Annotated in this window: 38 protein-coding genes (1 of these 38 cut by a window edge); 19 read left to right on the top strand and 19 right to left on the bottom strand. The window is 72.0% G+C overall.

The features are described 5' to 3' along the window. The 4 genes from QQA02_RS05015 to QQA02_RS05000 form a co-directional block, all read right to left on the bottom strand. The coding region (locus tag QQA02_RS05015) for a hypothetical protein (RefSeq protein ID WP_284863480.1) at positions 1-1,097 on the bottom strand (1,097 nt) is incomplete at its 3' end. A 1,062-nt stretch (positions 1,098-2,159) separates the two neighbouring features. Further along, the gene (locus tag QQA02_RS05010) at positions 2,160-2,732 is read right to left on the bottom strand and encodes a DUF981 family protein (protein ID WP_284863479.1); all 573 of its coding nucleotides are present in this window, start codon (positions 2,730-2,732) and stop codon (positions 2,160-2,162) included. 80 nt (positions 2,733-2,812) lie between these two features. Beyond that, on the bottom strand, positions 2,813-2,989 hold the full coding sequence (locus QQA02_RS05005) for a hypothetical protein (protein ID WP_284863478.1): 177 nt from the start codon (positions 2,987-2,989) through the stop codon (positions 2,813-2,815). Positions 2,990-3,226: 237 nt separating this feature from the next. Then, positions 3,227-4,213 carry a zinc-binding alcohol dehydrogenase family protein gene (locus tag QQA02_RS05000; protein WP_284863477.1) on the bottom strand — a complete coding sequence of 329 codons (987 nt, stop codon included), beginning with the start codon at positions 4,211-4,213 and terminating at the stop codon, positions 3,227-3,229. A gap of 32 nt (positions 4,214-4,245) precedes the next feature. Between QQA02_RS05000 and QQA02_RS04995 the strand changes: the two genes are divergently transcribed. The 9 genes from QQA02_RS04995 to QQA02_RS04955 all read left to right on the top strand — a co-directional run bounded on the left by QQA02_RS04995 (position 4,246) and on the right by QQA02_RS04955 (position 13,632). Next, on the top strand, positions 4,246-5,082 hold the full coding sequence (locus QQA02_RS04995; RefSeq protein WP_284863476.1) for a TatD family hydrolase: 837 nt from the start codon (positions 4,246-4,248) through the stop codon (positions 5,080-5,082). A gap of 214 nt (positions 5,083-5,296) precedes the next feature. After that, positions 5,297-6,433, top strand: a complete 1,137-nt coding sequence (locus QQA02_RS04990) for a resuscitation-promoting factor (RefSeq protein WP_284863475.1) — start codon at positions 5,297-5,299, stop codon at positions 6,431-6,433. Positions 6,434-6,436: 3 nt separating this feature from the next. Further along, positions 6,437-7,294 (top strand): 16S rRNA (adenine(1518)-N(6)/adenine(1519)-N(6))-dimethyltransferase RsmA, encoded by an 858-nt coding sequence (gene rsmA / locus QQA02_RS04985; RefSeq protein ID WP_284772799.1) that lies wholly within the window; start codon positions 6,437-6,439, stop codon positions 7,292-7,294. A gap of 8 nt (positions 7,295-7,302) precedes the next feature. Further along, positions 7,303-8,196 carry a 4-(cytidine 5'-diphospho)-2-C-methyl-D-erythritol kinase gene (locus QQA02_RS04980; protein WP_284772800.1) on the top strand — a complete coding sequence of 298 codons (894 nt, stop codon included), beginning with the start codon at positions 7,303-7,305 and terminating at the stop codon, positions 8,194-8,196. Positions 8,197-8,202: 6 nt separating this feature from the next. Next, a complete protein-coding gene (locus QQA02_RS04975; RefSeq protein ID WP_284863474.1) occupies positions 8,203-10,044 on the top strand; it encodes an ABC-F family ATP-binding cassette domain-containing protein in 1,842 nt (613 codons plus the stop codon). Beyond that, the gene (locus tag QQA02_RS04970) at positions 10,045-11,751 is read left to right on the top strand and encodes an alpha/beta hydrolase (protein ID WP_284863473.1); all 1,707 of its coding nucleotides are present in this window, start codon (positions 10,045-10,047) and stop codon (positions 11,749-11,751) included. It begins immediately after the preceding gene. Positions 11,752-11,770: 19 nt separating this feature from the next. Further along, positions 11,771-12,094: a putative quinol monooxygenase gene (locus QQA02_RS04965; RefSeq protein WP_284772805.1), complete on the top strand. Its 324-nt coding sequence runs from the start codon at positions 11,771-11,773 to the stop codon at positions 12,092-12,094. Positions 12,095-12,134: 40 nt separating this feature from the next. Continuing rightward, complete coding sequence (gene ppk2, locus QQA02_RS04960; protein WP_284772807.1) at positions 12,135-13,043, top strand: polyphosphate kinase 2; 909 nt, start codon at positions 12,135-12,137, stop codon at positions 13,041-13,043. 1 nt (position 13,044) lies between these two features. Beyond that, the gene (locus QQA02_RS04955) at positions 13,045-13,632 is read left to right on the top strand and encodes a DUF1648 domain-containing protein (RefSeq protein ID WP_284863472.1); all 588 of its coding nucleotides are present in this window, start codon (positions 13,045-13,047) and stop codon (positions 13,630-13,632) included. A gap of 16 nt (positions 13,633-13,648) precedes the next feature. On the opposite strand, the gene QQA02_RS04950 is transcribed toward QQA02_RS04955, so the two are convergent. Continuing rightward, entirely contained in the window at positions 13,649-14,455 is an 807-nt protein-coding gene (locus tag QQA02_RS04950; RefSeq protein WP_284772810.1) for an HAD family hydrolase, read from the bottom strand. Between the two features lie 79 nt (positions 14,456-14,534). Between QQA02_RS04950 and QQA02_RS04945 the strand changes: the two genes are divergently transcribed. Continuing rightward, complete coding sequence (locus QQA02_RS04945) at positions 14,535-15,572, top strand: 3-hydroxyisobutyryl-CoA hydrolase (RefSeq protein WP_284863471.1); 1,038 nt, start codon at positions 14,535-14,537, stop codon at positions 15,570-15,572. Here QQA02_RS04945 and QQA02_RS04940 read toward each other — a convergent pair. From QQA02_RS04940 to QQA02_RS04930, 3 genes are all read right to left on the bottom strand, one after another. Then, positions 15,565-15,840 (bottom strand): hypothetical protein, encoded by a 276-nt coding sequence (locus QQA02_RS04940; RefSeq protein WP_284863470.1) that lies wholly within the window; start codon positions 15,838-15,840, stop codon positions 15,565-15,567. The genes QQA02_RS04945 and QQA02_RS04940 overlap by 8 nt on opposite strands. A gap of 201 nt (positions 15,841-16,041) precedes the next feature. Continuing rightward, positions 16,042-17,184, bottom strand: coding sequence for a glycosyltransferase family 4 protein (locus QQA02_RS04935; RefSeq protein ID WP_284863468.1), 1,143 nt, complete (start codon positions 17,182-17,184; stop codon positions 16,042-16,044). Next, on the bottom strand, positions 17,184-18,422 hold the full coding sequence (locus tag QQA02_RS04930) for an NAD-dependent epimerase/dehydratase family protein (RefSeq protein ID WP_284863466.1): 1,239 nt from the start codon (positions 18,420-18,422) through the stop codon (positions 17,184-17,186). Before QQA02_RS04930 ends, QQA02_RS04935 begins: the two co-directional genes overlap by 1 nt. A 281-nt stretch (positions 18,423-18,703) precedes the next feature. Here QQA02_RS04930 and QQA02_RS04925 point away from each other — a divergent pair, with 281 nt between their 5' ends. Next, a complete protein-coding gene (locus tag QQA02_RS04925) occupies positions 18,704-19,366 on the top strand; it encodes a hypothetical protein (RefSeq protein ID WP_284772818.1) in 663 nt (220 codons plus the stop codon). Here QQA02_RS04925 and QQA02_RS04920 read toward each other — a convergent pair. From QQA02_RS04920 to pth (QQA02_RS04910), 3 genes are read right to left on the bottom strand one after another with little or no spacing between them, the layout of a single operon-like run. Next, entirely contained in the window at positions 19,363-19,749 is a 387-nt protein-coding gene (locus QQA02_RS04920) for a hypothetical protein (protein ID WP_284772819.1), read from the bottom strand. The two genes, QQA02_RS04925 and QQA02_RS04920, sit on opposite strands and share 4 nt — an antisense overlap. Next, a complete protein-coding gene (locus QQA02_RS04915; RefSeq protein ID WP_284863465.1) occupies positions 19,749-21,392 on the bottom strand; it encodes a peptide chain release factor 3 in 1,644 nt (547 codons plus the stop codon). The genes QQA02_RS04920 and QQA02_RS04915 overlap by 1 nt, the downstream gene beginning before the upstream one ends. Positions 21,393-21,398: 6 nt before the next feature. After that, positions 21,399-22,013, bottom strand: a complete 615-nt coding sequence (gene pth / locus QQA02_RS04910) for an aminoacyl-tRNA hydrolase (RefSeq protein ID WP_502870975.1) — start codon at positions 22,011-22,013, stop codon at positions 21,399-21,401. A gap of 31 nt (positions 22,014-22,044) precedes the next feature. Here pth (QQA02_RS04910) and QQA02_RS04905 point away from each other — a divergent pair, with 31 nt between their 5' ends. Together QQA02_RS04905 and QQA02_RS04900 are read left to right on the top strand one after the other, a co-directional pair. Beyond that, a complete protein-coding gene (locus QQA02_RS04905) occupies positions 22,045-23,094 on the top strand; it encodes an NAD(P)H-dependent flavin oxidoreductase (RefSeq protein ID WP_284863461.1) in 1,050 nt (349 codons plus the stop codon). Beyond that, the gene (locus tag QQA02_RS04900) at positions 23,084-23,350 is read left to right on the top strand and encodes a hypothetical protein (protein WP_284863460.1); all 267 of its coding nucleotides are present in this window, start codon (positions 23,084-23,086) and stop codon (positions 23,348-23,350) included. The genes QQA02_RS04905 and QQA02_RS04900 overlap by 11 nt, the downstream gene beginning before the upstream one ends. A gap of 25 nt (positions 23,351-23,375) precedes the next feature. Here QQA02_RS04900 and QQA02_RS04895 read toward each other — a convergent pair whose 3' ends face one another. Genes QQA02_RS04895 through pth (QQA02_RS04880) form a run of 4 tightly spaced genes read right to left on the bottom strand, consistent with a single transcriptional unit; the run spans position 23,376 to position 29,260 of the window. Next, the gene (locus QQA02_RS04895) at positions 23,376-24,206 is read right to left on the bottom strand and encodes a fumarylacetoacetate hydrolase family protein (protein ID WP_284863459.1); all 831 of its coding nucleotides are present in this window, start codon (positions 24,204-24,206) and stop codon (positions 23,376-23,378) included. Positions 24,207-24,242: 36 nt separating this feature from the next. Continuing rightward, complete coding sequence (locus tag QQA02_RS04890) at positions 24,243-25,943, bottom strand: dihydroxyacetone kinase family protein (RefSeq protein WP_284863458.1); 1,701 nt, start codon at positions 25,941-25,943, stop codon at positions 24,243-24,245. 36 nt (positions 25,944-25,979) lie between these two features. Continuing rightward, positions 25,980-28,619, bottom strand: coding sequence for a GNAT family N-acetyltransferase (locus QQA02_RS04885; RefSeq protein WP_284863457.1), 2,640 nt, complete (start codon positions 28,617-28,619; stop codon positions 25,980-25,982). Positions 28,620-28,678: 59 nt separating this feature from the next. Continuing rightward, positions 28,679-29,260 (bottom strand): aminoacyl-tRNA hydrolase, encoded by a 582-nt coding sequence (gene pth / locus QQA02_RS04880; protein ID WP_284772831.1) that lies wholly within the window; start codon positions 29,258-29,260, stop codon positions 28,679-28,681. Positions 29,261-29,304: 44 nt separating this feature from the next. Between pth (QQA02_RS04880) and purU the strand changes: the two genes are divergently transcribed. Next, positions 29,305-30,174: a formyltetrahydrofolate deformylase gene (purU, locus tag QQA02_RS04875; RefSeq protein WP_284772832.1), complete on the top strand. Its 870-nt coding sequence runs from the start codon at positions 29,305-29,307 to the stop codon at positions 30,172-30,174. Between the two features lie 102 nt (positions 30,175-30,276). On the opposite strand, the gene QQA02_RS04870 is transcribed toward purU, so the two are convergent. The 4 genes from QQA02_RS04870 to QQA02_RS04855 form a co-directional block, all read right to left on the bottom strand. Continuing rightward, positions 30,277-30,915 (bottom strand): 50S ribosomal protein L25/general stress protein Ctc, encoded by a 639-nt coding sequence (locus QQA02_RS04870; protein WP_284772833.1) that lies wholly within the window; start codon positions 30,913-30,915, stop codon positions 30,277-30,279. Between the two features lie 342 nt (positions 30,916-31,257). Then, a complete protein-coding gene (locus tag QQA02_RS04865; RefSeq protein WP_284772834.1) occupies positions 31,258-32,235 on the bottom strand; it encodes a ribose-phosphate diphosphokinase in 978 nt (325 codons plus the stop codon). A 7-nt stretch (positions 32,236-32,242) separates the two neighbouring features. Next, positions 32,243-33,739 carry a bifunctional UDP-N-acetylglucosamine diphosphorylase/glucosamine-1-phosphate N-acetyltransferase GlmU gene (gene glmU / locus QQA02_RS04860; RefSeq protein ID WP_284863455.1) on the bottom strand — a complete coding sequence of 499 codons (1,497 nt, stop codon included), beginning with the start codon at positions 33,737-33,739 and terminating at the stop codon, positions 32,243-32,245. Positions 33,740-33,909: 170 nt separating this feature from the next. Continuing rightward, positions 33,910-35,166 (bottom strand): MFS transporter, encoded by a 1,257-nt coding sequence (locus QQA02_RS04855; protein ID WP_284863454.1) that lies wholly within the window; start codon positions 35,164-35,166, stop codon positions 33,910-33,912. A gap of 113 nt (positions 35,167-35,279) precedes the next feature. Here QQA02_RS04855 and QQA02_RS04850 point away from each other — a divergent pair, with 113 nt between their 5' ends. The 5 genes from QQA02_RS04850 to mfd all read left to right on the top strand — a co-directional run. Next, the gene (locus tag QQA02_RS04850; protein ID WP_502870974.1) at positions 35,280-36,827 is read left to right on the top strand and encodes a multicopper oxidase family protein; all 1,548 of its coding nucleotides are present in this window, start codon (positions 35,280-35,282) and stop codon (positions 36,825-36,827) included. Positions 36,828-36,850: 23 nt separating this feature from the next. Then, complete coding sequence (locus tag QQA02_RS04845; RefSeq protein WP_284863453.1) at positions 36,851-37,420, top strand: hypothetical protein; 570 nt, start codon at positions 36,851-36,853, stop codon at positions 37,418-37,420. 50 nt (positions 37,421-37,470) lie between these two features. Beyond that, positions 37,471-38,055 carry a hypothetical protein gene (locus tag QQA02_RS04840; protein WP_284863452.1) on the top strand — a complete coding sequence of 195 codons (585 nt, stop codon included), beginning with the start codon at positions 37,471-37,473 and terminating at the stop codon, positions 38,053-38,055. Positions 38,056-38,201: 146 nt separating this feature from the next. Then, positions 38,202-38,855, top strand: coding sequence for a TetR family transcriptional regulator (locus QQA02_RS04835; RefSeq protein ID WP_284863451.1), 654 nt, complete (start codon positions 38,202-38,204; stop codon positions 38,853-38,855). Between the two features lie 54 nt (positions 38,856-38,909). After that, positions 38,910-41,149 carry the 5' portion of a transcription-repair coupling factor gene (gene mfd / locus QQA02_RS04830; protein ID WP_284773046.1) on the top strand. The gene runs 1,438 nt beyond the window's last position, so only the first 2,240 of its 3,678 coding nucleotides appear in the window; it begins with the start codon at positions 38,910-38,912; its stop codon lies beyond the right edge, outside the window.

Genomic DNA, 41,149 nt, shown 5'->3' with positions numbered 1-41,149 from the left:
CCCGAACAATCCGCGTGCACACCGGTCAGCCAGGCATTAAGACCCATCGTCGGATCATGCGCGGCGGTCTCCTCCCGCCGGCCTTCGGTGGCGTCCTTGACCGAGGTGATCATCGCCTCCCACCTGGCCTGCGCGGCAGGTGACAACCAGCCGACACCCGGCATCCACATGGGTGCCTTGATCAGATCGCCTGCCTGGTAGACCCATTTGGTCACCGCGATGGTGATGTTGTCCATTAAAAGCCTGTAGAACGCCTCAGTCAGACTGATCCCCTCCGAGAGCACCCTTGTCCGCAGGGCACTGTTGAGGATGCTCGCCTGATCATCAGGCAAGGTCAGGTAGTACTCGGTCAGCCCGGGAATCGAGTCGTTCGACTCGAAGATCCCGGGAACAGGTGCCGGTTTGCCTTCTTCGTCGAAGTCGCGGGGCAGGCGGACCTTAGGGTCGTAGAGGTTGACCAGTTCGTTGATCGTGTCGCTGATCTTCGCCGTCGTCGGAAACGCCTGCCTGGGTGCGGTAGGGGTGAGAAAGTCGGTGATGGCCTCATCGATCCTCGCCAGTATCTCGGGGTCCCCCACGGCCATGACGGCCGCGCCGATGGTGCGAAGAGATGCGACCTCGATGTGGAAGAGCATCTCCTGCAGGGCCTTCAAACGCGGCAGTTTGTCGATGAAGGCACCCAGTGAGGCCACATAGGAGTCTTTGATGGTGTACCGGCTGACAGCGGTACTGGCTGCCATGCGTGTCGAGTAGGAGGTGATGGTCTCATCTCGGCGGGGTTGGTTGTCCATCCAGATCTCGTAGTCCAGCCGGCGCTTGAGCCGGCTTTTCACGGCCACGGGGTCGGTCTGGTCGGTGTTCGAGAAGTAGTTGGGTGGGTTGGTGCCGTCGGCAGGTGGGATGTGGCCGCCGGGGACCTGGTTGTTGCGCCAACGGTTTGCCCGCGTCAGGCGTAGGTCGGCTTCGCGTTGGTCGCGGGCGGTTTGGCGTGCGCGCAGGGTGGTCGTGATCTTCTTGGCGGTGACACGTTGGCACCTGGTGGTCGCCTGGCGGATGATCCTGCGGCGGGCCTGGCGCCGGCCGAGCTTCCTTCTCATGCGGGTGTTCGATGGTGTGTGGTGGCCTTTGGGTCGTCCGCGGTGGTGTCGCATGGTCCTTTCTACCCCCTGGCTATGTGGCGTGTACTGGCACTTTGTGGTGCCTTGTGTGTTCGGGTTTCAGTGTAGCGCAGGGGTGGGACATGGGTAGCCTGTGTGTTCGAACGTGGGCTGTGAGTTTCAGACGAGCCACCGCCTCGTGTCCAAGCTGTGGTGGTCTCGGGTGGGGTTGCAGTAAGTCACTGCATCGCGATCCCCGGTCCGGGGCCCGGGGCGCGAAGGAACCTTGCAGTGAGTCACTGCATCGGGTGACTAACGGTCGCAGGGCGCTGGGGTGGGCGGCCTTGCAGTGGGTTACTGCATCGCCTCATCGGGTTGCTGAGAACCTGACCTCGAGGGCCTTGCAGTGGATTACTGCACCGCCTTCCCGAAGTCGGCTGCTGCGGGGCTGGGTGGGTCTTGCGGTAGGTCACTGCATCGGTGCTGGGCGGGCGACGGATCCTGGGGACTGCCGAGGCTTGCAGTAGGTCACTGCACCGCTACTCAGTGGTTCCTCATGCCGAGGCTTGAAGTAAGTCACTGCGACCCGGGATCGGGGCAGCCGGCCCCTCGGGGCTATCGGGGTTTGCAGCGAGTCACTGCATCGGGTGGCCAACGGTCGGTAGAGCTCTGGGGTAGGCGAGCTTGCAGTGGGTTACTGCATAGCCTCATCGGGGTCATCGAGAACCTGACGTCGAGGGCCTTGCAATGGATCACTGCGCCTACGCCCCGAAGCCGGCATTGGCGGGACCGGATGGGCTTGCAGTAGATCACTGCGGTCGGGGCTGGCACAGGGGAGTGAGAGATAGAGAGGGGCGCCGGGGGATGGGCGCAGCAGATTGCTGCAACGAAGGCGCTCCCGCGCCAACCCGCACCTACCCGCAGCAACTCCACCGACAGTGACCACGGGGACGTCGGCAATTGAATACGGGGAACGGCGCGCCTGGACCGGAAACCACAAGAACAAAAAGTCCCTGAAGATGCGAAAACGCCCTCCCGGGAGGGGGCGTCACGGCGCGACGGCTAGAGCGTCGGGGGCGGGACCGGCTCGTTGAACGGGAACGGGAAGAAGCCCACGTGCCCGTAGAAGAGGGTGAGTCCCAGGAACGTCCACGTCATGCCGATGAACCAGGTGATGCAGATGAAGATGGTGCGTACCTTCTTGTTGGTCAGCGCGAACGGCGAGAGCATCGGCGCGACACCGGTACCGAAGTTCATGGTGAACACGGTCAGCGGCTCAAGCAGGCTGCCCTCGAGCATGCGCGCGATCGGCTCGACTGCCGGCGGACGCCGCTGGCCGAAGTGCAGGCCGGCGATGAGGGGGATGATGCCGTAGAACGCGGCCGGCTCACCGAAGGTCACGTTGTCGACGGCACAGCAGAAGGCGCCGTCGATCTGCTCGAGCGGCCAGGTCAGCGTCATGTGCAGGCCGGTGGCCCCCAGGTAGAGGCCCAGGATGACGAAGGCGTAGCCGAAGCCGGACAGGGTGCGGCCCGTGCGGGCCAGGGCGGTGCGCAGGAAGATCGGCACCAGGATCATGATGACACCGACGACGAGACCCATCGTGGTGTTGTAGGTGATTCCTTGCAGCTCCATGGTGCGTCAGATCCTTTCCGCGAGCAGGGCCTGGCGAATGGAGATCAGGGCGATGGCGCCGGAGCCGCCGGCGACCCAGATCAGTGCGCCGAGGTCTTCGCCGAGTGCGCCGTCGACGGCCACCTAGATGATCGCGCCGACACGGCGCCGAGGGCGATGACGACCAGCGAGAGCTTCGCGCAGAGATCGGCCCACTTGGCCATCTTCGCGTCAATCTCCAACGGTGTCGCGTCGCCGCGAGTGTCACTGGCAGACATACGACTCTTTCTCTGAGAAGTGATGATCAACCCAGTGAGTTGCCAGGCAACTCCAAAGCTAGAGCACCCTTAACCGTGTATGCGTACTGTTTTCTGGGCAACGCCTTACCCCTGGTCAGAAAAGTGTCACCTCCGCAGGTCAGACGTCCTGTGCGACGGGGGTCACGCCCCCGCCGCGCAGGCGTCACACTCCCGTTGCGTCCCCCGCCGGGACCCCCGCCGCGACCCCGCAGAACCTCAGTAGACGAGCGCCACCTTGCCGACGGCGCGCGCGGCCTCCATCAGCTCGTGGCCGCGGCGCACGGTGGCGGCGTCGAGGCCGTGGAGCACCTCTCCGGTGACCGCGCGGATGCGGCCGGTGTCGACGAGGTCGGCCACGCGACGCAGCGCCTCGCCCTGGGCGGCGATGTCGGCCGTGGCGTGCACGGGCCGGGCGAACATGGACTCCCAGCCGACCTGGATCGCCTTCGACTTGAAGGGGGCGATGGTGAAGTCGCGGGGGTCGTCGATGAGCACCAGCTTCGACTGCGCCTTCATCACCTGGGCGAGCTCGGCCTCGCGTGCGTCGGTGCGCGAGGAGAAGACGAAGTTCACCGAATTCTCGCCGAGCTGCTCGACCAGGTCGCGCGAGTGGTCGACGACCCGGTGTGCGCCGAGGCCGCGGACCCAGTCGCGGGAGGCCTCGCGCGAGGCGGTGGCCACGACCTCGAGGCCGGTGAGCGCGCGGGCGAGCTGGATGACCTGGGTGGGCACCCCGCCCGCGCCGCCGAGCACGAGCAGGCGGCCGTGGCTGAGCGTGGAGACGGCGAGCCGGTCGAAGAGCGCCTCCCAGGCGGTCAGGGAGACCAGGGGGAGTGCGGCGGCGTCGGCGTCGGAGAGCGTGGCGGGCGCGTGGGCGATGATGCGCTCGTCGACGGCCTGGAGCTCGGCGTTGGAGCCGGGGCGGTTGTTGGTGCCGGCGTAGAAGACGCGGTCGCCGACGGCGAAGCGGGAGGCCTCGGCGCCGAGCGCGGTGACGGTGCCGACGGCGTCGTAGCCGAGCACGAGCGGTTCCTCGCGCCTGCCGGCGCGCATCCGCATCTTCGTGTCGATGGGGTTGAGCGAGGCGGCGGCCACGCGCACGACCACGTCGTGCGGTCCGGGCGTGGGCTCGGGGATCTCGACGTCGCGGAAGGCGTCCGGGGCGTCGACGGGCAGGGAATCGAATACGGCGACGGCTCTCATGGCGCCAAGGCTAGCCGCTTAGAATCGGGAGCATGTCGAAGAAGAAGCCCAAGCCCACGCCGCTGCCCGCCGAGGCCCTGCCCGGTATCGTCGACGCCCACACGCACCTGGCCAGCTGCGGGGCGCGCACCGGCGCCGAGGTCGACGCCTTCGTCGAACGAGCCGTGGCCGCCGGCGTCGGCAAGATCTGCACCGTCGGCGACGGGCTCGCCGAGGCCGAGGACGCGCTGGTCGCGGCGCAGCACAACCCGCGCGTGTGGGCGGCGTGCGCGATCCACCCCACCCGGGCGCGGGAGCTTGACGACGCCGCGCGTGCCAGGTTGGCGGAGATGGCGCGCGACCCGCGTTGCGTGGCGGTCGGGGAGACGGGCCTGGACACCTACTGGATCCGGCACAAGCCGGAGGAGACCGCGCCGCTGGAGGTGCAGGAGGACGCGCTGCGCTGGCACATCGACCTCGCGGTGGCCACGGGCAAGGCCCTGATGATCCACAACCGGGAGGGCGACGCGGACCTGATGCGCATCCTTGCCGACGCGCCGGAGCCGCGCGAGGTCGTGCTGCACTGCTTCTCCTCGCCGCTGGACGTCGCCCACGAGGCCATCGAGCGCGGCTACGTGCTCAGCTTCGCGGGCAATGTGACCTTTAAGCGCAACGACGAGCTGCGCGCGGCGGCGGCCGCGGCGCCGGCGGGCCAGCTGCTCATCGAGACCGACGCGCCCTTTATGACCCCGGAGCCCTACCGGGGCACGCGCAACGAGCCCGCCTTCGTCGGGCACACGGCCTACTGTGTGGCCGAGGCACGCGGGCAGGAGCCGGCGGAGCTGGCGGCGGAGGTCTCGGCGACCTTCGACCGCGTCTACGGGATCTGAGGCAGCCCAGGGGGGCGGAGGTGCAGGTGAGGTGGCTGTGATTGCTGGGGTGGGTGTCCCTGTGATCCTTGCCACGGGGGTGTGACGCGGCCGGGACGGTGACTGGACACTGCGGGACCGTTACCGTACTGTTACCTACGTTTTACGGGCTCGCGGACGGCGGGCCCGCAGCCGCCACAGACCACACAGACGCAGACAAGGGATGCCGCACCGAATGACCGCACAGCACCAGTCCCCGATCTCCCGGATCAACGCCAGCCGCAGCGTGCCGCTGCGGCTCGCCACCGGTGGCGTGCTCGCCACCCTCGTGGTTGGTGGCGTGGGCGTCGCTGCCGCGCAGAAGAGCGTCACCCTCGACGTCAACGGCGAGGCCATGGAGCTGACCAGCATGTCCGGCGACGTCGCCGGCGTACTCGAGCAGGCCGACATCGAGGTCGGCACGGAGGACCTGGTCTACCCGGCGCCCTCGGAGAAGCTGAGCAACGGTGAGACTGTCACCGTGCGCACCGCCAAGCCGGTCGCCGTGGTCGTCGACGGCCAGGAGCACGAGCTGACCTCCACCGCCGCGACCGTCGAGGACCTGCTGCGTGAGGTCCCGGGCATCCGCCCCGGCTCCTCGGTCTCCGGCGACACCGACGGCAAGGTCACCGAGGGCATGAAGCTCGAGGTCACCAGCCCGAAGATCATCGCCTTCAACGACGGCGGCACCGTCTCCTACCTCTCCACCGCTGGCAAGACCGTCGGCGACGTGCTCGAGGACCGCGGCGTCGAGCTCGGCGAGCACGACCGCGTCCTGCCTGGCGCCGGCGAGGCCGTCACCGCGGGCATGACCGTCAAGATCGACCGCGTCGAGGAGAACGAGGTCACCGGCGACGAGGAGTTCGACGTCCCGGCGAACTACGTCGACGACCCGGAGGCCCCCGAGGGCGAGGAGACCGTCGTCGAGGAGGGCACCCCCGGCAAGCGCACCGTGACCCGCAAGATCATCACCGTCGACGGCCACGAGACCGAGAACATCATCCTCCGCGAGAAGGAGATCGCCCCGGCCACCCCGGCCACGATCAAGCGCGGCACCAAGTCCGACGACGCCCCGGCCGTCGCCGACGGCTCCGTGTGGGACGCCATCGCGCAGTGCGAGTCCGGCGGCAACTGGTCGATCAACACCGGCAACGGCTACCAGGGCGGCCTGCAGTTCAACCAGGGCACCTGGGCGGCCTACGGCGGCACCCAGTACGCGCCGACCGCCGACCAGGCCACCCGCGAGCAGCAGATCGCCATCGCGGAGAAGACCCAGGCCGCGCAGGGCTGGGGCGCCTGGCCCGCCTGCACCGCCAAGCTCGGGCTGCGCTAGCGCGTGCCCGCGCAGTTGCTCGGGCCCGCCGAGATCCGCTCGCTCGCCGAGCGTCTCGACGTGACCCCCACCAAGAAACTCGGCCAGAACTTCGTCGTCGACCCGAACACGGTGCGCCGCATTGTCGCGGCCGCCGACGTGCGTGCGGACGACCACGTCGTCGAGGTCGGCCCCGGGCTGGGCTCGCTGACCCTCGGCCTGCTCGACGCCGCCGCGCGCGTCACCGCCGTCGAGATCGACCCGCGCCTGGCCGCCGAGTTGCCCGCCACCGTCGCCCGGCGCGCGCCCGAGGCAGCCGAGCACCTCGAGGTGCTGAACCGCGACGCGCTGCGCATCGGCGCCGGTGAGCTCGACGCCCCGGACGCGCTGGTGGCCAACCTGCCCTACAACGTCGCCGTGCCGGTGCTGCTGCACATGCTGGCGACCTTCCCGACGATCCGGCGCGTGCTCGTGATGGTCCAGGCGGAGGTCGCCGACCGGCTCGCCGCCGCGCCCGGCTCCCGGATCTACGGCGTGCCCAGCGTCAAGGCCGCCTTCTACGGCGAGGTGCGCCGCGCCGGGGCGATCGGCAAGAACGTCTTCTGGCCGGCGCCCAACGTCGCCTCCGGGCTCGTCGCCGTGACCTGTCATACCCCGGGCGCGGTGGACTGGGAGCCCGACGAGGCCACCCGGGCGCGCGTCTTCCCCCTCGTCGACGCCGCCTTCGCCCAGCGCCGCAAGACCCTGCGCGCGGCACTTTCCGGCCACTTCGGCTCGGCCGCCGCGGCCGAGGAGGCCCTGGTCGCCGCCGGCATCGACCCGCGCCAGCGCGGCGAGAAGCTCGGCGTGGCCGACTTCGTGCGCCTCGCGGGGGTCAAGTGACGTCCGCGGTGAGCGTGCGCGCGCACGCCAAGGTCAACCTCTTCCTCGGGGTGGGGGAGCGGCGCGCCGACGGCTTCCACGAGCTGTCCACCATCTTCCAGGCCGTCTCGCTTCACGACGACGTGACGGTCACCGCCGGGCGTGAGGAGGTCACCGTCGCGGGTCTCGACGCCGAGCGCGTGCCGGCCGACCCGACCAACCTCGCCGCGCGCGCGGCGCGCGCCGTCGTCGAGCGCACCGGGCGCGAGGTGGACCTGGGCGTGCACATCGACAAGGGCATCCCGACCGCCGGCGGCATGGCCGGCGGCTCGGCGGACGCCGCGGGCGCGCTCGTGGCCGCCGACCGGCTGCTGGGCGCGGGGCTCGGCGAGGCCGCGCTGCTCGAGATGGCCGCGCAGCTGGGCTCGGACGTGCCCTTCACCCTGCGCGGCGGCACGGCGCTGGGCACCGGGCGCGGCGAGAAGCTCGTGCCCGTGCTCGCCCGCGGCACCTTCCACTGGGTCTTCGCGGTCTCGGCGCAGGGGCTGTCGACCCCGGAGGTCTTCGCCAAGCTCGACGAGCTGCGCGACGCCGGCAAGCTCCCGGGCCCGCGCACGGACGCCACCGCGGTGCTCTCCGCCGTGGCCGCCGGCGACGCCCGCGCGCTGGCCGAGGCGATGCACAACGACCTCGAGGCCGCGGCCTTCTCGCTGCGCCCGGACCTGCGCCGGATGCGCGAGGCCGCCCGCGGGGCCGGGGCGCTACGCACGATGCTCTCGGGCTCGGGCCCGACGATGGCGTTCCTGTGCGCCTCGGGGACGGACGCGGAGGCCGTGGCCGACGAACTGACCGGCGCGAACCTGTGCCGCGCGGCGTTCGTGGCCGAGGGGCCGCAGCCCGGGGTGGTTGGCCTAGACTGGTGAGCCGTTATGGCGAACCTGATCAACCTGGAGAACGTCTCCCAGTCCTACGGGCTCAAGACCCTGCTCGACGGCGTCAGCCTCGGCGTGCAGACCGGCGACCGCATCGGCGTGGTCGGCCTCAACGGCGGCGGCAAGACCACCCTGCTGGAGATCCTGGCCGGCATCATCGAGCCGGACTCCGGGCGCGTGAGCCACAACCGCGGCCTGGACATGGCCGTGGTGACCCAGCGCGCCGAGCTCGACCCGGAGGCCACCGTCGCCGACGTCGTGCTCGCCCCGCTGGGCGTGGCCACCTTCGAGTGGGCCTCGAACGCGCGGGTGCGCGAGGTCCTCGGCGGGCTCGGCGTGGCCGAGCTCGGTCTGGAGACCCCCGTCGGCTCGCTCTCCGGCGGTGAGCGCCGGCGCGTGAGCCTCGCCGCGGCGCTGGTGCGCGACCTGGACCTGGTGCTGCTCGACGAGCCGACCAACCACCTCGACGTCGAGGGCGTGCAGTGGCTGGCCGACCACCTGCTTGCCCGCCGGATCGCCGTGGTCGTGGTCACCCACGACCGCTGGTTCCTCGACACAGTGGCCAACCACACCTGGGAGGTCCACGACGGTACCGTCGACGTCTACGAGGGCGGCTACAACGACTGGACCTTCGCGCGCGCCGAGCGCGCGCGGCAGGCCGACGCCGCCGAGCAGCGCCGCCGCAACCTGGCCCGCAAGGAGCTGGCCTGGCTGCGCCGCGGCGCGCCGGCGCGCACCTCGAAGCCGCGCTACCGTATCGAGGCCGCCGAGGCGCTCATCGCCGACGTGCCCGCCCCGCGCGACACCGTCGAGCTGACCGCGTTCTCGAGACGCCGGCTGGGCAAGCGCGTCATCGACCTCGAGGACGCCCGCGTGGAGACCCCGGACGGGCGCACGCTGGTCGACGACCTGACCTGGCGGCTGGGCCCGGGCGAGCGCATCGGCCTGGTCGGCGTCAACGGCTCCGGCAAGACGACGCTTTTGCGCGTGCTCGCCGGAGCGTACCCGCTGGCCGCGGGCAAGCGCGTCGAGGGCCAGACGGTGCGGCTGGGCTGGCTGCGCCAGGAGCTCGACGACCTCGACGGCGACCGCCGCCTCATCGACGCCGTCGAGGACGTGGCCACCTACGTGCAGCTGGGCAAGAAGGAGCTCTCGGCCTCGCAGTTGGCTGAGCGACTCGGCTTCTCCGCCAAGCGGCAGCGCACCTTCATCCGCGACCTCTCCGGCGGCGAGCGCCGCCGCCTGCAGCTGACCCGCGTGCTCATGGCCGAGCCGAACGTGCTGCTGCTCGATGAGCCGACCAACGACCTGGACATCGACACCCTCCAGGAGCTCGAGGACCTCCTCGACGGCTGGGCGGGCACGCTCGTCGTCGTCTCCCACGACCGCTACCTCATCGAGCGCATCGCGGACTCGACCTGGGCGCTCTTCGGTGACGGCAAGCTGACCAACCTGCCCGGCGGCATCGACCAGTACCTCGCCGCCCGCCGTGCGGCCGGGGCCGGAACAAACGGCCCGGTGGACCTCTCCGGCGCCGGTGGCGCCGGTGGCGCTGGTGGTGCGGCCCAGCAGGAGGAGCAGGAGAAGCCCGCGCCGAAGCTGAGCGGCAAGGAGTACCACGAGCTGTCCAAGAAGCTCGGCCGCCTCGAGCGCGAGATGACCAAGCACTCCACGCGCATCGAGGAGCTCGAGGCCGAGATGGCGCGGGTGGCCCAGGACCCCGAGGGCCCGGACACCGCGCGGCTGACCGAGCTCGACGGCGAGCTGCGCGCGGTGCGCGAGAAGCACTCGGAGGCCGAGACCGAGTGGCTGGCCACCGCCGAGGAGATGGAGAGCTAGGTGGGCCGGATCTCCCGGCTCTGGTTCAGCTTCCGGCTGGACCCGTGGGGACTCGTCGGCGCGGGCCTGATGTTCATGCTGGGGCTCACGCCCTCGCTGCTGCCGCGCGACTTCTTCTACCAGGGCGTGGTCTCCGGCATCGCCGCGGGCATCGGCTACGTCACCGCCCTCGGCGTGCACCAGGTGTGGCTGCGGTGGATCCACCCGCGCCTGGGCGGCGCCTTCGAGCGCCTTGACCGGCTCTCCGAGCACACCCGCATGCGCCTCGAGGTCGCCGAGACGGTCCTCGTGGTCGCCGTCGTCATCGGCTGGGTGCTCTTCGCCGTGCGCTGGCAGCACGCCATCGCCGAGCTGACCGGTGCGGAGGCCTACTCGGTGTGGACCTTCTTCCTGGTCGTGCCCGTCGGCTTCGCGGTCTTTTTGGCCATGGTCGCCCTCGGCCGGCTGCTGCGCCGCCTGGCGCACGCGATCACCGCGCGGCTGCCGGTCTCCGAACGCGACCGCCGCGGGCTCGGCCGGCGCCTGGTCGGCTGGACGGCCGTGGTGCTGCTGTGCGTCTTCGCCGTCGAACGCGTCATCCCGGGCACGGCGGTGCGCGTCGGCGAGGCCGTCTTCGCCGGCCGCGACGCGGAACCCGAGCCCGGAGTGCACGCCCCGGAGGAACCCGAGCGCTCCGGCTCCCCGGACTCCGAGATCGCCTTCGACACCCTGGGCACCCAGGGCATGAGCTTCGTCGACGGGGGCCTGCGCGCCGGAGAGCTCGAGGACGTCTCCGGGCGTCCCGCCCGCGAGCCGGTGCGCGTCTACGCGGGCCTGCGCAGTGCCGTCGACGTGCGCGAGCGCGCGGGGCTGCTCATCGACGAGCTCGAGCGCACCGGCGCGCGCGACCGCGAGGCGCTGCTGCTGGTGATGACCACGGGCACCGGGTGGGTCAACCCGCACGCCGCGCAGGCCTTCGAGGCGCTCTACGGCGGCGACACCGCCGTCGCCGCGGCGCAGTACTCCTACCTGCCCTCGGCCTTCCACTTCCTCGCCGGCGGCCAGCGCGTCCAGGAGGCCGGCCGCGAGATGATCACGCCCGTCGTCGACTGGTGGAACAGGCTGCCCGAGGACGACCGCCCGCGCCTCTACCTCTACGGCGAGTCGCTGGGCTCCTCGGCGGTCGAGTCCGCCTTCTCCGGCATGCGCGACATCGCCAACTCCGTCGACGGGATCCTCCTGACCGGCCCGCCGAACTTCAACCCGCTGTGGCGCACCTTCGTCGACCGCCGTGACCCGGGCACCCGCGAGGTCGACCCCGAGTACTCCGCCGGCCTCGTCGTCCGCTTCGCCCAGGACGCCGCAGAGGTGGGGGCTTTGAGCGACGACGACGTCGAGTGGGGCCCGACGCGCATGCTCTACATCCAGCATCCCTCCGACCCGGTGGTCTGGTGGTCGCCGCAGCTGCTGTTCACCGAGCCGGACTGGCTCAAGGAACCGGCCGGGGTGGACCGGCTGCCCGGCATGACCTGGTTGCCCGTGGTCACCTTCCTGCAGGTCTCGGCGGACCTGCCGGTCAGCCAGAACGTCCCGCAGGGCCACGGCCACAACTACGGCGACGCCCTCGTCGCCGGCTTCGCCGCCGTCGGCGGGATTGACGACGCCGCGCGCGTCGCCGACGCCGAGCGCACGCTCGGCGCGGTCGTGGACGCGACGTCGTCAAGCTGAAGGGATTAGCATCGGGCCCATGATCCTCATCAACGTCAAGTTCCGTCCGAAGCCCGAGTACGTGGAGAACTTCCGCGAGAAGGTCGCCGACTTCACCGACGCCTCGCGCGCCGAGGAGGGCAACATCTTCTTCGACTGGTTCCGCAACACCGACGACCCGGAGGAGTACATCCTCATCGAGGCCTTCCACGACGACGCCGCCGAGGCGCACGTGGGCAGCGACCACTTCAAGGCCGCCCAGGAGCTGTTCCCGCAGCTCCTGACCCGTACCCCGGAGATCATCAACACCCTGATCGAGGGCAAGACCGAGTGGGACGCGATGGCCGAGTTCAAGGTCGACTGACGTTTCACCCCCTCCGGGCGGGGCGGTAGGGTTATGTGACATGAGCGCACAAGCCACCACCGGCGAGCACGGCACCGTCGACGAGCCCACTGACCCGCCCAAGCTGAACAAGAAGGCCTACGAGAAGGAGCTCAAGCGGCTCCAGGCCGAGCTGGTCGACATGCAGCAGTGGGTCGTCGAGACGGGCGCGCGGCTCGTGATCATCATGGAGGGCCGCGACGCCGCCGGCAAGGGCTCGGCGATCAAGCGCATCACCCAGTACCTCAACCCGCGCACCTGCCGCATCGAGGCGCTGCCCGCCCCGAACTCGCGGGAGAAGGGGCAGTGGTACTTCCAGCGCTACGTCGAGCGCCTGCCCACCGCCGGCGAGATCGTCATCTTCGACCGCTCCTGGTACAACCGCGCCGGCGTCGAGCGCGTGATGGGCTTCTGCACCTCCGAGGAGTACCGCCGCTTCCTGCACCAGGCGCCGATCTTCGAGCGCCTGCTCGTCGAGGACGGCATCATGCTGCGCAAGTACTGGTTCTCCGTCTCCGACGAGGAGCAGATCGCCCGCTTCCGCTCCCGGCGCAACGACCCGCTGCGCCGCTGGAAGCTCTCCCCGATGGACCTGCAGTCCATCACCCGCTGGGAGGACTACTCGCGGGCCAAGGACGAGATGTTCATCCACACCGACATCCCGGCCGCGCCCTGGTACACCGTCGAGAGCGAGGACAAGAAGCGCTCACGCATCAACGTCATCTCGCACCTTTTGTCCACCGTGCCCTACGAGAAGATCGACCGGCCGCTGCCGGAGATCCCCTCGCGGCCCGTCTCCGACAACGACTACGAGCGCCCGCCCCGCAAGGAGTTCCGCTACGTGCCCGACGTGGCCACGAAGCTGGAGAAGGGCAGGGTCAAGTCGGAGAAGTCCGGCAAGAAGAAGGCCAAGAAGCACAAGAAGGACTGACATGGTGCGTGCGGCCGCCGGCTGGCTCGCGGCGACGGCCCTGGTCCTCGTGGCCACCGTCGCCTTCGCCGCCTCCTACTTCGACGCCGTGCCCGATCCCATGCCCGTGCACTGGGGCGCGGACGGCCCCGACGGCTTCCAGGCGAAGACCCTGGCGGGCTTCCTCGGGCTGCACGCCCTGGTCCCGGGGATCCTGTTGGTCGTCCAGGCCGGCTGTGCGGCGGTGATCCGCGTGCGGGGGCGCCAGCACGCGATCGGGTCCTTCATGGCGGGCATGAGCCTGGTGTGCGCGCTCTTCGTGCACGGGCTGACGCGCACCGCCGCCGGAGACGACGCGGCGGTGTGGCAGGTGTTCTCCTCCGTCTGGTTCTTCCTGGCCGGCACGGTGGCGCTGCTCGCCTGGCTGGTCCTCGGCTTCCGGGGCTCCGGGGTGGTCTACTTCGACGGCGACGACGGGCGCGTGCTCGTCGAGAGCTCCGACGGCACCGGGGTGACGCTCAACTTCGCCCGGCCCGCCGCCTGGGGGATCCTGGCCGCGCTGCTCGTGCCCGTGGGCCTGGTCACGCTGCTCGCCGTGCTGGCGGACTAGACGTGGCCCCGGGGCACTAGACGTACCCCTCGAGCACGGTGATCACGCCGTGCTCGGCGTTCGAGGGCGCGATGTGGTCCGCGATCTCCTTGAGTCTCGGGTGCGCGTTCGCCATCGCGTAGGCGGTGCCGGCGGCGCGCAGCAGCTCGTAGTCGTTGAGGTAGTCGCCGAAGGCGACCGTCTCCTCGCGCGGGCAGCCGAGGTAGCCGGCGAGCTCGCGCAGGGCGCGGCCCTTGTCGGCCTCGGGGCTCATCACGTCGATCCAGTGCGCGCCGGAGACCACGACGCTCATCCCGCCGGCGGCCTCGCGCAGCGCGGGCGCGGCGACGGTCTCGGCGTCCTCGGGGGTGAACACCGCGAGCTTGACGACGTCCCCGGCGTCGGCGACCGCGTGCAGGTCGGCGGTGACCTCGACGGAGTGGTAGTACTTGACCACCTCCGGGTCCCCGGCGGCTGCGGGGTCGGTGAGGTAGGCGACCTCGGGGCGGCACACCAGCAGCCACAGCGGGGCGTGGCCGCCTGCGGCGTTGAAGGCCGCGACGGCGTCGATGACGGCGTGCACGGGTTCGGCCGGCATCGCGGTGGTGGAGGTGACCTCGCCGTGGTGGACGACGACGGCGCCGTTCTCCGCGATGTAGCTCATCTGCGCGCCGAGCTCGCCGAACATGTCGGCCAGCGTGCGCAGCTGGCGGCCCGAGGCGGGCGTGAAGACGACGCCCGCGGCGGTGAGGCGGGGATACAGCTCGGCGAAGCCGGCGGGCACGCGCCCGTCCGGGTCGAGGAAGGTTCCGTCCATGTCGACTGCGACGAGGCGGGGTGCCACCGGGTGTCCTCCTGGGGGATCGGGGAAGAATTTCGCTGGGCCGCCCGTGGCAGAAGTGGTGATGTGCGACACTGGTCGCATGACGGACACGACGAACGCCTCCGATGCCCCGGTGCGGTGCAGCCGGGTCGAGTCTACCGGCCTGATCGAGCTGACCCGCCCGCGCGCGCTCAACAGCCTGAACCTCGGGATGGTCCGGGAGATCACCGCCGCGCTCGACGCCTGGCGCGACGACGACGCCGTGGACCAGGTGCTCGTGGTCTCCGCCAGCCCCAAGGCCTTCTGCGCCGGCGGGGACGTGCGCGCCGCCCGCGAGGGCGTGCTCGCCGGGCGCGACGGGGAGATCGAGGCCTTCTTCGCCGAGGAGTACGCGATGAACCTCGCGATCTCGGAGTACCCCAAGCCGTACGTCGCGCTGCTCGACGGGGTGACCATGGGCGGCGGACTCGGCGTCTCGGCGCACGGCTCGCATGTGCTGGCCACCGACCGGGCCAGCGCCTCAATGCCGGAGATGGCCATCGGCTTCTGCACCGACGTCGGGATGAGCCGGCGCTTCCAGCAGTTGCGCGGCGGGCGCGCGATGGGCGCCTTCCTCGCGCTGACCGGCTTCCGGCTCAACGCCGCGGAGATGGCCTGGACGGGGCTGTCGACCGCCTCGCTCGGGGAGGCCGACGCCGATGAGGTGCGTCGGGCCGTCATCGCCGAGGGCGTGGACGGCGCCGTGCGGCGGCTGGCCACCGAGCCCGCGGGGGAGAACCGCCTGGTGGGGCTGGCCGATCAGATCGGGGACGCCTTCGCGGCCGAGACCTGGCCGGAGGTGCTCGAGCGGCTGGAGCGTCCCGCGAACGCGGAGCTGGGGGAGCGGGTCGCGGAGCTGACCGCGCAGGCCAGCCCCTCGTCGCTGGTGGCCACAACGCTGGTGTTCACCGCGAACGCGGAGGCGGACCTCGCCGACGCCCTCGAGCGGGAGCGGCGCCTGGCCGCGGTGCTGCGCGCCCGGCCGGACTTCGCCGAGGGCGTGCGCGCGGTGCTCGTGGACAAGGACCGCGAGCCCGCCTTCAATCCGGCGGAGGTCGCGGAGGTGGACGCGGCGGACTTCGCCGCGGCGCTCAGTTGAGCGCGCGCGGGATGCGGAAGGCCTGGTGGAGCAGCTCCACCCCGTGCTCCGGGTCCCGCGGGGCCTCGGAGGCGTAGTAGGCCTCCAGCGCGTTGGCGGCCGTGGTCGCCAGCAGGTCCAGGCCCACGCCGGCCTCGAAGCGGCTCAGCTGGGGGTGGCGGGTGCGGAACTCGTCGATGATCGGCAGCAGCTCGGCGTCGACGGTGGCGCTCAGGTCGGCACCCGAGGTGGTCTCGAGGAAGTCGGCGATGCGGAAGATCGCGGCCATGCCCTCGGGGCCGCCGCCTCGGACATCGCCGCGCGCATGGCGGCCTTCTTCGTCTCCCGCAGACCCATCTTCGACTCCGTCCCGCTCATCGGTCCGACAACGATAGTAGTGCCGAACGAAAAGCTTCCCCGGCGTCGTCATTATGCCGCCCGCCCCGGGGGGGGAGGGGGGAACGCCAACCCCGGGGGTGGCGGGGGCACGCTAACTTGAGCCGCGGCGCCGGGCGGCGAGGCGGTAGAAGCCGACGAGGCGCCCGGTGGCCGCACGCCAGGAGTGGCGCCCGGCCTCGGCGCGGGCGGCGCGCGCCAGGCGCTCACGCGACGCGGCGTCGTCGAGCAGTCCGGCGATGACCTCGGCCCAGCGGGCGTCGCCGGCCTCCGGGTCCACCAGGCGTCCGGTGGCCGGGTCGTCGACGACGAAGGGGATGCCGCCGGCGCGCGCGCCGACCACGGGCACCCCGGAGGCCATGGCCTCGAGGGCCACGAGCCCGAGGGTCTCCGTGGTCGAGGGGAAGACGAAGACGTCGGCGGCGGCGTAGGCGGCGGCCAGGTCGGCGCCGGTGAGGTACCCGGTGAACACGGTGGAGTCCGGGTCGAAGCCGGCGCGCAGGCGCTCGAGGTGCGGGCCGTCGCCGACCATGGCCAGCCGTGCGCCGGGGACGCGCCGGCGCAGCTCGGCCATGACACCGGGCAGGCGGTCGAGGCTCTTCTCCCGGCTCATCCGGCCGACGTAGGCGACCAGCGGGGCCTCGGGGTGGCCGTCGGTGAGCCGGACGCGCACGGCCGGCTCGGCGGCGGCGGGGGTGAAGGTGACGGTGTCGACGGCCTTGGGCCACAGGTTGACGCGCTCGATGCCGGACTCGCGGGCCTGCTCGACCATCGGCGCGGAGGTGCACAGGTTGACCTGCGCGCGGTTGTGCAGGGCGCGGATGACCCACTCCGCGGGCCTGCGGGCGAAACCGATGCCGAGCGCGGCCGTGTAGTCGGGCACGTTCGTGTGGTAGCTGGCCAGCAGCGGGCGCCCCGTGGCCCGGGCGTAGAGGACGCCCGCGGCCGCGGTCCACACCGGGTTGACGGCGTGCACGACGTCGGGGTCGAAGCGGTGCACGGCGGCCAACGGGGCCGGGGTGGGTAGCCCGAAGCTCAGCTCGGGGTAGACCGGCCACAGCGGCAGCGAGGGCACGCGCACCACCCGGGCGCCGGCGAACTCGCGCGGCGGGGTGCCCGGTGCCACGACCTGCACCTCGTGGCCGAGTGCGGTCAGCTGCTCGACGGTGCGGGTCACCCGGGTGACCACGCCGTCGACCTTGGGGAGGAAGACCTCCGTGAACAGGGTGACGCGCATCAGGCCTGCCGGGTCGGGGCGCCCTCGGGCACGCCGGCCTGGTTGCCGCGCGTCCACAGCGAGCGCGCCGGGATCTTGTCCAGGTCCACGCGGTCGGCGTAGCGGCGGGCGGTCTCCTCGACCTCGTGGAGCAGGCCGTCGGACAGCGTCGTGGGCTTGAGCCCCAGCTTGAGGAAGGCGTCGTTGACCACGTGCAGCTCGTTCTCGGCGGACTCGTTGCGCGGGTTGGGCACGTGGGCGACGTGCGCGTCGGAGATGCGCGCGAGCAGCTCGGCGAGGTCGCGCACGCGGTGCGTCTCGGTCATCTGGTTGAAGATCTTGACCCGGTCGCCGCGCTCCGGCGGGTTGGCCAGGGCCAACTCGATGCAGCGGACCATGTCGCGGATGTGGATGAACGCGCGGGTCTGTCCGCCGGTGCCGTGGACGGTCAGCGGGTAGCCGAGCGCGGCCTGCACGAGGAAGCGGTTGAGCACGGTGCCGTAGTCGCCGTCGTAGTCGAAGCGGTTGATCAGCCGCTCGTCGCGCTCGGTCTGCGGGGTGTGCGTGCCCCAGATGATGCCCTGGTGCAGGTCGGTGATGCGCAGCCGGTCGTTCTTGGCGTAGTAGGCGAAGAGGTGCTGGTCGAGCACCTTCGTCATGTGGTAGACGCTGCCGGGGTTGGACGGGTAGAGGATCTCCTGGCTGACCTGGTGCGGCTCGGCGGGGTTGCCCTCGGCGTCCTCGTCGGCGGTGACCTGGACGGTCAGGTAGCCCTCCGGGATCTTCATGCCCGCGGTGCCGTAGCCGTACACACCCATGGTGCCCAGGTGGACGACGTGGACGTCGCGGCCGGACTCGACGACGGCGCACAGCAGGTTGTGGGTGGCGTTGGTGTTGTTGTCCACCGTGTAGCGCTTGGTGCGCGAGTTCTTCATCGAGTACGGCGCGGCGCGCTGCTCGGCGAAGTGCACCACCGCGTCCGGGCCGTTCTCCTCGTCCCCGATGAGCGCGAGCAGGGCGTCGTAGTCGCGGGCGACGTCGATCTGGGCGAAGCCGATGCGCTTGCCCGAGACTTCCTCCCAGGCGTCGAGGCGCTCGGCGAGCGGACGGATGGGGGTCAGCGAGCTCGCGCCGAGTTCCTCGTCGATGGCGCGCCGGGAGAAGTTGTCCACGATCGTCACGTCGTGTCCCGCGTCCGACAGGTGGAGGGCCGTCGGCCACCCGCAGAATCCGTCGCCGCCGAGTACGACAATCTTCACGATGCTTCTCCCTACAATTAAGCGGACAAAATGACGCGCGGGAGCCCTGTGGGGGCTTCTGCGCAACCTTTTGGGCTATTTGCACATTCTAAGCGTTCCGGTGGACTTCCCGCAGGTCGGGGGAGGGGTGAATGTCCACTCCGGGGCCTGGAAAAGAATTCGAAGTTGAATTCGGGTTAACTCGCGGGAAAATGTCGAGCATTTGCGTGGTGTCCGCAGGTGCGGATTGACGACGCCGGTGGCTAGGCTGGGCGGGTCACTCCCGCTCCGAGAGGATCGCCTTGTTCCACGCCGTCTCCTTCGCCCTGCTCGACTCCGTCAACGTGCTGTTGATCGGCGTCGTCGTCGCGCTCGGCGTCATGCTGCCGCGCGAGGGGCGCTACCGGGGCACCGCCGGACTGCTCATCGCCGGCGACTGGCTGGGTGTCTTCGGCCTCTCGCTGGTCGTGCTGCTCGTCTTCGACGGTCTCGGCGACGTGGTCGCCCGCTTCCTCGAGTCGCCGGCCTTCGGCATCGTGCTCATAGCCGTCGGCCTGGCCTCGCTCGTGGCGACCTGGCGGGCGAAGCCCGGCGGCAACTCCGCGATGGTCGACCGGGTGCTGAAGCCGCTGCTGAGCCCCTCGCGGGCCACGGTGCTCGTCGGCGTGGTGCTCGGCGCGATCCAGTCGGCGACCTCGGCGCCCTTCTACGCCGGCCTCGCCGCGATCAGCGCCGGCGGCTTCGGGGTCGTCGAGCGCTACCTGGGGCTTGTCGGCTACGCCTCGCTGGCGCTGAGCCTGCCGGCGCTCTCGGCCGTCTTCGTCGGCCTCGTGCGCGCCCGGCCGGACTCGTCCGCGGGCCGGGCCTTCGCCTGGATGCGCGCGCGGCCGACCCTGATGGCCCGCTGCGCCGGCTACCTGGTCGCCGTGCTGCTCACGGGCATGGGAGTTCTCGCCCTGGTCTAGGCCTCGACGACGACGCCGAGGTTGATCCCCGGGATCTCCCAGGCGCCCGGCTCCGGGCGCACCAGGGAGATCAGGTCCGCGCGAACCTGGTCGGTCAGCGGGATCAGCCAGCCCTCGTCGGGGTCGAGGGTGGGCGCCTGGCGCGGGTCGAGAGCGGGCAGAAAGCTGACCGGCCGCGCCCCGGGCGCCGTCAGGCGCACGGGCGCGGACGCGTCGGCAAGCGCCGGCAGCAGCCCGGCGGCGGCGTCGGCGTCGACGGTGACCACCACCATGGACTCGGCCGTGTGCACGGCGACGGTGCGCGCGGGCAGCTCGACGGGGGCCGACGGGGCGTCGACAAGCGGCGCCGGGCGTCTTTTGCGCCACCACTCGCGCAGGCCCATCAGTCGGCCACCAGGGGCTCGAGGGTGAACTCGGGGTGCTCGCGCTCGATGAAGGCGAGCTTCCACTTGTCGCCGAACAGGGCGATCAGCTCGCCGTCGGTGCGGGTGAAGCACTCCACGCCGCGCTGGCGGTTGAGCCCCTCGACGCTCTCGGCGTCGGTGCGGCGGGCCACCGAGTAGGGGATCGGGTCGGTGACCGTCTCGACGTTGTACTCGTTCTCCATGCGCGCCTGCATGACCTCGAACTGCATCGGGCCGACCGCGGCCATGACCGGGGCGGCCTCGCCGCGGGCGTCGTTGCGCAGGATCTGGACCACGCCCTCGGCGTCGAGCTGCTCGAGCGCCTTGCGGAACTGCTTGTACTTGCCCAGCGACTTCGCGCGCAGGGTGCGGAAGTGCTCCGGGGCGAACTGCGGCATCGGCGGGTACTGCACGGCACGGCCGGCGTAGATCGTGTCGCCCGGGGCGAGCGCGCCGGCGTTGACCAGGCCGACGATGTCGCCCGGGTAGGCCGTCTCGACGGTCTCGCGGGTGCGCCCGAAGACGGTCAGCGCGTACTTGGTGGAGAAGGAGCGGCCCGACTGGGCGTGGGTGACCTGCATGCCGCGGTCGAACTCGCCGGAGACGACGCGCATGAAGGCCAGGGTGTCGCGGTGGCGGCGGTCCATGCCCGCCTGCACCTTGAAGACCACGCCGGAGAAGTCGTCGTCGACGGAGCGCCCGGAGTCCATCGCGGTGGTCGACGCGGCCACGGCCTCCGGGTCGGACTCGCGGGCCGAGGGCGCCGGGGCCAGCGCGCACAGCGTGTCCAGGATCTGGTGGACGCCGAAGTTGAGCATCGCCGAGGCGAAGATGAGCGGGGAGGTCTCGCAGGCCTCGAAGAGGTCCTGGTCGTGCACGGCGCCGTCGGCGGCGAGCAGCTCGGCCTCCTCGACCGCGCGCTCCCAGGCGCCGTCCTCGCGCTCGAGGGCGGCGTCGGGGGAGTAGTGCTCCTCGGGGCTGATGTGGGCGCCGCCGGCGGTGCGCAGGAAGTGGACGTACTCGTCGACCTCGCCGTCGGCGCTGACCCGGGCCAGGCCGCGGAAGTCGCCGGCCTCGCCGACCGGCCAGTACAGCGGGGTGGGCTGCAGGCCGATCTCGGTGACGATCTCGTCGACGAGCTCGAGCGGCTCGCGGCCCGGGCGGTCCCACTTGTTGATCACGGTGACGATCGGCAGGCCGCGCGCCTTGCACACGCGGAACAGCTGCAGGGTCTGCGGCTCGAGGCCCTTGGCGGCGTCGATGAGCATCACCGCGGCGTCGACGGCCATGAGCACGCGGTAGGTGTCCTCGGAGAAGTCCGCGTGGCCGGGGGTGTCCACGAGATTGATCACGTAAGGGTCCTCGGCGGCGGCCGCGTCGCCCTCCGGGGCGTACTCGAACTGCAGGGCCGAGGAGGCGATCGAGATGCCGCGGTCCTTCTCCATGTCCATCCAGTCGGAGACGGTGGACTTGCGGCCGGCCTTGCCGTGGACGGCGCCCGCCTCGGCGATCATGTGCGCGTGCAGGGCCAGCGCCTCCGTCAGCGTGGACTTACCCGCGTCCGGGTGGGCGATCACGGCGAAGGTGCGGCGGCGGCTGGCTTGCGCGGCGGTGTCGGTCATGGGGATCTAGCCTAGTCGCCGGTGGATCCGGTTCTGCGCGGCGGTGAGCCCCTCGGAGACGATGAGCTCCACGGCGCGCGCGGCGAGGGCGACTCCGGCACCCAGGTCGGCCGACGCGGCGTCGTCAATCGGGGCGAGCACCCAGTCCGGCACGGACATGCCCTGCGGAGGGCGACCCACGCCCACGCGCACGCGCAGGTAGTCGCGGGTGTCCAGGTGCCCGGTCAGGGATTTGAGCCCCCGGTGGCCGTTCTCGGAGCCGCCGGCGCGCACGCGCACCACGCCCGGGGCGAGGTCGAGCTCGTCGTGGACGACGATGACCCGCTCGGCCGGCACGCCCAGGCGGCGGGCCAGGGGAGCGACGGCCTCGCCGGAGAGGTTCATGTAGGTGCGCGGGCGCAGGGTCACCACCGTCGCACCGGCGGCCTCGGAGAGGTCGGTGTCCGCGAGTTCGTCGAGGACCATGTGCCCGGCGTTGTGGCGGGTGGCCCCGTACTGTGCGCCGGGGTTGCCCAGGCCGACGACGAGCCAGTCGGCGCGCTCCGGGGCGGCCGGCTCCGGGGCGGGCTCGGCGGGCTCGGCGGGGCGGAGGCGGGCGAGGAGATTCTGCAGGACGTTCACGGTAGAGCATCGTTTCACATACGCTGGGGGCATGAGCATCCTCTCCCAGCTGGCCGTCCCCGTCATCGCCGCGCCCATGGCCGGCGGGCCCTCGACTCCGCGCCTGGTCGAGGCCGTGGCGCGGGCCGGTGGCCTGGGCTTTCTCGCCGGAGGCACACTGCCGGCGGAGAAGTTCACCCCGCAGCTCGGGGAGGTGGACCCGGCCGCGGGTGCGTGGGGCGTGAACCTCTTCGCCCGCCAGAACCCGTACCACTCGCTGGGCCAGGTCCGCGAGGTCGCCCGCCTGCTCGAGCCGTACTTCGCCGAGCGCGGCCTGGAGCGGCCCCGGGTGCCCGAGGTCGACTACGACTACGGCTGGGACGGCAAGTTCGCCGCCGTGCTCGACGCCGCGCGCGCCGGGCGCGGGCCCGCCGTGGTCAGCTGCACCTTCGGCCGCTTCACCCTCGAGGAGACCGCGGCGCTGCACGAGGCCGGGATCGAGGCCTGGGTGACCGTCACCCACGAGCGCGACGCGGTGGCCGCCGCGCGCGCCGGGGCGGACGCGCTGGTGGTCCAGGGCCCCGAGGCCGGCGGGCACCGCGGCACCTGGACGGTGGAGACGCTGCCGGACCTGCGGCCGCTGTCGGCGCTGGTCGCCGCCGTCGCCGAGGTCACCGACCTGCCGTTGGTCGCCGCCGGCGGATTGACGACGCCGCGCCGCGTCGCCCGTGCGCTGACCTGGCCCGGCGTCGCCGCCGTGGCCTGCGGCTCGGCGTTCCTGCTGTCTGAGGAGGCCGGCACCTCGGCGGCGAACCGTCAGCTGCTGGCCGCAGGCGAGGCGGACACGGAGACGACGCGGGCGTTCTCGGGGCGGCACGCGCGCGGCCTGGAGACGGCGTTCACGCGTGCCCACCGCGAGCTGCCGCCGAGCTACCCGCAGCTGAACATGATGCAGAAGCCGCTGCGCGGCGAGCCGGAGTTCGCCTACTGCCTGGCGGGAGAGAACTACCGGGACGCGAAGGCCGCCCCGGCCGGCCAGATCGTGGCGTATCTCTCGGGTGCCGACGGGGCGGACCGTGGGGCGGTCGACGATGGGGCGTAGGAAGCGCGTCGGCCTGCGGGCGCTCTACCGCCGCGGGCTGTCGGTGACGGACCTGGCCGCGGCCGCCCCCGACGACTGGCACCAGGCGCGCAACCCGTTCGCGCCGCCGAGCCCGGACAACCCGCTGGGCGTCCACGTGAAGTCGAAGTGCTGCCGCTCGCACCCGCGGTGCATCGCATGCCCGGTGGTGCACCGCCGCCTGCGCGCCGAGGGAGACTACTCGGCGGCGGCGGTGCAGCGCGCCCGGCGCTGGTAGGCGGGCGCTAGAGCCAGCGCGGGGCTCAGCGCTCGAAGACGGTCCGGTTCTCGATGCGGCCGAGCCCGGCGATCTCCACGGCCACGACGTCGCCGTCGGTGAGGTAACGGCGCGGGTCGCGGGCGTGGCCCACCCCGCCCGGGGTGCCGGTCACGATGACGTCGCCCGGGTCCAGCGGGTAGAGGTGCGTGATGTAGGCGATCAGGTCCTCCGGGGTGAAGACGAGGTCGTCGGTGGGGGTGGACTGGACCTTTTCACCGTTGAGCCAGGTCGCCAGCTCCCCGCCGCGCTGCCAGGAGTCGGCCGTGGTCAGCCAGGGACCGAAGCCTGCTGAACCCTCGAGGGACTTGCCCTGGTGCCACTGCAGCGTGCGGTTCTGGAAGTCGCGCAGCGAGTAGTCGTTCATCACCGCGTAGCCGGCGATGTGCGCGCCGGCCTCGGCCGCGGTGACGCGGCGGGCGCGTTTGCCGATGACCACGGCCAGCTCGCCCTCCCAGTCCAGCGCCTTGTTGGCCCACTCGGGCACGACGACGTCGTCGGCCGGGCCGGTCAGCGCGTCGGCGAACTTGATGAAGAGCGTGGGGTACTCGGCGGGCGTGCGCCCCATCTCCCTGATGTGGTTGGCGTAGTTCAGCCCGACGCAGATGATCTTCCGCGGCGCGGGGACCACCGGAGCCAGGTCCTTCGGCTCGAACTCGACCGGGGCGCCCGGGGCGTCCGCGGCGATCTGAGCCCAGTCCTCCTCCCGCAGCAGGGAGCCGACGTCCGCGTGGCCGGGGACCGGCACCGCGGTGGTGTCGGACTCGACGCGCACGGCGCGGGTGCCGGTGGGGGTTCGGAGGGTGGCGAGACGCATTGTCGTTCCTTTCGGGAGGGAGGGGGAGGGGCCTTGTCAGTCGGCGTCGAAGTCGCTGAGCTGTCCGGTGCCGCCGAACAGCCAGGCCACGACGACGGCTCCGGGGTCGAGCACGCCGTCGGTGCCCGCGCCGATGTAGCTGGCGCGTCCCTTGCGCGCGGCCAGGCCCGCGGTGCCGGTGGCCCCGTCGCGGGCGGCCGCGAAGATCTCCGGCAACGCCTCCGCGGTCTCCGCAGTCTCAGCGGCGTCGGCTGCGGGGGCGAGGGCGTCGACGAGGGTGCGGTCGCCGACCCGGGCGCCGCCCAGGGCCTGGACCTCGGTCAGGCCGCGGCGCAGGCCCTCGGCGAGTCCGTCGGCGCCGGCGAGCTGGCTGAACAGCGTGCCGAGCACGGCGCCGGAGGTGCCGCCGGCGCGCACGAACATCCGCCGGGAGAGGTTCTCGAGCACGGTGGCGTCGTCGCCGCGCAGGGGCAGCTCGAGATCGCCGAAGGCGGCCGACATGTTGGCGCCGAAGTCGCCGTCGCCGGCTATCCGGTCGAGCTCGCCGAGCGGTTCGACCGCGCCCTGGACGCGCTCGATGAAGGCGCTCAGCCACTCGTTGGCCGGGGCGTCCCCGTCGCCGGGCTGTCCGATCCCCGAGTCGAGGCGGGCCGGGCGGTACTCCCCGGCGCCGCGGGCGGCGCCGGCGTCCGGGGCTCCGGCGATGCGGTGCGGCCAGGCGGGCGCGCCGGTGGGGGCGTCGAGCAGCTCGGTGAACTCGGCGGAGGCCTTCATGAGCGTCACCGAGACCCCGGCCATCGACACCGAGGTCACCAGGGAGCCGACGATGCCGCGGGAGACGGTGACGCCGTGGTCGTCGAGCCAGGAGACGGCCTGGCCGTACATCAGGTCCAGCTCGAGGCGCGAGGTGCCGCCCAGGCCGTTGACCAGCAGGTAGACCTCGTCCCCGGAGTCGAGGGAGAGGGCCTTGGCCACTGGGGAGAGCAGCCTGGCCGTGATGCTCGAGGCGTCCTCCGCGCGTTCACGCGACCTGCCGGGCTCGCCGTGGATGCCGACGCCGAGCTCCATCTCGCCGGGGCCCAGGTCGAAGGTCGCCCGGCCCGTGGTGGGCAGATGGCCCGGGGCCAGGGCGGCGGCCATGGAGCGGGAGGAGTCGGCGGCGCGCTGGGCGAGCTCGGCGACGGTGTCGAGGTCGTCGCCGCGGGCGGCGGCCGCCCCGGCGATCTTCTCGACGAGCACCGTGGCGCCCGTGCCGCGCCGCCCGGGCCCGTCGTTCTGCTCGGGGGTGGCGTCGGAGTCGGGGGAGTCGGTGGCCACGTCGTCGGCGACGACGACCTCCCGGGTCGCGGTGTCGGCGCAGGCGCGGCGGGCGGCGGCGAAGTTCATGATGTCGCCGGTGTAGTTCTTGACCACGTGCAGCACCCCGGCGCCGCGGTCGGCCCAGCGGGTCGCCGCCGCGATCTGCACCGCGTTCGGGGAGGTGAACAGGCGCCCGGGCACGGCGGCGTCGAGCATGCCCGCCCCGACGAAGCCGGCGTGCAGCGGCTCGTGGCCGGAGCCGCCGCCGGAGAGCACCGCGATGCGGTTGGCGTCGCGCCCGGTGGCGCGGGCGATGAACCCCTCCTCGTGCCACTCGGCGTCGGGGTGGGCGGCGACGAGCCCGCCGAGCGCTTCGGCGAGGTAGTCGTCCGCGTTGTTTCGGAAGGACCGGTGGAACTCGGTGGCGGAGTCGCTCATGTGGCCAGGGTAACTAAAAGGGCCGGCGTGAGGTGCTCACAGCGTCCGCGCGAGCGGGTCGCGCTCCGGGGCGAGCGGCGCGACGCGGGCACGGGCCCCGGCGACCCAGTACCGCCGGGAGCCCGCGATGAGGGGCACCAGCTCCACGTCGACGAGCGCCGGGTGGCCGTCGCCCAGCCGGCTGACCGCGGCGATCGCCTCCGCGACCGGCTCCAGGGCGGCCGCCGGGGTTCCCGACCAGCCGCGCAGCAGGTCGGCCGCGGCCAGCTCCTCGAGCATGACCCGCGCATCGCGGGGCGAGACGGGAGCCACGCGCCAGGAGACGTCGCCGGCCAGCTCCGCGGTAGGCCCCGAGACCGCCACCGAGACCATCGGCCCCAGCGCCGGATCCTCGATGCCGCGCACCCGCAGCGAGGTCCCGGGCCCGACCGTCGCCTGCACCGTCAGCCCGGCCGGATCCGCCCCCGCGGCCTTCGCCAGGCGGGAGAGCGCCACCCACGCCGCGCGCATCTGCCCGACATCGCCGATGTTGCGGATCGCCGAACCCAGGTCCGCCCGCGAGCGCAGCGCCGGGTGCGTCGCCTTGAGCACCACGTCCCAGCCGAACTCCTCCGCCGCGGCGACGGCCTCGTCGAGGCCCGCGACGCGCCGGAAGTCGAGCACGTCCACCCCGTAGGCGGCGAGCACCTCTCGGCACTCGTCGTCGGTGAGCTCACGGCCGGCGGGCGCGTCCACGAGCACGGAATTGACGACGCCGCGCGCGACGTCCACGTCCGCCTCCCCGGCGGCGTCCGCCGTCCCCGACGCCGGCGCGCTGCGGCGCAGCGCGATGTGGGCGAGCGCCTCGAGTGCCCCGGCGTAGGTAAGCGTCACCGGCAGCTCGCCGCGGGCCTCCGGACCGGCGTCCCCGGTCACGGCGCCGGGCAGCTCGCCGAAGCCGGTGTAGGCGGCCACCAGTGGCACCCGCGCGTCCGCCGCGAGCCGCGTGAGCCCCTTGTGGGCGCTTTGCAGCACGGGCTCGCCGAGCTCGACGACGGCGACCACCACGGCGTCGGCACCCGAGTCCAGCGCATCGCGGGTGGCAGAAAGGAGGGCGGGCACCGGGTCGCCCTCGGCGGTGTGCGCGGTGGGGACGAGCCCGTAGCGGCGCGCGGCCTGGGCCATCTGCCCGGTCAGCCCGGCGGAGTTGGCGATCACGGCCACGTTCGGCCCCGCCGGGGCGGGGTGGCGGGCGAGGATCTGGGCGATGTCCACCAGCATCTCGCGGTGGGGGACCACCATGGCCCCGGCGTGCCGGATGACCGCGTCGACGGCCGCCGGCGGGGCGGCGGGCAGCCCGTCGACCTCGTGGTGGCGCGCCGAGGACAGCGCCCGGGAGGGCAGGAAGACCGCGGTGGGCTTGGCGGCGGCCAGGCGGCGCAGCACCCGGAAGAAGGTGCGCGGGTTGCCGGCGGTGTCCAGGGAGAGCAGGCAGACCTCGGTGGCCGGGTCGTCGAGCCAGTACTGCATGACGTCGTTGGCGGTGACGTCGGCGAAGGCGCCGGTGGCCATCGCGCTGGCCAGGCCCACGCCGCGCTCGAGCACCCGGGAGAGCACGAGCGCGGCCACCCCGGCCGACTGCGCGAAGAGGCCGACGCGCCCGGCCCGCGGCGTCGGCGCCGGCGAGGCGTTGAGCCGGACGTGCTCGTCGGCGGCGATCAGCCCCAGGGAGGCCGGCCCCAGCGCGCGCAGGCCGCGGCGCCGGGCGGCGGCCACGAAGCGCTGCGCCTCGTCGCCGGCCAGGCGCGGGCTGCGGCCGCGGGCGAGCATGAGCACCCCGGTCGCACCCAGCTCGGCGGCCGCGTCGAAGACCGCCTCGAGCTCATCGGGCAGGAACTCGGCGACCACCAGATCCACCGGTGAGTCCAACCCGCGCACCGCGTGCGCGGTGCGCCCGGCGGCGGGCACCGGGGCGTCGTCAATCGTCTCTGGGCTGGTCAGTGCGCACTGCAGGGAACCGGCGAAGCCGCCCTCGGCGATCGCGCGGGCGATGGGGCCGAGTGCGGCCTCGGTGCCGACGACGGCGATGGAGTCCGGGTGCAGCAGACGGCGCACGGCGGCGGCCTCGGCGCGGTGGGCGCGCCGGGCCATGACCTCGCGGGAGTCGCCGGTGGGGGTCAGCGGGAAGTCGACGACGACCTCGCCGGACTCGAGGCGCGGGTGGACGTCGTAGCCGGCGCGGACGAAGACCTGGATCATCGCGCGGTTCTCGGCGAGCATCTCGGCGAAGAAGCGGTCCACCCCGGCCTCGCGGCCGTGGTCGGCGAGGTGCTCGAGCAGGATCGCCGCCAGGCCGCGGCCCTGCTGGTCGTCGCGCACGAGGAAGGAGACGTCCGCCGTGCGCCCGGGAAGTGCGTCGACGACGGCGTAGCCGGCCACGGCGACGACCGCGCCGCGCACCGTGGCCACCAGCGTGACCCGGTCCGCGGTCGCGGGTGCGGTCCAGGCGTCGAGGTCCGCCTCGGTCAGCTCGGGGTGCGAGGCGAAGAAGCGCAGGTAGCGGGAGCGCTCGGAGACCCCGGCGTAGAAGTCGACCAGGAGGGCGCGGTCGGCGGGGCGGGTGGTGCGCAGGGTGGCCAGGCGGCCGTCCGCGAGCAGGACGTCGGCGGTCCAGCCGTCGGGCGTCTCGCAGGTCATCAGGGCTCCTCGGTCGGCGGCGGGGTGACGGGGGCCACGTTACCGCAGGAGAGGGTGCCTCAGAGGAGCTTCTCGACGAGGTCGGCGGCGTCGGCGGCGATGATCGGCACCTCGTCGCGCTCCTTCTTGGCGAAGGGGCGCAGCACAAAGTCGGCCGGGTCCATCCGGCCCGGCGGGCGGCCGATGCCGCAGGACAGCCGTGTGTAGTCCTTGGTGCCCAGCGCCTTGGTCACCGAGCGCAGCCCGTTGTGGCCGTGGTCGCCGCCGCCGCGGCGCATGCGCACCTCGCCCAGGTCGAGCTCGAGCTCGTCGTGGGCGATCACGACGTCGGCCGGGGCGACGTGGAAGAAGTCCGCGAGCTGGCGCACCGGCCTGCCCGAGAGGTTCATGTAGCTGCCCGGCTTGGCCAGCACCACCTTGCGGCCGGGGCGCCCGCCGGGGCCCAGCGCGCGGGCCTCGGCCACCAGCGCCCCGGAGCGCTTGTGCGCGGCGAAGTGCGCCTGCGGCAGGCGCGAGGCCAGCTCGTCGACGACGGCGAACCCCAGGTTGTGGCGGGTGCCCTCGTAGCGCGGGCCCGGGTTGCCCAGCCCGACGACGAGCAGGGGCGAGTCCGGGGTGCGGGCGGGATCGGAGGCGTTCATGGGCCCCAGTATTGCAGGCCGGGCGCCCCGCTAGGATCGGGGGAATGAACGAGCACCAGTACGTCCTGACCTTCGGCTGCCCCGACCGGGTCGGCATCGTCGCCCGCCTCGCGGAGTTCCTCGCCGAGCGGGGCTGCACCATCACCGAGGCCTCCTACTTCCTCGACCCGCACACCGACTGGTTCTTCACCCGCCAGGCCGTACGCGCCGACAGCGTGACCGAGACCGTCGAGCAGCTGCGCGCGGAGTTCGCGCCGGTGGCCGCCGAGTTCGGCGAGTCCGTGCAGTGGAAGCTGTGGGACACCGCCGAGGTCAAGCGTGCCGTCCTGCTGGTCTCCCGGCAGGGCCACTGCCTGCGCGACCTGCTCGGCCGGGTCGCCCAGGGCGACTACCCGATGGACGTGGTGGCCGTGGTGGGCAACCACGAGAACCTGCGCGAGGTCGCCGAGTCCCACGGCATCCCCTTCCACCACGTGCCCTTCCCGGCGGACCAGGTGGGCAAGCGCGCCGCCTTCAACGAGGTCGCCCGCATCGTCGACGGCTACGAGCCGGACGCGATCGTGCTCGCCCGCTTCATGCAGATCCTGCCGCCGGACCTGTGCGAGATGTGGGCCGGCCGCGCGATCAACATCCACCACAGCTTCCTGCCCTCCTTCATGGGGGCGCGGCCCTACCACCAGGCTTACCGGCGCGGCGTGAAGCTGATCGGGGCGACCTGCCACTACGTCACCAGCGACCTCGACGACGGCCCGATCATCGAGCAGGACGTCATCCGGGTCAGCCACAAGGATACCCCGGAGGACCTGGCGCGGCTGGGCCGCGACGCGGAGATGCAGGTCCTCGCCCGCGGCCTGCGCTTCCACCTCGAGGACCGCGTGCTCGTCTACGGCAACCGCACGGTCGTCTTCGACTAGCAGGCCCGGCCCGGGCGCGGGGCGTCCGGGCCCGAGACGGGAAAACCCGCCCGGCGACCGGGAAGGTCGCGGGGCGGGTCCTCGAGGGGAGGGGAAAGCCGACTAGTCGGCGTCCTCCTCGGTGGCCTCGACGTCGGAGGCGTCGGTCTCGTCGATCTCCTCGGCGGCCTCGTCCTCGGCGTCCTCGTCCTCCTCCGGCTCCGGCCAGGAGATGGAGGCGATGAGGGTCTCCGGATCGGCGACCAGGGTGGTGTTGCCCGGCATCTGCAGGTCGCCGGCGGTGATCTTGGTGTCGATCTCCAGGCCCTCGACGGAGACGATGATCTCCTCCGGGATGTTGAGCACGTCGGCCTCGACGAGCAGCTCGTAGGCGTCCTGGACGGCGATGGTGCCGGCCTGCGGCTCGCCCTCGACGACGATCGGGACCTCGACCTCGACCTTCTCGCCGCGCTTGATGGCGAGCAGGTCGACGTGGTCGATGTCGAAGGTCAGCACGTTCTGGTCGACGTGCTTGACCATGGTCAGGTGCTTCTCGCCCTCGAGCTCGATCTCGACGATGGCGTTGACGCCGTGGTTGCGCACCAGCGACTGGATCTCGAGCAGCGGCAGCGAGAAGTGGATGGTCTCCGTGTCGCCGGAGTAGATGACGCCCGGCACGCGCCACTCACGGCGCAGACGGCGGGCGGCGCCCTTGCCGAACTCGGTGCGCGGCTCGGCCTGGAGAGTCTTGTAGTCGGCCATTTCTGGGTCCTCCTAGTTGAAGCGTTGTTGTCGGCCCGGCGGTGTCCCTGAAAATGACGGAAGGCCCGCGGCCGACCCGGTGATCGTTCTCGCCGAGTCTCCGCAGGCCTCGGGCGCGACCTGCGGGCAGGTGCGCCGAAGTATGGGAAGTTCAATCGCGTCGATAACGGCCGTGGGAGTCGTCCTCCCCGTGCCCTCGCCGAGACTTGAAGCACCTTACCACCCGGTCCCGGCCGGACGAAACTGCCCCCGCGACGAAACCGCCCCGCACCACCGCACGTGGCGGCGGGGCAGGGTGGTCCCACGGTCCCGGGCTCAAGGCCCGCGAACCGGGGGAGAGAACTAGGCGGAGCCCTCGAAGAGGTGGGTCACGGAGCCGTTCTCGAAGATCTCGTGGATCGTCTGCGCCAGCAGCGGGGCGATGGAGAGCACGGTCAGGTTCGACCAGCCCTCGGTCGACTGCGGCAGCGTGTCGGTGGTGATGACCTCCTCGGCGCCGCACTTGGAGAGGCGCTCGCGGGCCGGGTCGGAGAACACGCCGTGGGTGCAGGCGATGACGACGGACTTGGCGCCGGCCTCCTTGAGGATGCGCACGCCGCCGGCGATGGTGCCGCCGGTGTCGATCATGTCGTCGATGAGGATGCAGTTCTTGCCCTCGACGTCACCGACCACGCGGTTGGAGACGACCTGGTTGGCCACGTCGACGCTGCGGGTCTTGTGCACGAAGGCCATCGGCGCGCCGTCGAGGGTGTTGGCCCACTTCTCGGCGGTCTTGACGCGGCCGGCGTCCGGGGAGACGACGCAGAGGTTGTCCATGTCGTACTTGGACTTGATGTAGTCGGTCAGGATCGGCTGCGCGTGCATGTGGTCGACCGGGCCGTCGAAGAAGCCCTGGATCTGGTCCGTGTGCAGGTCCACGGAGACGATGCGGTCCGCACCGGCGGTGCGCAGCAGGTCGGCGACCAGGCGGGCGGAGATGGGCTCGCGGCCGCGGTGCTTCTTGTCCTGGCGGGCGTAGGGATAGAAGGGCAGGACCGCGGTGATGGTGCGTGCAGAGCCGCGCTTGAGCGCGTCGATCATGATCAGCTGCTCCATCAGCCACTTGTTCAGCGGCTGGGTGTGCGACTGGATCACGTAGCAGTCGGAACCGCGGACCGACTCCTCGAACCGCACGAAGATCTCGCCGTTGGCGAAGTCGCGTGCCGTGGTCGGGGTCAGCTCGATGCCGAGCTCCTTGGCCACCTGGGTGCCGAGCTCCGGGTGCGCACGCCCGGAGAACAGCATCATGTTCTTGTGGGTCTGCTTCCAGTGGGCAGTCATGGGGGAGTTAACGCTCGCCTTCCTGCTGGTCGCCGCCGTCTGTGGGGTTGTTCGTGCCGGATGCGGCCTCGCGCGCCGCGCGGGCGGCGTCGGCGGCCGGCGTACCGGGCCGCTTGCGTTCCACCCAGCCCTCGATGATGCGCTGCCGTCCGGCGGAAACCGCGAGCGCACCTGCGGGGACATCCTCCTTGATCACTGTACCCGCCCCCGAGTACGCCCCGTCACCCACGGTCACCGGAGCGATGAACATGGTGTCCGAGCCGGTGCGCACGTGCGAGCCGACCTTGGTGCGGTGCTTGTTGACGCCGTCGTAGTTGACGAAGACGCTCGAGGCGCCAATGTTAGACTCCTCGCCGATCTCCGCGTCGCCGACGTAGGTCAGGTGCGGCACCTTCGAGCCGCGGCCGATGGTGGCCTTCTTCGCCTCGACGAAGCCGCCGAGCTTGCCCTCCTCGCCCAGCGTGGTGCCCGGGCGGATGTAGGTGAACGGGCCGACGTTGGCGCGCGCGCCGATCTCGGACTCGAAGCCGTGGGTGCGCACCACGTGGGCACCCTCGCCGACGACCATGTCGGTCAGCGTGGAGTCCGGGCCGACGACGGCGTCGTCGGCGATGCGGGTGGCCCCGCGCAGCTGGCAGCCCGGCTCGATGACGACGTCCGAGCCGATCTCGACGGTGACGTCGATCCAGGTGGTGGCCGGGTCGATCACAGTGGCGCCGCCGCGCATGGCGCGCTCGACGACACGGCGGTTGAGCTCGCGGCCGGCGGCGGCCAGCTGCACGCGGTCGTTGACGCCGGCGAGCTGGGCCGGGTCGTCGGTGCGGTGGGCGGCGACCTTCTCGCCGTCGCCGCGGGCGATGGCCAGCACGTCGGTCAGGTAGAGCTCGCCCTGGGCGTTGTCGGTGTCGAGGCGGCCGAGCGCGGAGCGCAGCACCGCGGCGTCGAAGGCGAAGATGCCGGAGTTGACCTCGTGGATGGCGCGCTCGGCGTCGGAGGCGTCCTTCTGCTCGACGATGGCGGTGACCTCGTCGGACTCGTTGCGCACGATGCGTCCGTAGCCGGTCGGGTCAGCCAGCTCCATGGTCAGCACGGTCACCGCGGCGCCGGAGTCGCGGTGGGCGGCGGCCAGGCCGGCCAGGGTGTCCGGCTGAAGCAGCGGGACGTCGGCGTTGGTGACCAGCACGGTGCCGGCGAAGTCGGGCAGCTCGTCGAGGCCGCAGCGCACGGCGTCGCCGGTGCCGTTCTGCTCGGCCTGGACGGCCTGGCGGATCCCGCGGCCCAGCTCGGCGGCGACCTCGTAGACGGCGGGGGAGACCTGCTCGCGGCCGTGGCCGACCACGGCGACGACCTCGGCGGCCCCCGCCCCGGCCGCGGCGTGCAGACTGTGCGAGAGCAGGCTGCGCCCGCCGATGGCGTGCAGCGTCTTCTGCTTCTTCGACTTCATGCGCGTGCCCTGGCCGGCGGCGAGGACGATGACGGCCAGATCCTGGGTGGTGTCGCTCACGGGCGGGAAACCTCCGTGCGGCGCTTCGTGCGCCGCGGGTCGATGTGTGCGGGGATTGTGCGGGTCGGCGGCGCGGGGCGCCCGTGTGGGCTGCGTCGCGTCGCCCGGCTAGGGGCAAGCATAACTGTGCGGCGTATCCGGTTTCGCTTGACGACGCCGCGCGGTGCCCCTCAGTGCGTCGAGACCTCCCGTAGGCGGTGGGCACCGACGGTGCCCGCGAGCCCGAGGACGGCGAGGAAGACCAGGGCGGCGTCGGCGCCGAGGGCGGCGACGCCGGCCGAGACCGCGCCCACCGCCAGCAGGGCCACGCCCATCAGGGTGTTCGCGCCGGCGACGTACTCGGTGCGCCGGTCACCCTCGGCCATGTCGACGACGTAGGTCTTGCGGGCGACCCGGATGCCGGTGTGCACCAGCGTGACGGCGAAGAAGGCGACGGGGGCGACCCAGGCGAGCAGGCCGTCCGGCGCCCAGTGGTCCACGGCGACGACGGCCAGCAGGATCACCGCGGCGATCGCCGAGCCGTAGGACATCACGGTGCGCGAGGAGATGTCGGAGAGCCAGCCGGAGACCCGGCCGCCGATCAGCGCGGCCAGCCCGGAGGCGGTCACGAAGGCGCCCAGGCCGGTCAGGTCGGTGCCCGCCTCGCCGGCCAGCAGCACCAGGAAGGTCGTCGACAGCGCGGTGACCAGCATCAGGGTGCGCACGATCACGAAGGTGCGGAACTGGCGGTCGGCCGCGAAGAGCCGCGCGCAGGAGGAGAAGAAGTGCCAGTCCACGCCGCCCTTTCCCGCCGACGTCTCGTCGGCGGGGGCGTCGTCAATCGAGGTGGAGGGGTCGGCGACGCCGGCGAAGACGCGCGCGGCGACCACCCACGCCAGGGCGGCCACCCCGGAGAGCACCGCGATCGCCCAGACGGGCAGGTCGGAGCCGGCCAGGCCGAGCGCGAGGCCGCCGATCAGGGCGACCAGGCCGCCGAGCTCGGTGGCGCGTCCGGTCACGCGGCCGCGGCGGCCCTTGGAGACGGTGCGGCCCTGGACGTCCTTCGAGGAGATCGAGCACACCGAGCGCGACAGGGCGAGCACCGCCAGGCAGACGAGGACGACCACGCCGAGGGCCGTACCGCGCAGGGCCGCGGCCGCGGCGGCGATGCCGGCGGCACCGGCGGCCTGGCCGAGCGCGCCGAGGGTCCAGGCGTGCACCCGCGAGCGCTGCGCCTTCACCCACGGGGTGATGGCGGCCTGGGGGAGCATGGAGCCGGACTCGCGGATCGGCACCAGGAGGGCGGAGAGGGCCGCCGGCACCCCGGCGGCGGTGAACAGCCAGGGCAGCACCGACTTCGGGGAGATGATCTGGTCGCCGACGTTCTGCAGCCCGTTGGCCCACACGAAGCGGCGGGCGTTGTGTTCTTCGAGTTCGCGTTCGTCCATTTGGGCATAACGCTACCGCGCGGCGGGACGTTCGGCGCGACCGCCGCCGGGGGTGCGGGGGAGAGGCGGACGGCTACAGTGGCCTGCAGTATCCGTCGAAAGGAGTATCCGCCGTGAATCCCATCGGACGTCGCACGCTGTTCAAGGGTGCCGCCGCGGCCGTCGTGCTCGCTGGCGCCGGCGCCGCCCTGACCGCCTGCGGCGACGACCAGCCGCAGCCGCAGGGCTACGAGGAGGACCGCCGTCCGCTGCCGGTGCCGCCACTCGACGAGGGCGAGATGGTCGGCGGCGAGCGCGTCTTCCACCTCGACGCCGGCGCCCACGAGGTCAACGTGCTGCCGGACAGGAAGACCCGTGTGTGGGGCTTCAACGGCGGGCACCTGGGGCCGACGCTCTACATGCGCCGCGGCGACCGGGTGCGCATGCACGTGCACAACGGCCTGGACACGATGACCACCATCCACTGGCACGGCATGAAGCTGCCGGCGGTCTCCGACGGCGGGCCGCACTCGCGCATCGAGCCCGGTGAGACCTGGGAGCCCGGTTGGACGGTCGAGCAGCCAGCGGCGACGCTGTGGTACCACCCGCACCCGCACATGGAGACCGAGCTGCACGCCTACCGCGGGCTGGCCGGCGGCATCGTCATCGCCGACGACGTCGCCGACGGGCTCGACCTGCCGCACGAGTACGGCGTCGACGACATCCCGGTGGTCCTGATGGACCAGAAGTTCAACGAGGACGGCTCGCTCAACGAGGGGATCGACCCGGACCTCGGCCTCAAGGGCGACACCCCCACGGTCAACGGCATCACCGCCCCGACCTTCGAGGCGACCACGAAGCGGCTGCGCCTGCGCCTGCTCGACGCGGCGACGATGCGCTTCTTCAACCTCGCCTTCGACGACGGCCGTAAGTTCCAGCTGGTGGCCACGGACTCCGGGCTTCTCGACGCCCCGGAGACCCTCACCGAGCTGCGCATGAGCCCCGGCGAGCGCGCCGAAATCGTCGTGGAGCTCGAGGAGGGCGAGACGACGATGCTCAAGGCGGTGCCGTTCGAGGAGAACATGGACGTCCCCGAGGACGAGTACTCGCTGGACTTCGGGCTCAAGGACACCTTCGAGCTGCTCGAGATCACCGCGGCGGACTCCCTGGCCGAGCCGGCCGGCCCGGTGCCCGAGGTGCTCGACCCGGCCGCCGCGGAGGGACCGGACGTGGCGGACGCGCCGGAGCGCGACTTCGCGCTGAACACCTTCGAGATCAACGGGCGCACGATGGACATGTCGCGGGTGGACCTGACCATCGACCACGACGGGCCCGAGGTGTGGACGGTGACCAATGAGAACACCGACTGGATCCACAACTTCCACATCCACAACTCCCGCTTCCGCATCCTCGAGGTCAAGGACACCGACGTGCCCGTGCCCACGACCGGCTGGCGCGACACCGTGCAGCTGCCGCCGGGGGCCACCGCGCGCCTGGCGGTCGAGTTCGGCCACTACCCGGACCCGGAGTGGGCCTACATGTACCACTGCCACATGCTGCTGCACGAGGACTCCGGGATGATGGGCCAGTTCGTCATGACCGAGCCGGACCAGGAGCCGCGGCTGAATCCGGTGGCCTACTCCGAGGGCCTCCATGAGGACCACGCGGCGCACGCGCACTGATGGATCGCTGAAGGATACGGGTCGTGGATGAGGTGACGGGGTCGGAGCAGGCGCCGGAGAAGGCGCCCGAGACCGACTGGCGCGGCTTCCGCAACGCCTGGGTGGCCTCGACGCTGACCCAGGTGCTGGTCGTGGTCCCCGTGCGCCTGCTCTTCGGGCTGGTCGGTTGGATGACGGTGCTGACCGTGATGTACGGGCTGACCATCCTGCCCCTGATCAATCTGCTCGTGCTGGGCCGTCTCGCTCTGCTCTACCGCCCGCGCGGCGCGGGGCGGGGCCTGCGTCTCACGCCGTGGGAGCGGCGCCTGGCGGGCCTGTACTTCATCGGCCAGGCCGTGGTGCTCGCGTTCATGGTCGACGCCACCGACACCCCGGACCGCCCCTGCCCCGGGGGCTCGATGTACCCGGTGCTGCTCCTGGCCGGGGGCTGCCGCTTCGCCGAGGTGGCGACCGGTGTGGTGGTCGTCGGCGGGCTGCTGCTGATGCTCGCCGCCTACGTGGGCCTCCGGGTCCTGGCCACCCGCCGGGTGCTGCGGCGCCGGCGCGAGCGGCGGGGCAGGTCGACTGATTCGTCGGGGCGGGGACGCCGTTGAGTCGGCCGAGCCGGAGACGGATACGTAGGAACTGATATAGCATCCGTCCCATGACCGGATGGACGGGCCCGGGCCCCGGGCACAGGCGGACGTCGGGTTCACCCGCCTTCTGGATCGGCTGGGTGGTCTCGGCGGTCACGGTGTGCCCGCTGGTGCTCGTCCTGCGTGCCGTCATGGGGTTGGGCGGCTGGATACTGCTGATGCTGCTCATGTTCGGCCTCGTCGGCCTGCCGGTGCTCAACCTGGTCCTGGTCGGCCTGCTCGTGCTGGCGAACCGGCCGTGGCGCACGGGAGGCGTCCGGAGCCCGGGGCGCGGGGAGGCCTGTCTGGCCGGCATGTTCTTCCTCGCCCAGCTCGTGGCGCTGGGGTTCGTGCCGGACTTCGGCGACATGCCCGACCCCCGCTGCGAGAGCGGGGCCGTCTACCCGCGGATGTTCTACCCCGCGGGGTGCGGGTTCGCGGAGACGGCGTCGCGCGCCCTCGTCATCGGCGGGGCGGTGGCGGCGGTGACCGCCTACGCCGGCCTGGTCATCTGCGCGCTGCGGCGAACGCTGCGGCCGGCGCAGGCGTCGGGTGGCCCTGCCGGCTACGGCGACCCGGAAAAGCTTCCCCACCAGGACTCGAACCTGGAATGACGGTACCAAAAACCGTAGTGTTGCCATTACACCATGGGGAACCGCGCGCGGTGGGACCGTGCGCTTCGTGCATACGATACCGCACCACCGCGGCCGCCCAGTCGCCGCAGGGGAGCATGCGTGTCAGTCGCGATAGGCTGTTACCCATGGCCAGGCAGAGGATGACGGGCAGGCAGCGCCGCGAGCAGCTCATCGAGATCGGCAGGCGGGCCTTCGCCGAACGCGGCTTCGACGGCACCAGCGTCGAGGACATCGCCGCGCGCGCCGGCGTGAGCAAGCCGGTGGTCTACGAGCACTTCGGCGGCAAGGAGGGCCTCTACGCCGTCGTCGTCGACCGGGAGATGAACCACCTGGAGAAGGTCATCACCGAGTCCCTCGTGCGCGGACGCTCCCGCGAGCGCATCGGGAAGGCCGTCGTGGCGCTGCTGACCTACGTCGAGCAGGACACCGACGGCTTCGTCATCCTCGTGCGCGACGCCGGCGCGGGGCAGGCCACCGGCGAGCGCTCCTACTCGACCCTGCTCAACCAGGCCGTCAGCCAGGTCTCCCACATCCTCGGCGACAAGTTCGAGCGCCAGGGGCTCAACCGTGACCACGCGGTTCTCTACGGCCAGGCGATGGTCGGTATGGTCTCCATGTCCGCGCAGTGGTGGCTCGAGCACCGCGAGGTGCCCAAGGACGAGATCGCCGCGCACATCGTCAACCTGTGCTGGAACGGGCTGGCCGGCCTGGAGCCGGAGCCCGCGCTCTCCGAACCCGCCGCCAAACTGCGCACCGAACTCGAGAAAGAAGGAATCTAGGTGGCCCGCACCGCCGCTGGACACGGGAAGACAACCGAGAAGGGGACCGGGGCGATGCTCTCGGGGCTGCTCGAGGTCGCCGCCACGGACCCGAAGATGCGCGGGCTGGTCGCCAACGTCGGCGACCCCACCCTGCACGTCACGGGCATCGACCAGGCCCGCAGCTGGGCGCTGGGCGCACTGGCCCGTAAGACCCCGCTGCTGGTGGTCACCGCCACCGGCCGTGAGGCCGAGGACCTGACCGCCGAGCTGCGCGCGATGCTCGGCGAGACGGTCGCGCTCTTCCCCAGCTGGGAGACCCTGCCGCACGAGCGCCTCTCCCCGGGTGCGGACATCGTCGGCCGCCGCGCCGCCGTCCTCGACCACCTTCAGGACACGCAGGTGGTGGTCACCCCGGCGCGCGGCTTCTGCCAGCCGGTGCTCAAGACCGCCGCCGGGCGCGAGGGCCTGGTGCTCGCCGAGGGAGAGGAGCACGACTTCTCCGCCCTGACCGAGCAGCTGGTCTTCCGCGCCTACGAGCACGTCGACATGGTCGCCCGCCGCGGCCAGTTCGCCGTGCGCGGCGGCATCCTCGACGTCTTCCCGACGACCGCAAACTACCCCGTGCGCGTCGAGTTCTGGGGCGACGAGGTCAGCGAGATCCGCCAGTTCTCGGTGGCCGACCAGCGCACCATCTCCGAGATCGAGGTCGGCCGCGTCGAGATCTACCCGGCCCGCGAGCTGCTGATCACCGACGAGGTCGCCGCCCGTGCGGAGAAGCTCGCCGTCGAGCACCCCGGCAACCCCACGCTGACCGAGCTGCTCACCCGCGTCTCCGAGCGCACCTACGCCGACGGCATGGAGGCGATCCTGCCGGCGCTGACGGACACCCCGCTGGTGCCGCTGACCGACCTGCTGCCCGAGGGAACCCACGTGATGCTGGTCAACCCGGAGAAGATCCGCACCCGCATCCACGACCTGGAGACCACCGACAACGAGTTCCTCGCCGCCGGCTGGGAGGCCGCCGCCATGGGAGCGGCCGGGCCGGTGGCCGCCGAGGGCGTGGACACCTCCGCGGCGTCCTACCTCGACGTCGAGACCCTCGAGGACGCCGCCCGCGACCGCGGCCTGCCGTGGTGGACCTTCGCCCCGCCCGGCATGTTCGTCGCCGGCGAGGAGGTCACCCTGCCCCTCGAGTTCGAGGCCGGCCCCGCCCCGCGCGGCGACCTCGGCGAGATCGACCAGATGATGGGCCGCCTCCACGAGCACACCCGGCACGGCGGGCGCGCCGCCTTCGTCACGCCCACCCGCGGGCTGGTCAAGCGCATGGCCGAGCGCTTCTCGGAGAAGGGCATCCCCAACCGGGTCGCCGAGCCCGGCGCGGTACCCGAGCCCGGCGAGATCATCATCTACCAGGCACTCTCGCACGCCGGACTGGTCTTTCCGGCGGTGGCCGACGCGGGCGTCGGCAAGCACACGCACCCACTCGTCGTGGTCACGGAGACGGACCTGACCGGCAACCGCGTCGGCGACATCGCCGGCGCCAAGCGCCGCCCGGCGCGCCGGCGCAACCGTGTCGACCCGCTCGCGCTGAAAGCCGGCGACTACGTGGTGCACGAGACGCACGGCATCGGCCGCTTCCTCAAGATGGCCGAGCGCACCATCAAGGCCGGCGACGAGACCTCGCGGCGCGAGTACATCGTCCTCGAGTACGCGCCGTCCAAGCGCGGGCAGCCCGCCGACCAGCTGTGGGTGCCCATGGACTCGCTCGACCTGTTGAGCAAGTACTCCGGCGGCGAGGCTCCCACCCTGTCGAAGATGGGCGGCTCCGACTGGAAGAACACCAAGAAGAAGGCGCGCGCCGCCGTGCGCGAGATCGCCGGCGAGCTCATCGAGCTCTACGCCAAGCGGCAGAGCGCGCCGGGGCACGCCTTCGCCGCCGACAGCCCCTGGCAGCGCGAGCTGGAGGACAACTTCCCGTTCGTCGAGACCGAGGACCAGATGGCGGCCATCGAGGCGGTCAAGGAGGACATGGAGAAGCCGGTGCCGATGGACCGCGTCATCGTCGGCGACGTCGGCTACGGCAAGACCGAGGTCGCCGTGCGCGCGGCCTTCAAGGCCGTCCAGGACGGCCGCCAGGTCGCCGTGCTCGTGCCGACCACGCTCTTGGCACAGCAGCACCTGGCCACCTTCGCCGAGCGCATGGACGGCTTCCCGGTGACCATCAAGGGGCTGTCGCGCTTCACCTCCGGCAGGGAGGCCAAGGAGATCCTCAAGGAGCTTTCCGACGGCACCGTGGACATCGTGGTGGGCAC

The sequence above is a fragment of the Corynebacterium sp. MSK006 genome, assembly GCF_030232385.1.
Taxonomy (GTDB): domain Bacteria; phylum Actinomycetota; class Actinomycetes; order Mycobacteriales; family Mycobacteriaceae; genus Corynebacterium; species Corynebacterium frankenforstense_A.
Note: the sequence above shows the minus strand (reverse complement) of the source record. Positions and strands in the feature narration are given on the sequence as shown.

Excerpts from the sequence above, each read along its gene's own strand:
- QQA02_RS04905 (WP_284863461.1), top strand. The coding sequence starts at position 22,045 with ATGAGCATCCTCTCCCAGCTGGCCGTCCCCGTCATCGCCGCGCCCATG.
- QQA02_RS04945 (WP_284863471.1), top strand. The coding sequence starts at position 14,535 with ATGACGGACACGACGAACGCCTCCGATGCCCCGGTGCGGTGCAGCCGG.
- QQA02_RS04840 (WP_284863452.1), top strand. The coding sequence starts at position 37,471 with ATGACCGGATGGACGGGCCCGGGCCCCGGGCACAGGCGGACGTCGGGT.
- QQA02_RS04935 (WP_284863468.1), bottom strand. The coding sequence starts at position 17,184 with ATGCGCGTCACCCTGTTCACGGAGGTCTTCCTCCCCAAGGTCGACGGC.
- QQA02_RS05005 (WP_284863478.1), bottom strand. The coding sequence starts at position 2,989 with ATGTCTGCCAGTGACACTCGCGGCGACGCGACACCGTTGGAGATTGAC.
- purU (WP_284772832.1), top strand. The coding sequence starts at position 29,305 with ATGAACGAGCACCAGTACGTCCTGACCTTCGGCTGCCCCGACCGGGTC.
- QQA02_RS04900 (WP_284863460.1), top strand. The coding sequence starts at position 23,084 with ATGGGGCGTAGGAAGCGCGTCGGCCTGCGGGCGCTCTACCGCCGCGGG.
- QQA02_RS04855 (WP_284863454.1), bottom strand. The coding sequence starts at position 35,166 with ATGGACGAACGCGAACTCGAAGAACACAACGCCCGCCGCTTCGTGTGG.
- QQA02_RS04865 (WP_284772834.1), bottom strand. The coding sequence starts at position 32,235 with ATGACTGCCCACTGGAAGCAGACCCACAAGAACATGATGCTGTTCTCC.
- QQA02_RS04990 (WP_284863475.1), top strand. The coding sequence starts at position 5,297 with ATGACCGCACAGCACCAGTCCCCGATCTCCCGGATCAACGCCAGCCGC.
- QQA02_RS04895 (WP_284863459.1), bottom strand. The coding sequence starts at position 24,206 with ATGCGTCTCGCCACCCTCCGAACCCCCACCGGCACCCGCGCCGTGCGC.
- QQA02_RS04890 (WP_284863458.1), bottom strand. The coding sequence starts at position 25,943 with ATGAGCGACTCCGCCACCGAGTTCCACCGGTCCTTCCGAAACAACGCG.
- QQA02_RS04915 (WP_284863465.1), bottom strand. The coding sequence starts at position 21,392 with ATGACCGACACCGCCGCGCAAGCCAGCCGCCGCCGCACCTTCGCCGTG.
- QQA02_RS05010 (WP_284863479.1), bottom strand. The coding sequence starts at position 2,732 with ATGGAGCTGCAAGGAATCACCTACAACACCACGATGGGTCTCGTCGTC.
- QQA02_RS04975 (WP_284863474.1), top strand. The coding sequence starts at position 8,203 with ATGGCGAACCTGATCAACCTGGAGAACGTCTCCCAGTCCTACGGGCTC.
- QQA02_RS04995 (WP_284863476.1), top strand. The coding sequence starts at position 4,246 with ATGTCGAAGAAGAAGCCCAAGCCCACGCCGCTGCCCGCCGAGGCCCTG.
- ppk2 (WP_284772807.1), top strand. The coding sequence starts at position 12,135 with ATGAGCGCACAAGCCACCACCGGCGAGCACGGCACCGTCGACGAGCCC.
- QQA02_RS04920 (WP_284772819.1), bottom strand. The coding sequence starts at position 19,749 with ATGGGCCTGCGCGAGTGGTGGCGCAAAAGACGCCCGGCGCCGCTTGTC.
- QQA02_RS04965 (WP_284772805.1), top strand. The coding sequence starts at position 11,771 with ATGATCCTCATCAACGTCAAGTTCCGTCCGAAGCCCGAGTACGTGGAG.
- QQA02_RS05000 (WP_284863477.1), bottom strand. The coding sequence starts at position 4,213 with ATGAGAGCCGTCGCCGTATTCGATTCCCTGCCCGTCGACGCCCCGGAC.
- QQA02_RS04955 (WP_284863472.1), top strand. The coding sequence starts at position 13,045 with ATGGTGCGTGCGGCCGCCGGCTGGCTCGCGGCGACGGCCCTGGTCCTC.
- QQA02_RS04835 (WP_284863451.1), top strand. The coding sequence starts at position 38,202 with ATGGCCAGGCAGAGGATGACGGGCAGGCAGCGCCGCGAGCAGCTCATC.
- QQA02_RS04870 (WP_284772833.1), bottom strand. The coding sequence starts at position 30,915 with ATGGCCGACTACAAGACTCTCCAGGCCGAGCCGCGCACCGAGTTCGGC.
- QQA02_RS04885 (WP_284863457.1), bottom strand. The coding sequence starts at position 28,619 with ATGACCTGCGAGACGCCCGACGGCTGGACCGCCGACGTCCTGCTCGCG.
- pth (WP_284772831.1), bottom strand. The coding sequence starts at position 29,260 with ATGAACGCCTCCGATCCCGCCCGCACCCCGGACTCGCCCCTGCTCGTC.
- QQA02_RS04940 (WP_284863470.1), bottom strand. The coding sequence starts at position 15,840 with ATGGCCGCGATCTTCCGCATCGCCGACTTCCTCGAGACCACCTCGGGT.